The sequence below is a fragment of the Clostridium sp. UBA3061 genome (genome assembly GCF_002367465.1).
GTDB classification, from domain to species: Bacteria; Bacillota; Clostridia; order Clostridiales; family Clostridiaceae; genus Clostridium_J; species Clostridium_J sulfidigenes.
In genome coordinates this window covers 230686-275836 of sequence record NZ_DFCF01000010.1, presented here as the reverse complement: position 1 = coordinate 275836, position 45151 = coordinate 230686, and the positions used below count along the sequence as shown (strand labels likewise).

37 protein-coding genes (1 of these 37 cut by a window edge) are annotated in these 45151 nt (G+C 31.6%); 19 read left to right on the top strand and 18 right to left on the bottom strand.

The genetic code is table 11. From position 1 onward, the window contains the following. The 9 genes from B2P65_RS08860 to rsxC all read right to left on the bottom strand — a co-directional run. Positions 1-930 (bottom strand): Na+/H+ antiporter NhaC family protein (locus B2P65_RS08860; protein WP_346880017.1); only part of this gene is annotated, 930 nt, incomplete at its 3' end. A 235-nt stretch (positions 931-1165) separates the two neighbouring features. Next, positions 1166-1834, bottom strand: a complete 669-nt coding sequence (deoC, locus tag B2P65_RS08855) for a deoxyribose-phosphate aldolase (protein ID WP_346880016.1) — start codon at positions 1832-1834, stop codon at positions 1166-1168. A gap of 116 nt (positions 1835-1950) precedes the next feature. Beyond that, the gene (locus B2P65_RS08850) at positions 1951-2367 is read right to left on the bottom strand and encodes a SoxR reducing system RseC family protein (protein ID WP_346880015.1); all 417 of its coding nucleotides are present in this window, start codon (positions 2365-2367) and stop codon (positions 1951-1953) included. Positions 2368-2435: 68 nt separating this feature from the next. After that, positions 2436-3323, bottom strand: a complete 888-nt coding sequence (locus B2P65_RS08845; RefSeq protein WP_346880014.1) for an RnfABCDGE type electron transport complex subunit B — start codon at positions 3321-3323, stop codon at positions 2436-2438. A 14-nt stretch (positions 3324-3337) separates the two neighbouring features. Next, a complete protein-coding gene (locus B2P65_RS08840) occupies positions 3338-3916 on the bottom strand; it encodes an electron transport complex protein RnfA (RefSeq protein WP_035133663.1) in 579 nt (192 codons plus the stop codon). Positions 3917-3931: 15 nt separating this feature from the next. Beyond that, positions 3932-4549 (bottom strand): electron transport complex subunit E, encoded by a 618-nt coding sequence (locus B2P65_RS08835; RefSeq protein WP_346880013.1) that lies wholly within the window; start codon positions 4547-4549, stop codon positions 3932-3934. Position 4550: 1 nt separating this feature from the next. After that, positions 4551-5096 carry an RnfABCDGE type electron transport complex subunit G gene (locus B2P65_RS08830; RefSeq protein WP_346846544.1) on the bottom strand — a complete coding sequence of 182 codons (546 nt, stop codon included), beginning with the start codon at positions 5094-5096 and terminating at the stop codon, positions 4551-4553. After that, entirely contained in the window at positions 5096-6031 is a 936-nt protein-coding gene (locus tag B2P65_RS08825) for an RnfABCDGE type electron transport complex subunit D (RefSeq protein WP_346880012.1), read from the bottom strand. The genes B2P65_RS08830 and B2P65_RS08825 overlap by 1 nt, the downstream gene beginning before the upstream one ends. A gap of 11 nt (positions 6032-6042) precedes the next feature. Then, a complete protein-coding gene (gene rsxC / locus B2P65_RS08820; protein WP_346880011.1) occupies positions 6043-7362 on the bottom strand; it encodes an electron transport complex subunit RsxC in 1320 nt (439 codons plus the stop codon). Between the two features lie 399 nt (positions 7363-7761). Here rsxC and B2P65_RS08815 point away from each other — a divergent pair, with 399 nt between their 5' ends. Next, a complete protein-coding gene (locus tag B2P65_RS08815) occupies positions 7762-8850 on the top strand; it encodes a PfkB family carbohydrate kinase (protein ID WP_346880108.1) in 1089 nt (362 codons plus the stop codon). Then, positions 8850-9767 carry a pseudouridine-5'-phosphate glycosidase gene (locus B2P65_RS08810; protein WP_346880010.1) on the top strand — a complete coding sequence of 306 codons (918 nt, stop codon included), beginning with the start codon at positions 8850-8852 and terminating at the stop codon, positions 9765-9767. The genes B2P65_RS08815 and B2P65_RS08810 overlap by 1 nt, the downstream gene beginning before the upstream one ends. A 233-nt stretch (positions 9768-10000) precedes the next feature. On the opposite strand, the gene B2P65_RS08805 is transcribed toward B2P65_RS08810, so the two are convergent. From B2P65_RS08805 to B2P65_RS08795, 3 genes are all read right to left on the bottom strand, one after another. Then, entirely contained in the window at positions 10001-11752 is a 1752-nt protein-coding gene (locus B2P65_RS08805; RefSeq protein ID WP_346880107.1) for an ATP-dependent metallopeptidase FtsH/Yme1/Tma family protein, read from the bottom strand. Positions 11753-12088: 336 nt separating this feature from the next. Continuing rightward, a complete protein-coding gene (locus tag B2P65_RS08800; RefSeq protein WP_346846548.1) occupies positions 12089-13255 on the bottom strand; it encodes an amidohydrolase in 1167 nt (388 codons plus the stop codon). 38 nt (positions 13256-13293) lie between these two features. After that, positions 13294-13908, bottom strand: coding sequence for a 3'-5' exonuclease (locus tag B2P65_RS08795; protein ID WP_346846549.1), 615 nt, complete (start codon positions 13906-13908; stop codon positions 13294-13296). Between the two features lie 435 nt (positions 13909-14343). Between B2P65_RS08795 and B2P65_RS08790 the strand changes: the two genes are divergently transcribed. After that, the gene (locus B2P65_RS08790; protein ID WP_346846550.1) at positions 14344-16236 is read left to right on the top strand and encodes a glutamine synthetase; all 1893 of its coding nucleotides are present in this window, start codon (positions 14344-14346) and stop codon (positions 16234-16236) included. Between the two features lie 73 nt (positions 16237-16309). On the opposite strand, the gene B2P65_RS08785 is transcribed toward B2P65_RS08790, so the two are convergent. Beyond that, positions 16310-17662 carry an NCS2 family permease gene (locus B2P65_RS08785; RefSeq protein ID WP_346846551.1) on the bottom strand — a complete coding sequence of 451 codons (1353 nt, stop codon included), beginning with the start codon at positions 17660-17662 and terminating at the stop codon, positions 16310-16312. Positions 17663-17739: 77 nt separating this feature from the next. After that, positions 17740-18555, bottom strand: a complete 816-nt coding sequence (locus tag B2P65_RS08780) for a hypothetical protein (RefSeq protein ID WP_346846552.1) — start codon at positions 18553-18555, stop codon at positions 17740-17742. Between the two features lie 188 nt (positions 18556-18743). Here B2P65_RS08780 and B2P65_RS08775 point away from each other — a divergent pair, with 188 nt between their 5' ends. Then, positions 18744-19181, top strand: a complete 438-nt coding sequence (locus B2P65_RS08775; RefSeq protein WP_346846553.1) for a LysO family transporter — start codon at positions 18744-18746, stop codon at positions 19179-19181. 1 nt (position 19182) lies between these two features. Further along, the gene (locus tag B2P65_RS08770; protein WP_035133637.1) at positions 19183-19782 is read left to right on the top strand and encodes a lysine exporter LysO family protein; all 600 of its coding nucleotides are present in this window, start codon (positions 19183-19185) and stop codon (positions 19780-19782) included. A 145-nt stretch (positions 19783-19927) separates the two neighbouring features. Here the strand turns inward: B2P65_RS08770 and B2P65_RS08765 are convergent, their stop codons facing one another. The 3 genes from B2P65_RS08765 to nuoE are packed head-to-tail and all read right to left on the bottom strand — an operon-like array spanning position 19928 to position 24074. Beyond that, the gene (locus B2P65_RS08765; RefSeq protein WP_346879201.1) at positions 19928-21661 is read right to left on the bottom strand and encodes an NADH-dependent [FeFe] hydrogenase, group A6; all 1734 of its coding nucleotides are present in this window, start codon (positions 21659-21661) and stop codon (positions 19928-19930) included. Between the two features lie 22 nt (positions 21662-21683). Continuing rightward, positions 21684-23579 (bottom strand): NADH-quinone oxidoreductase subunit NuoF, encoded by a 1896-nt coding sequence (locus B2P65_RS08760; RefSeq protein WP_346846555.1) that lies wholly within the window; start codon positions 23577-23579, stop codon positions 21684-21686. An 18-nt stretch (positions 23580-23597) separates the two neighbouring features. Further along, entirely contained in the window at positions 23598-24074 is a 477-nt protein-coding gene (gene nuoE, locus B2P65_RS08755; protein WP_035133630.1) for an NADH-quinone oxidoreductase subunit NuoE, read from the bottom strand. A 412-nt stretch (positions 24075-24486) separates the two neighbouring features. Between nuoE and B2P65_RS08750 the strand changes: the two genes are divergently transcribed. From B2P65_RS08750 to xdhC, 4 genes are all read left to right on the top strand, one after another. Then, positions 24487-25803 carry an amidohydrolase family protein gene (locus B2P65_RS08750; protein ID WP_346880009.1) on the top strand — a complete coding sequence of 439 codons (1317 nt, stop codon included), beginning with the start codon at positions 24487-24489 and terminating at the stop codon, positions 25801-25803. A 103-nt stretch (positions 25804-25906) separates the two neighbouring features. After that, positions 25907-28198, top strand: a complete 2292-nt coding sequence (gene xdhA / locus B2P65_RS08745; RefSeq protein ID WP_035133731.1) for a xanthine dehydrogenase molybdenum-binding subunit XdhA — start codon at positions 25907-25909, stop codon at positions 28196-28198. A gap of 104 nt (positions 28199-28302) precedes the next feature. Beyond that, complete coding sequence (gene xdhB, locus B2P65_RS08740; RefSeq protein ID WP_346880008.1) at positions 28303-29160, top strand: xanthine dehydrogenase subunit XdhB; 858 nt, start codon at positions 28303-28305, stop codon at positions 29158-29160. A 14-nt stretch (positions 29161-29174) separates the two neighbouring features. Then, complete coding sequence (gene xdhC, locus B2P65_RS08735; RefSeq protein ID WP_346879198.1) at positions 29175-29648, top strand: xanthine dehydrogenase subunit XdhC; 474 nt, start codon at positions 29175-29177, stop codon at positions 29646-29648. A 121-nt stretch (positions 29649-29769) separates the two neighbouring features. Here xdhC and B2P65_RS08730 read toward each other — a convergent pair whose 3' ends face one another. Continuing rightward, complete coding sequence (locus B2P65_RS08730) at positions 29770-31143, bottom strand: nucleobase:cation symporter-2 family protein (protein WP_346876953.1); 1374 nt, start codon at positions 31141-31143, stop codon at positions 29770-29772. Between the two features lie 415 nt (positions 31144-31558). On the opposite strand from B2P65_RS08730, the gene ygeW reads away from it, so the two are divergent. The 10 genes from ygeW to xdh all read left to right on the top strand — a co-directional run. Then, entirely contained in the window at positions 31559-32755 is a 1197-nt protein-coding gene (gene ygeW, locus B2P65_RS08725; protein WP_346846561.1) for a knotted carbamoyltransferase YgeW, read from the top strand. Between the two features lie 86 nt (positions 32756-32841). Beyond that, a complete protein-coding gene (gene ygfK, locus B2P65_RS08720; RefSeq protein WP_346880007.1) occupies positions 32842-35874 on the top strand; it encodes a putative selenate reductase subunit YgfK in 3033 nt (1010 codons plus the stop codon). Between the two features lie 47 nt (positions 35875-35921). Continuing rightward, positions 35922-37250, top strand: a complete 1329-nt coding sequence (gene ssnA, locus B2P65_RS08715) for a putative aminohydrolase SsnA (protein ID WP_346846563.1) — start codon at positions 35922-35924, stop codon at positions 37248-37250. 16 nt (positions 37251-37266) lie between these two features. Further along, positions 37267-38091, top strand: a complete 825-nt coding sequence (gene yqeC, locus B2P65_RS08710) for a selenium cofactor biosynthesis protein YqeC (RefSeq protein ID WP_346880006.1) — start codon at positions 37267-37269, stop codon at positions 38089-38091. Positions 38092-38103: 12 nt separating this feature from the next. Beyond that, complete coding sequence (gene mocA / locus B2P65_RS08705) at positions 38104-38685, top strand: molybdenum cofactor cytidylyltransferase (protein ID WP_346846565.1); 582 nt, start codon at positions 38104-38106, stop codon at positions 38683-38685. A gap of 16 nt (positions 38686-38701) precedes the next feature. After that, on the top strand, positions 38702-39523 hold the full coding sequence (yqeB, locus tag B2P65_RS08700; RefSeq protein ID WP_346846566.1) for a selenium-dependent molybdenum cofactor biosynthesis protein YqeB: 822 nt from the start codon (positions 38702-38704) through the stop codon (positions 39521-39523). Positions 39524-39718: 195 nt separating this feature from the next. After that, positions 39719-40981 (top strand): YgeY family selenium metabolism-linked hydrolase, encoded by a 1263-nt coding sequence (locus B2P65_RS08695; RefSeq protein WP_346880005.1) that lies wholly within the window; start codon positions 39719-39721, stop codon positions 40979-40981. 78 nt (positions 40982-41059) lie between these two features. Next, positions 41060-42298, top strand: a complete 1239-nt coding sequence (gene thrC / locus B2P65_RS08690) for a threonine synthase (protein ID WP_346880004.1) — start codon at positions 41060-41062, stop codon at positions 42296-42298. Positions 42299-42341: 43 nt separating this feature from the next. Beyond that, positions 42342-43820, top strand: coding sequence for a pyridoxal-phosphate dependent enzyme (locus tag B2P65_RS08685; protein WP_346880003.1), 1479 nt, complete (start codon positions 42342-42344; stop codon positions 43818-43820). 153 nt (positions 43821-43973) lie between these two features. Then, positions 43974-45151 carry the 5' end (the start) of a selenium-dependent xanthine dehydrogenase gene (xdh, locus tag B2P65_RS08680; protein ID WP_346880002.1) on the top strand. 1462 nt of this gene lie beyond the right edge of the window, so 1178 of the gene's 2640 nt are visible here — the first part of the coding sequence; it begins with the start codon at positions 43974-43976; its stop codon lies beyond the right edge, outside the window.

The following is a 45151-nucleotide window of genomic DNA, read 5'->3' as shown; positions in this document are numbered from 1 at the left end:
AGAACCAGCCTCACCAAATCCATCTTGAACTAAAGATAAGAAAGCAGGTAAGCTTTCTACAGTTCCTGCAAAGGAACCGAAGATGTATGATGAACCAATTCCTAAGAATAGGCAAAGTAGAGTAGGAATACCCATAACAGCAGCAACTATAACAAGTATTAGAGGAATTACCATGTATACAGGAACTCCGGTTTTAACTTGATTTAAAAGTTCAACAGCTGCTGGTTTTTGAGCCTCAATAGCAGACCATGCTTCTGGTGGAATAGCATCAATAGCTAACTTTGCATTAGCTACATCAGTAGGTAATTTCATTGCTAGGCTTACTACAAAGATAATAATTGCAGTGATTATCATACAAGCAAGAGACCAAACACCTTGAGTTCTAACTCTGTCTATAACCTCTACATCTTGAATACCAGAGCTTACAACTGTTGTATCAGAGATAAGACCAATATTATCACCAAAACAAGCACCACCAGCGATAGCAGATGTAGTAAGAAGGATATCTCCTCCAACTATATGGTTAAGCCATAAGAAAATAGGTGCACATGCTGCGAAAGTTCCCCAAGAAGTTCCGGTAGCAACTGATAGTACGCAAGTTACTAAGAAACCGGTTACAGCAACAGTCCTTGCATTCAACCCAAGAGATAGAGCTACATTAACGATAGAAGCACCAACTCCTGTTGACATAAAGGCACTTGCCATTGCATAAGCAAACATTAATATAAAGAATACAAGTATGAGCTCCTTTACATTGTTTACAGCAGCATCAATTAGTTCATTCATTTTAATTTTTTCTGTGATGTAGGCTACAAAGCAAGCAACTATTGTTGCAATTGGAGCTGCCGTAAGTACGTTGACCTTCATCATCATTAGACCTGCCAATACAAATATTGGTAAAAATTTGAATAGTCCTGTTAAAAATTTCATTTTTATATCCCCCTATAAAAATATTTGATAGAATTGATTAAATTTTCTATCATGTCTTAATTTTAAACATTTTGTGACTAATTTCAATATATACGACAAAGCTTTAACAAAATTAATTTTCTTAACAAGAACTTAACAAAAAAGTCGAAAAATAAATAGATAAACTTCTAGAATTTACAGAAGTTTACCTATTTATAAAATGTATTTTAATTAATTTGTAAAATGAAAATAAATTCTAATAGTCAGAATCTGAATTACATAAATTATTTACGATTGCTATAGATGCACTGGCACCAAGTCTATTTGCACCAGCATTTATAACCTTCAGGGCATCTTCGGTAGTACGAACACCACCAGAGGCTTTTACTCCCATATTAGGTCCAACGACCTTTCTCATTAGAGCAATATCTTCAGGAGTTGCTCCACCTGTACTAAATCCAGTTGAAGTTTTTACAAAGTCTGCACCTGCTTCTTGTGATAATTCACAAGCCTTGATTTTTTCTTCTTCAGTTAATAGGCAAGTTTCTAAAATAACTTTAACTATAGCCTTTCCTTTAGCCGTATCAACAATTTCTTTTATATCATTTCTCACAAAATCGTAATCCCTATCCTTTAAAGCTCCTACGTTGATAACCATGTCTATTTCATTGGCTCCAAGTTCGATAGCTCTAGCTGTTTCGAAAGCCTTAGATTTAGTATCCATAGCTCCTAGAGGGAAACCTACCACTGTGCACACAAGTACTCCAGAGTCCTTTAGTTCCTTTGCTACTAACTCAGTATAACAAGAGTTTACACATACTGACTTGAATTTATATTCCTTTGCTTCTTTGCAAATTTTTATAACCTGATCCCTGGTTGTTTCAGCTTTTAAAATAGTATGATCAATCATTGATGCTATGTTCATTTTTATACCTCCTAATTGGTTATAATTGATTTTGTATGATCTATATGTGAATATTATTAACTTTATATAGTAAAATATATCTTTATTAATATAACTTTCATCACATTTTAAAAAGTTTAATTTAACTTTTTAATCATCTTAAAAGAATACTTATCTTGTTTTTTATTTAGTTTAGAACTAAGTACATAAGAAATTACCATGGCTATTAAAGCCAGTAGCACTGAATATACTTCAGAATTAGCTAAATTAAGCTTATTAAATATGTATAGACATATTATAAGAGTAATTACTGTAATAATGGTAGGGAAGGCATAGGCCCAAAATGTCATGTTGCTAAAAACCTTATTATCCATTGATACTAAAACTCTTTCACCAACGGTAGCGTGTTCTGTATTTTTTAATTCTACCAATATAGTATCTTTAGGACATCCAGATTTACAAGAGGAACATCCACCACCACAACCACCTTTTTTTACAAAAGCAACAGTAGCTATATCTCCATTAATTTTTTTTATAATACCTTCTTCTTGCACGAAATCACCTCCAAATAAATATAGAAGGCTAAAAAGCCTTCTATATTATAACATAAAATTAAATTTATTTATACTGTAGCATTGTTATTTTCAGAAGAAGTAGCTTCACTAGCTGGCTTAGCAGGAGATGGTACTGCTTCTTTTTTTAATACGGGTTTTCTAAGGTTTAATATGGAGTTCTTTGGACATTTATTTGCACATATTCCACAACTAACACATTTTGTGTAATCAAATACTGGAATATTATTTACTATCTCGATTGCATCTTTAGGGCAGTTTTTCATACAGATACCACAACCGATACATCCTACATCACAAACATCCATAACTTCTTTACCTTTATTTTTGTTATTACAATCTATTCTAACCTTAGATTTTTTAGGCACAAAATGAATCAATGTTTTTGGACAAGCAGATATACAAGCACCACAAGCCACACATTTTTCTTCATCTATAGAAGCTACACCATTAACTATGGATAGTGCACCGAATTCACAAGCCTTCACACAAGAACCTAGACCTAAGCATCCAAATTCACAAGCTTTAGAACCACCACCAGGAGCTACGGAAGCTTGGTTACAGTCTAAAATTCCTACATAGTTATATTTTTCTCTTGCAACATCAGAAGTTCCTTTGCATCTTACAAAAGCTACCATTGGTTCAGATGTTGATGCTTCAACTCCAAGAATTGAAGATATCTTTTCAACTGCCTCAGCACCTCCAGGGCTACATTTGTTAGTTGCAGCTGTACCCATAACTACAGCTTCTGCATAAGCATCGCATCCAGCAAATCCACATCCACCACAGTTTGCACCAGGTAAACATTCTCTTACTAGAGGGATTCTTTCATCAACTTCTACTTTAAATTTACTGTTTGCATATCCTAATAGCGCTCCAAATACTAATCCAAGGCCACCTAGGCTGACTACTGGAGCCACTAAATTTGATAAATCCATTTAAATTCCCTCCTTTAAACTAAACCACTGAATCCATAGAATGCAATAGCCATTAATCCAGCTGTTATTAAAGAAATTGGTAACCCTCTAAAAGCAGCTGGCATATCAGTATTATCTTCCATTCTCTCTCTTAAACCTGCAAGTATCACTATAGCTAGTACATATCCAAGAGCTGCTCCAATAGTATTAGATAATGATTGAGCTAATCCATACTGTTTATCTATGTTTGTAACAGCAACACCAAGTACTGCACAGTTAGTTGTGATAAGAGGTAAGAAGATACCTAGAGATCTATAAAGACCAGGTTGGATTTTCTTAATAACAATCTCAACAAATTGTACTAATGCTGCAATAACAAGGATAAAAGCTAATGTTGATAGATATTCCATTTTAAATGGAACTAAAATTAACTTATTTACCACGAAGGTAATAAGAGTAGCTAGTAACATTACAAAGGTAACAGCTGCACCCATACCTTTAGCAGTTTCTGTCTTTTGAGAAACTCCAAGGAAGGAACATATACCTAGAAACTGCCCTAATATTACGTTGTTAACTAATAGGGCTCCTATAAATATAGTAAATAATTCTTTCATTAAATTTCACCTTCCTTATTTTGTAGTTTCAGATCTTTTAGCTTTTGAAATCTTATATTGATTCAAGCATGCTAAAAGGATACCAAGAGTTATGAAAGCTCCAGGAGCAGATGTCATAACCATAGCTGGAACATAAGATTTTGGTAGGAATTGCATTCCGTAGAATGTTCCATTACCAAGAACTTCTCTAAAGGTTGCTAATACAACTATAGCAAGTCCAAACCCAAGTCCCATTCCAATAGCATCAAAAATTGAAGGTATTACTTTATTTTTTGATGCATATGCTTCAGCTCTACCTAAGATAACACAGTTAACTACTATAAGAGGTAAGAATATTCCAAGAGATTTATATAAGTCAGGAATATAAGCCTGTAATAAGAACTGTATTAAAGTAACGAAGGTAGCGATAACTACGATATAAGCTGGTATTCTGATTTTATCAGGAACGAGTTTTCTAATTAAAGAGATAACAGCATTTGAGCCTATTAATACTACTGTTGCAGCAAGAGCCATACCTGCCGCATTCTTTACACTACTTGTAACAGCAAGAGTAGGACACATAGCTAGTACTTGTATGAAAACTGGATTTTCGGTAATAATACCTGTTTTTAATCTATTAACTAATTCTTTCATTCTACTTTGCTCCTTTCAAGTTAGTATTGTAGTAATTTATAGCAGTGTTTACACCAGTAGTTACTGCTTTAGAAGTAATTGTTGCACCAGTAATTGCTTGAATATCTGAACCGACAGTAAGTTCCTTTTCAGAAGAAAGACCTTTATATTGTGCTGCGAAAGAAGGATCATCCTTTGCTTTAGAACCAAGTCCAGGAGTTTCAGTATGACTTAAAATTGTAATACCAGAAACAGCTCCTTCAGCATCGATACCAACCATTAATTCAATTTTTCCACCATAGCCTGATGAGTTAACTTGAAATACATAACCAGCATCAGTTCCACTAGTCTTAGCTTGAAATATACCTGTTACGTTTTCATCGGCAATACCATCTGTTAATTCTGAAAATTCTTCTGCTTCTAAGACAACTTTCATAGCAGCAGCTTGGTCCTCTTTAGCTTTAGCTTCAATTGGTGCTCTAGTAATATCATAAGCAAAGGCAAGGATTAGACCAGCAATTGCAGTAATTGCAAGAAGAATTCCTCCTAATTTCAAATTTTCTTTCATTATTTTGCACCTCCGAACACACGTGGATTCGTCCATTTATCAATCATTGGAACTAATAAGTTCATTATTAAGATTGAGTAAGAAACACCTTCTGCATAACCACCGTATAAACGAATTAATGATGTTAATAAACCACAACCAACACCAAATATGATTTGACCTTTTCTAGTCATAGGAGATGTAGTATAATCAGTAGCCATGAATATAGCACCAAGCATTAATCCACCTATAAATATTTCATATATTCCATTTCCCTGCATAAATCCATCTCTACCTAATACTGTAGTGATTACAAAAACTGTACCAATATACGTAGCAGGAATGTGCCATGTTATAACTTTTCTATATAATAGATAAGCTCCACCAATAAGTAGGGCAAAAGCAGAAACTTCTCCGATACATCCAGCTAAGTTAGTACCAAGGAATGCATCTAGAGTATCAGGAAGTAATCCACCACCATTACGAAGTATAGCAAGTGGAGTAGCTTTAGTTGCACCATCTATAGTCCATTCAGTCATTTGACTTGGATATGCAGCAAGTAAGAATGCTCTTCCAGCAAGGGCTGGGTTCATAATATTTTGACCAAGACCGCCAAAAAAACATTTAACAACAATAATAGCAAATGCACTACCAACAGCAACCATCCAAAGAGGAAGTGTAGGAGGCAAGTTAAAAGCAAGTAGTAATCCAGTAATAACTGCACTTAAATCTTTTAATGAATTTGGTCTTTTAGTTATTTTATTAAATAAGTATTCGCTTAGCATTGCAGAAACAATAGCTGTTATCATAACTAAGGCTGCTTCTTTCCCAAAGAAATAAATACCTGCTACAGTAGCTGGTACTAAAGCAATTAGTACATCTCTCATTACAGTTGATACTGTTTCCTTAGATTTGATATGTGGCGATACTGATACGTTATATAAATTTCCAGACATTATGTTCACCTCTACTTTTTCTTTTTATTAGCTATAACTCTTTTTTTACCCTCTTTGCAAGTTTGAGTTAAATTTCTCTTAGCAGGGCAAGAATAGCTACAAGCACCACATTCAATGCAGTTAAGTCCACCAAACTTTTCAAAGTTTTCATAATCGCCTCTTACAACTTGAGCATTAAGTTTATTTGGAAGCAAGAACATTGGACATGCATTAACACATTTACCACATCTGATACAGTTTGATTCAACAGTAGGCACAGCCTCTGATTTTGTTAAGCATAGTATACCAGAAGTACCTTTTATTGCAGGAATGTCTAAAGTAAATAGTGCAGTTCCCATCATTGGACCACCGCTAAGAACTTTAACAGGCTCTTCGTTAAATCCATCACAATAATCAACAAGTTCTCTCAAGCTTGTACCAAATTTAACTCTTAGGTTTTTTGGAGTTTTTATTGCACCTCCAGTAACAGTAACTATTCTTTCAGTAAGAGGTTTACCAAAAATAACTGCTTCTCTTATAGCAAAAATAGTAGCTACGTTTTGAACTATGCAACCAGCATCTGCAGGTAGTTTTCCAGTTGGAACTTCTCTTTTAGTAACAGAATAGATTAACTGTTTTTCTGCACCTTGTGGATACTTAGTTTTAAGTTCTGCTATTTCAACATTTTTAATAGGTTCTACAACTGCTTTCATTATTGTTATAGCATCACTTTTGTTGTTCTCAATACCTAAGAAGATTTTTACTTCAGGAAACATTTGAGAAAGGATTTCTAAACCTTCAGCTATCTCATTAGAATATTGTAGCATTAACTGATGGTCACAAGTTAAGTAAGGTTCGCATTCAGCTGCATTGATAACAATAGTATCAATATTGCATTCTTTTGGTGGATTTAACTTAACATGAGTTGGAAAGCATGCACCTCCAAGACCAACAATACCAGCTTCTTGAATTATCTCTAATAGCTCATTTTTAGATAAATTCTTATAGTTTTCGTGTGGTGTATAGGCTATTTCTTCATAGGTATTATCGTTTTCAATAATAACGCTCATAACCTTTGAACCATTTGATGTAAGCATAGGTGTTACATTTTTAACTATTCCAGATACACTAGAATAGATATTAGATGAAACAAAAGATGTGCTTGCACCAATTTTTTGTCCAACTACAACTTTATCTCCCTTTTTTACAATAGGTTCACATGGAGCCCCTATATGTTGGCTCATAGGGAACACTAAATCACCCTTTGGAAGATAGGTTTCAATTTCTTTTTTTTCTGAAAAATGTTTTCCGTGAGGCGGATGAATGCCTCGTTTAAAAGTTAATAGTCCCATAATATTCCTCCATTCCTATAGTATAAATTATAAAGACATTGTATTAATGACTCCTATAGTACAAACTTTATTATAACTCGAAAATCTTTATGGTGCAATATATTGAATTGTTTATATGATTTAAGAATAATTAAAACTATAGTGGATAAATTAAAAATTAAATAGAAAATAATGCATACATTGTCTAATATTAAGGGATTATTTACATAAATTTAGATAATATAATTCCATACTCGTAATAAATTACAAATTTTAAGGAATATTATAGTGAGAAAAAGTAAATATAAATTTATTTCATTAAAATTTTTGGATAAAATATTATTGCATTAATTTATATAGTATGCTAAAATTAAGTAAGCAAATCTTTATAAAATAAGCAAATATTAAGAGGAGAAAATGATGACAAATAGAGAAGAAGAAATATTAAATCTTATAAAGGATAACCCCTTAATATCTCAAAATGAAATAGCAGATATTCTTAAGATTACTAGGTCATCTGTAGGAGTACATATAGGAAACCTTATAAAAAAAGGATACATCTCAGGTAGAGGATATGTAATGAGTAAAGAAAATTTTGTATCTATAATAGGAGGAACTAATATAGATATAGTAGGATTTTCTAATGATGAGTTAAGACTTAATGATTCTAACCCTGGAAATATAAAATTTTCTTTAGGTGGAGTTGGTAGGAATATAGGTGAAAATTTGTCTAGATTAGAGGTTTCTACAAAACTAATTTCCGTTATTGGTAATGATATTTATGGTCGTAAGATTATAGATGAAGGCAGAGAAATTGGGTTAGATTTAGAACATAGCCTTAAATTAGATGGAGAATCTACATCTGTATATATGTCTGTTCTTGATTATTCTGGAGATATGAAGGTAGCAATTTCATCCATGGATATCTATGATAAGATGACCATAGAATTTATTAAAACTAAAAAATCAGTAATTGAAAGTTCTAGAATATGTATTATAGACACTAATATTCCTAAGGAAGTAATAGAGTATGTAGTTAATAACTTTAAAAATACAAAATTTTTCTTAGATACAGTATCATCATCTAAGGCAGTTAAGGTAAAGGACATCATTCATAAGTTTCATACAATAAAACCTAATAAAATTGAAGCTGAGATTTTATCTGGAATGAAAATTAGTACTATGGATGAGGTAGAAAAAGTTAGTGATTACTTTTTAAACTTAGGTGTAAAAAATGTATTTATAAGTCTAGGTGAAGAAGGAGTATATTATAATGATGGGATAAGTAAAGGATTATTTATTCCACCCAAAGTTAAAGTTGTCAATGCAAATGGTGCAGGGGATGCTTTTGTTGCTGGATTAGTATACTCAAGTATGAATAATTTTGATTTAATACATACTTTGAAGGTTGCTTCAGCTTGTTCTTCACTGGCAATTACTCATAAAGATACTATTAATCCAAATATGTCTTTGGAAAATATAAATAAAAAATTGGAGGAGATTAAATAATGTTAGAAAGATATTTAGATATAAACCCAGAGGTAAAAGCAGCATTAATGGAAGGAAAGCCAGTAGTTGCTTTAGAATCAACTATAATATCTCATGGAATGCCTTACCCTAAAAATGTAGAAACTGCATTAAAAGTGGAAAGCATAATTAGAGAAAATGGAGCAATCCCAGCAACTATAGCTATTCTTGAAGGAAAATTAAAAGTTGGATTAACAACTGAAGAAGTTGAATTTTTAGGAAAAACTTCTGGCGTAATAAAAACTAGCAGAAGGGATATACCTTTTATAGTTGCTAATAAACTAAATGGAGCTACTACAGTTGCATCTACAATGATTATTGCAGCACTTGCTGGAATTAAGGTATTTGCTACAGGTGGAATTGGAGGAGTTCATAGAGGTGCTGCACAGACTATGGATATATCAGCTGACCTTGAAGAATTGGCTATGACTGACGTAGCTGTAGTATGTGCTGGATGTAAGTCTATTCTTGATATTGGGTTAACTCGTGAATACCTAGAAACTAAGGGAGTACCTGTAGTAGGATTCCAAACAGAAGAATTACCGGCATTCTACACAAGAAAATCTGGATTTAAAGTAGACTATAAAGTGGATAGTGAAGAAATACTTGCAAAAGCATTAAAGGCTAAATGGGATTTAGGTTTAGAGGGTGGTATGGTTATTGCAAACCCAATACCAGAAGAATTTGAAATGGATTATGATACAATTAATAATGCTATAGAAACAGCTGTTAAGGAAGCGGAAGAGAAAGGAATAGTAGGAAAAGAGAGTACACCATTCTTACTTTCTAAGGTTAAAGAGATTACAGGTGGATCAAGTTTAGAATCTAACATTCAATTAGTATTTAATAATGCTAAGGTTGGAGCAAAACTGGCGGTAGAACTATCTAAGCTACAATAGCATTTTAAAGGATATATAACTAGATAAGTTTTAATTTCAGGTAAAACTTATCTGGTATATAACATGTAATATTACCTATATAAAATATAAAAGGTATGAAACCTAAAAAATTAAAATGGTTTCATGCCTTTTTATATATAAAAGTACAAGTATTCTAATGATACACCAATAATTAGCATTAAAATAAAAACCTAAGGAAATACCCCTAGGTTTCAAAGAATATTGTACGTAGATTAGCTTGTTTTACCATATATTACATTAAGAATGTCATCAGTATATAGAGTTTCTTTTAAAAGTAATTCTTCAGATAGCTTAACTAATAAATCTAAATTATTATTTAAGGTGTTTTTAACTTCTTCATACAATTCATCCAGTACAGATTTACACTCTTCTAGTACTACTGTAGTATAATAATCAGTAGGTATTCCTTGCATTTCTGAAAGTCTTAAAAGACCTAGAGATTTTCCCATACCATATTCACATACCATATTATTAACTATATTGGTAGTTTTCTTTAAATCATTGAAGGCTCCAGTAGTTATTTTTTCTTCGCCAAAGATAATTTCCTCCGCAGCTCTTCCACCCAATAAAACCATGATTTTTCTTTTTAAATAATCTAGATTATGGTAGGTATTATCTTCACCTATAGTTAAAGTGTATCCACCTGCACCCTTAGAGGTAGGGATTATAGTTATTTTAGAGATTTTTTCTTCTGGAACTTTTAAGTGGGAAATCAATGCATGTCCAACTTCATGATAAGCAGTAATTTTCATATCTTCTTCTTTAAGGGCTTCTTTATCTAATTTTTCATGACCAGCTACTACTATTGAAAAGGCTTTATCCATATGTTCACCAGTGATATATGGAGCATCTTCTTTGCATGCAATTATAGCAGCTTCATTCACTAAATTTTCTAATTTAGCACCAGAAAAATAGGCTGTATTATGTGCGATATCTCTTATGTTCATATCACTTACTGGTTTATTTTTAAAGTGAAGATTTAATATTTTTTCTCTTGCATTAATATCTGGAAGAGATACCTCTATATGCCTATCAAATCTACCAGGTCTTAAAAGAGCTTCATCTAATATATCAAGTCTATTAGTAGCTGCTATAACTACAATACCTTCACTTTCTTTAAATCCCGACATCTCAGTTAGAAGAGCATTTAAGGTTTGATCCTTTTCATCAGAATTACCAGATTTATTAGAACTACGTTGCTTACCTATAGCATCGATTTCATCAATAAAAATAACAGCTTTACCATGAGTCTTAGCTTTCTTGAATAAATTTCTAATTCTACTTGCACCTACTCCAACATACATCTGAACAAAGTCTGAACCAGATACAGCATAGAAAGGAACCTTAGCTTCACCAGCTATAGCTTTTGCTAATAGAGTCTTACCAGTTCCAGGATCTCCATAAAGAATTACACCTTTAGGCATTCTTGCGCCGTAAGAAGCATATTTTTCTGGATTTTTAAGAAAATCTACTATATCCTTTAAACTTTCTTTAGCCTCATCATTACCGGCTACAGAATTAAAGTTAAATTTATCCTTAGAAACACTTTGTCCATCAATTGCAGTAATAGAAGTCATTGTTCCACCAGAACTATTCCTTTTTATAGTCATAAATATAGTAGTTACAGCAGAAAGACTGAGGAATATAACTGCTATACGTTGATTTGTTGGTAAAGTGGAAGAACTTTCAACTGTAATACCTTCTTTTAAAAGAGTTTCTTTAAGAGTATTACTATTAGGATTATCTGTAGAATATTTTTTTCCAAATTTATCCATAACAGTAATTTTAGGTGTTTGAGACATGGATACCTTAGATATATTATTACTTTCTAAGTCCAGTAAAAAATCTGAATATGTTTTATAGGGGATTGTAGCTGCACCTATATTTAATAAAATTAAAGCTACAATTGATAATACTAAAATACTTAAAGGAATAATAATTAAATTCTTTTTAATGTTATCTATCAATAATCTTACCTCCTTAAAATTTGTATATATCTTTTTATAAAATAGAATTTAATATATACAATATAAAATGATTAAAGAATAAGGTTTTATCTATAAAAAGATTGTTTAATGCTGTAATTAGTATTATACAAAATTTAAAACTAAAGTCCACAAATTAACCTAAGATTTGTAAATGTAAGTTATGGTAGAATTGTAAAGATAAGTGGAATAATATGTAATAATAAGATATACCTAGTTACATATCAATGTAACTAGGTATATTCTAAATAAGGAATCCCCCTAATAATATTCTGTTATATTTTATTTATATACTTAAATTAATGATTAATTAAATTAAAGTTGATTTTTAACTACTTTACCATCAATCATTACAAGTTTAACAGTATTTCTAAGATCAAAAGGATGTCCATTATATATTATAATATCTGCATCTTTGCCTACTTCAATACTACCAACTCTATGATCAGCATTTATTGCACGAGCTGGATTTATGGTAATAGATCTTAAAGCCTCTTCTTCATCCATTCCTTCTCTAGCAGCAAGGGCAGCACATAGAGATATATATTGAAGTGGAATTACAGGGTGATCTGTCATAATGGAAACTTTTATTCCAGCTTTGTTTAAAATCATAGGAGTTTTAAATGTTAAATTTTTCAGTTCCACTTTACTTCTATCAGATAAGCTTGGACCTATAATTATAGATTTTATATGTTCATCTTTAAGGCTTTCGGTTATTAAATGTCCTTCAGTACAATGTTCCAAAGAAAGGTCTAAATCAAATTCTTTAGCTATTCTAATAGCAGTAAGAATATCATCAGCTCTATGAGCATGAGATTTCAATGGAATTTCCTTTCTAATGACCTTTGCTAAGGCTTCTAACTTCATGTCAAAGTCTGGAGCTTTAGCATTACCATTTTTGAAGGCTTCTTGTTTTTCTACATAATTTTTAGCTTTTATTAAATTTTCACGAAGGATAGCTGCAGTAGCCATTCTAGTACTTGGAGTAACTTTTTTACCACTATAAACTCGCTTAGGATTTTCTCCAAAGGCAGATTTCATAGCGGTACATTCATTAATAACCATATCATCTATAGTTTTCCCATAAGTTTTCATAGTTGCGAAGGTTCCACCTATTACATTAGCACTTCCAGGACCAGTTGCTACAGTTGTAATACCAGCCTCTAATGCTTCTTGAAAACATTTGTCCACAGGATTTATTGCATCTATAGCTCTAAGATGAGGCGTAACTGGATCAGTAGTTTCATTTCCATCACTACCTTCAAATCCTAATCCATCTTCCCACATTCCAATATGACAATGAGCATCAATAATACCTGGCATTAAAAAGCCATTTTTTCCATCGATAATTTCTATGTTTTCGGGAATTGCTATGTTTGAACCAAGGTTGCATATTTTGCCATTATCAATTAGTATAACACCATTTTTGATAATTTCATCTTCTGCCATAGTGTGGATAGTAACATTTTTAATAGCTATCATTTAAATCACTCCTAAAATAAAAGTTTTACTTCACAGTATTACTTAAATTGTAACATATTAGTAAAAAATTTTGGAGGAATTAATCCAGTTTTTATTCCTTGAATTACTAACATATAAGTACAAGTTGTATCAAATCTTGCATCATGATAGCCAGATGTCTTACCAAATAGAGAAGTACATTTATTTTGAAGAAAATCTTCCTTAAGGTTTAAAAAGTTTATCACTTCTCCAAGAGAAGGATTTTTTAATAAGCCTCTAGAATTAGTAGCTTTACATATTTCTTTATAATATGACATAGTACAAAATGAACCTTTAGGATTAAAAGGAATATCTAAAAATTCTAGTTCGCTTTTTAAAAATTTAATATCAAATTGAACATTGTGTCCAATAATTATATCACTATTGATAAAATCATCTATAAATTCCTCATAAGTATCTTCGAAATATTTTCCATTACTCAGTTCGTAGAGCTTTTCTAAAGAAAAGCCATGTATAGCTTCAGCACTTTCATTCATTTCTTCTACAGTGAAGAAATAATTTTTACCTACTGTTGTTTGAGGTTTTGTGCTAGTATCAACAGTAATATATGATAATTGACATATATTACCGGGTTTTATACTAGTAGTTTCAGTATCGAAAAATAATAATTTCATAAATGTATTCTCCTTAATTTCTAATATAAACTATATATTTACTAAATTTAGTCAACTTTAGCCAATAAATTAATAGTATAATTCTATTAAAGTTATGTCAATATACTGAATAATTTTAGAGTTCTATAATTTGTATAAATTGTATAATTAATAGAAAGAATAATTTGAATGAAAAGAAATATTATAAACATTAAAATATTTAGGTAAATTTTATATTGGGTTAATTATATATTTTACGTAAAGTGAAAAGGTTTAACTTACAATGTAAAGGATTATATATTAACAAAAAGTAAAAAATTAATATATTTTTAATAAAAGGTCGAAAAAAAACTATATATATTAACTTATTGTTAACAAAATTAATTATATTCAATGTTTTTATATTATGCTATAATGCAAATATTGAACACAATTATAAAAGGGGGCTTATATTATATGAGTTTATTATTTGTAATACCTACTAATAAACAAAATAAAGAGGAGTTACTAAAAATACTTCAGCAGCATAAGGAAATAAGATTTGTTTCTCTAGTTGGTATTGACTTTTTAGGTAATGATACAGACGAAAAAATTCCTGTTAAAAATTTCATAGAAGATATTGAGACATTTTTACATGGTACAGCTGTCCAGACTGATGGATCATCTGTAATATTACCGGGAATAGCTACCCTTAATAATGCAAAGGTAGATATGAAGGTTGATTTAACTTGTAATTGGTATGTAGATTATAATTATGATTATATAGATGAAGAAACAAATAAACCAGTAGGAACTATTAGAATGCCATGTCACTTATACCATGAAGATGTTGCCGTAGATTCTAGGTACATACTAAAAAATTCTGTAGATCACTTTAGAGCTTCTATGATGAAGTTATTTGAAGAAAATCCACAATTTTTAACTAACTTTGACATAAACTATGATGAAATAGAGGACGTAAGTATTACAGCAGCTACAGAATTAGAGTTTTGGGTAAATACTCCAAATGAATTAGCTGAAATAGAAGAATTATCCACTTCCCAAGTATTAAAGGAGCAGTACTGGAAGAGAACTAAGGGTCCTGTAAGAACAGCACTGGAAAAATCTTTAGATTTATTAGCTAAATATGGACTAGAACCAGAAATGGGTCATAAAGAAGTAGGGGGAGTTAAAGCTAAACTATCTGAGTCTGGAGTTCTAACTCACATAATGGAACAATTAGAAGTGGATTGGAAGTTTTCTACAGCCCTTCAAACTTGTGATAATGAACTTTTGGTAAGAGGTCTAATAAAAGAAACTTTTAGAAAAAATGGTCTTGAAGTTACATTCCAAGCTAAACCAATTGAAGAGGTAGCAGGAAATGGAGAACATTTACATGTAGGCGTTACTTTAAAGCTTAAAAATGGTAAGAAGATGAATTTATTCCACAGTTATGCTGAAAAAGACTTTTTAAGTGAAGTAGGATATGGAGCAATAATGGGAGTATTAAAGAATTATGAAGTAATAAACCCCTTTGTTTCTTCAAATTATGATGCATTACAAAGATTAAAACCAGGCTTTGAAGCACCAGTATGTATAGTAACTTCCTTAGGATTTACTAAAGATGTGCCTTCAAGAAATAGAACTATTCTTGTTGGACTAGTGAGAGATGCAATTAATCCAATGGCTACTAGGTTTGAGTTGAGATCACCAAATCCTAATACAAATATTTATTTAGTATTATCTTCAGTTATAATATCTATGGTAGATGGAATAAGCTATGTAGTTACAAATAATAAAAGTAGAGAAGAACTTTTAGCAGAACTTTCTAAAAAACCAGGTGAAAAAACTTCTTACCTAGAGGAAGGCAGATGTTATAGAAGTGAAGAAGATGTATTTGAATTCTATACAGAGGAAGAAAGAGAAGAGTATTTTGGTAAGGCTCCAAGTACTGTATATGAAAATTTATTAGCTTTTGATGATGAATCGAGAGTACATGTTTTAACTAAAGATGGAGTAATAACTAATAAAGTAATTAAAGGATATAAGGAAGCTGTACTTGAAAGATGGACTACTGAGTTAGAGCATAGAATTCTTCCAAACTATTCTAATGAAATTAGAAACATTAGAAGATCTAATGGCGATGATTTTATGGAGTATGATCTTGAAAAATGGAGTGAAATAAATAAGCTAAGAGAAAAACTTATGAAAGATAATTATGTAAGTAGAAGCTTATTTACTCAAATGAGAGAAGCAATTAATGATAAAAATTATAAGGAATTATCTGAGTTACAATTAATTGTAGATGAAGATATGAGAATCCTAAGAAGATTATATATGAATTATAGAAGAAATCTTATGGATATATAGATATAAACAAAAGGTAATCACTGAAAAATTTTCGGTGATTACCTTTTTAAATTAATGATAACTAAAACATAAATTACATAAATATAAGTTTTAGTATAAATATGATGGATAGAATATACATTACTATTGAGATTGGTTTTTTAGTTTCTTTCTTACCAAATATGTTATTTAATAAGTTTATTAATGTATATGAAAGAATTCCAAGGGTAAGACCATCACCGATACTATAACATAATGGCATTGCGGCTATAGTAATGAATGCAGGGAAGCCTTGAGTAAAATCGGTAAAGTCTATTTTCATAACACTTTCTAGCATCATAAAACCAATCCAAATTAAGCAAGGAGCTGTAGCACAACCTGGTATAGCTATAAATATTGGAGATAGAAACATTGCCAATAAGAATAAAATACCTGTAGTAACAGCTGTTAACCCAGTTCTTCCACCTTCACTAACTCCAGCTGCGCTTTCTACATAAGTAGTAACGGTTGAAACTCCAACTAAAGAACCAAAGGTGGTTCCTATAGCATCTACAAGTAGAGCTTTCTTTGCCATCGGCACATTACCATCTTTATCTAGCATATTGGCCTTAGAACATACTCCAACTAATGTACCAACAGTATCAAAGAAGTCTACGAATAAGAAAGTAAGACAAATTGTTATAAAATTAAGAATAGCTGAGCTATTAGTGAATACAGAGAAGTCAAGCTTGAAGGCAATTGATTTAATAGATTCATATTTGAATAATCCATTTGGAAGATATATGCCAGCGGCGGTAGCTCCTTCAGGATTTATAACTGCATATATCCAACCAATTATAGAACAAATCAGAATGGACCAAAGCATAGCTCCTTTGATATTTTTAGAGTTCAAAATAGCTATAATAAGAATGCCAATAACTGCGATTATAGCACCAGGAGCTACCATAGAACCTAGAGATACAAGGGTAGCTTCATTAGACACTACAATACCTGCACCTGTTAAACCTATAAAAGCAATAAAAAGTCCAATACCAGCGGTAACAGCGTACTTCATTGTAAGTGGGATACAATTAACTACAGCTTCACGCACTCTAGTTACAGAAAGAATAATGAAAATTATACCTTCTACAAAAACAGCAGTAAGTGCCACTTGCCATGGAACACCCATGGCACCGCATACTGTAAATGCGAAGAAGGCGTTAAGTCCCATACCAGATGCCAGTGCAAAAGGTGCATTAGCATATAGTCCCATGAGTATAGTAGTAAGTCCCGCAGCTAGACATGTAGCAGTTACAAGTGCTCCAGCAGTACCATCACCCATAGCTGTACTAAGGAAATTAGGATTTACAGCAATAATGTAAGCCATTGTTAGAAAAGTGGTAATTCCAGCAACAATTTCACGCTTTACGTTAGTTCCGTTTTCAGTAAGTTTAAAATACTTGTCCATATAAATCCCCCTAATATTAATAGATATAATTATTAATATTAGCATAATCTATAAATATTACCAAAACAAGATATTTATTACATATAAATTATAAAAGGTACAATTTCCAACACTTTCTTATCAGAAGGAAATTCATTATTATAGTCTAAATGAGAAACAAAGTCTTTATAGTTGCTATGAGATGTAATAAAATCCCATAATAATTTAGATACTAAAGGGTTACTATCAATAATATTATGATTTGACTGGGGATAGTCATAACTTGCTATTTCACCAACAATTGTACAAGGTCTACCAATATAACACTCTATGTCCATAGATGCATGTTTACTACAAACAGAAGTAATGACTAAAGAATCAGAATCAAAAGGAAGGGAGACAGGATATTTTAATACTTTATCTTCTGTTAAAGATTTTATATTTCTTTTTATCCAATTAATCATAGAGGTATTATCTATATCAGAAGTTATTTGTTGAAACTCAAGTAATTCTAATGTATTTCTTAAAAGTTCTAAAGTACTATCTGATTTTTCTATAGTACACTGTAATTCTACAATATCTCCAGGAGAAATTGTATTCAGGTCACTATATATTTTTAAAGATTTGATTGCATTGTTTCGATTTAATAAAGTTTCTAGATTTATAAATATATTAATAGATGAATTCTCTATTTCATCTATTGATTTTCTTTGAGTACTTTTAGATAAAGTTACTGTAGCTGAACCTTGAATAATTTTTCCACAAGTTAGTTCGGACAATGGTAGAGTAGCTTGAATTGTAGTTTCTTCTCTTTTTCCACTTATTTCAATGTTTTCATATCGATTTATAGCAATTTTATACATATCTCTAATAGTATCACCGTTAATATAGTAGGGCATAAAGATGTTCTTCATATTATAACTCCTTATTTATTAATTTTTAATATATTCCTATATATATTCAAGATTAAATATATTTATCATTATTATTACAAATAATTTCATGTATAAAGGTATAAAGTTAAATATAATAAAAATAATCTAAATATAATGTAACTGTTTCCAAATCTATGATATAATAACGTGGTAGAGGAGGGGGACATATGGAAATTTTAATTGCATTAATACTCGGTGCCATTGTAGGGTACTTTCTAAAATTAGGTGAGAAGGGGAAAATTATAAATGGTAAATTACAACAACTTGGTGTAATATTCTTATTATTTTCTATGGGAGCTTCTATAGGAGCTGATAAGGGCATAATAAAAAATCTTCCGACCATAGGGTTAAAGTCTTTTTTATTTGCAGTAGCTACAATAGGTGTAAGTATAGTACTTGTGTACATTTTATCAGAAAAGTTTATGCCTAAAGAAAATCAATTACCCAAGGAAGAATCAATCTTAAATGCGGAAATAATAGAAAATGAAAAAGTGGTTACTGAATTTCATAGTGAAATTTTAAATGCAGAGATTGTAGAAGATGAGAATGTTGTAATTGAAGAGTGTAGTGAGCTTTTAAATGAGGCATGTGGGGAGGACAAGTAATATGACGTACATAATAATAGTATCTATATTAGTTGGAATGGGTTGTGGTTATTTTGTGTTTCCACCAGAAATAATGAGTAGTATTGATAATCTTGCATCCATTTCATTATTTGTTTTAATCTTTTTAGTTGGTATAGATGTAGGTGGCAACAAGACCATATTTAAAGATCTAAAAAAGGCAGGATTTAAGGTTTTGTTAGTACCATTTGGAGGAATTGTAGGTAGTTTACTAGGAGGACTTTTAGTAGGATTCCTATTTAATATGGCTCTTAATGAGAGCTTAGCTATAGGTTCAGGATTTGGATGGTATAGCTTATCAGGAGTAATGCTTAAAGAAATGGGTGGAGATACTTTAGGAGCTATAGCATTTTTAACAAATGTATTCCGTGAGATGATAACAGTTATTTTAATTCCAATATTAGCTAAAAAGCTGAATGGCTACACAGCCATAGCACCTGCAGGAGCTACTTCTATGGATACAACATTACCACTTATAGCTAAAGCAACAAATCCAGAGATAGCTGTAATAGCATTTATAAATGGAGTTATATTAAGTTCTTTAGTTCCAGTATTTGTAACATTCTTTTATAACTTAGGATAATATTACTTTATATGTTTTTAATTTTTATAATTGTAAATAAGGAACTATATAAAAATGATGGTATAAATAAGTTATTTATACCATCATTTTTATGTTTATATTTATATTAGTTAGGGACTAATAACTAATAACTAAATTAAGGTGTTTATCTATTTATATAGTGAGTATGAAGTAAATGGTGAGATTTTTCTCCATTAGGTTTTCCAAGGAATTCATCATAAAGCTTTATTATCTCAGGGTTTTCATGAGATTTTCTTATAACCTTATTAGCATCCTCACTATAAAGAGCATTCATTCTTTTTTCTATTAATGAATATTGCTCATTAGAATATGGTTGACCACCACCGTTTATACATCCTCCTGGACATGCCATAACTTCAATGAAGTGATATTTTTTAGATGTATCTTCTATATTATCTAACAAATTCTTTGCATTTGCAAGTCCATTTACAATAGCTATATTAATTTTGTTACCATCAATAATTAATGAAGCTTCTTTGATTCCTTCAAGGCCTCTAACAGATTTAAAATCAAGTTCTTCTAAAGTGCTATTTGTAATCCATTCATAAGCAGTACGTAAAGCAGCCTCCATAACGCCACCACTAGTTCCGAAAATAACTCCAGCACCAGTAGATTCACCCATAATAGTATCAAAATCAGAGGAAGGTAGAGAAGCAAATTCTAATCCAGAGCGTTTAATCATTTTAGCTAATTCTCTTGTAGTTATAACTACATCGATATCTGGATTATTATTTTCATTGACAAATTCTTCTCTATTAGCTTCGGATTTTTTGGCAACACATGGCATTACAGATACAACATAAAGTTTTTCCGATGGTATACCCAGTTTTTCAGCAAGGTATGTTTTTGCAATAGCGCCCCACATTTGTTGAGGAGATTTGCATGTTGATGGAAGATTTAATAGGTTTCCATAATGTTTTTCTATGAAATTAATCCATCCAGGACAACAACTAGTAATCATAGGAAGATTTTCACCACTCTTATACCTTCCTAGAAATTCTGTAGCTTCTTCCATAATAGTTAAATCTGCAGCAAAATCAGTATCATAAACCTTATCAAAACCAAGTTCTCTTAGTGCTTCAACCATCTTGCCAGTAACAGCACCTTCTTTAATACCAAATTCTTCTCCAAGTGCTGCACGAACAGCCGGAGCAGTTTGAACTACTACCAATTTATCTTTATTTCCTATAGCGTTTAATACATCTATAGTATTATCTTTTTCCATTAATGCCCCAGTAGGACAAACATTTATACATTGACCACATAAAGTACAAGCGCTATTATTTAGCTCTTCAAAGAATGCAGTGCTTATAGTGGTATTAAAACCTCTATTTATTGGTCCAATTGCACCAACCTTTTGAACTTGGCTACAAACAGCTTCGCATCTTCTACATAAAATACATTTAGAAGTATCTCTTACTATAGATGGATTTTTAAGTTCTTTTACAGCTACAGATTTTGAACCAGTATATTTTAAATTAGTTACTCCATAAGTACTAGCAAGCTCTTGGAGTTCACAATTTAAATTTTTTTGACAGGTTAAGCAATCCATGGAATGGTCTGATAATAAAAGTTCAATTATAGTTTTTCTTGCTGCTATTACTCTTGGAGTACTAGTATTAACAACCATACCTGGAGCAACAGCTGTACAACAAGATGGTGCTAAATTTTTTCTTCCTTCCACTTCAACTACACAAACTCTACAAGAACCAGGTTTATTAGTTGTCTTTTTATCATGAAGATTTAGGTAGCAAAGGGTAGGAATTTTTATATTAAGCTTACGTGCAGCATCAAGAATTGTGGTTCCTTGCTCCACTGATATTTCTTTATTATTTATTTTAAGTGTAACTAAACTCAATACTTTCACCTCTTTTAAATTATTAAACTAGATCTATTGCATCAACTGGACAGCTAGATTTACATGCACCACATTTAATACATTTGCTATGGTCAATTACATGCTTAGTTTTAACTTTCCCTTCGATACAGCCAACTGGACATTGTCTTGCACATTTAGTACAGCCAATACATCTATCAGTAATAACAAATTTCATAAGGTCCTTACAAACTCCTGCTGGACAAATCTTATCTACAACGTGACTTCTATATTCATCATAGAAATATTTCATTGTACTAAGAATAGGGTTAGGAGAAGTTTGTCCTAAAGCACAAAGTGAAGTATCTTTTATAGTGTTACTAAGCTCTTGAAGCTTATCCAGATCACTTAAATCACCTTCGCCCTTTGATATTCTTTCAAGAATTTCAAGTAATCGAGTGTTACCAATCCTACAAGGTGTACATTTACCACAAGACTCCTCTTTTGTAAATTCTAAATAGAATTTAGCTATATCAACCATACAGTTATCTTCATCCATTACTATCATTCCACCAGATCCCATCATAGAACCGATAGCACTTAAAGAATCAAAGTCAATAGGAGTATCTAAAAATTCTTTAGGAATACATCCACCAGAAGGTCCTCCTGTTTGAACAGCTTTGAATTCTTTATCAAATTTAATTCCTCCACCTACTTCAAAAAGAATTTCTCTTAAAGTTGTTCCCATAGGCACTTCTACAAGACCAACGTTATTAATTTTACCAGCAAGAGCAAAAACCTTAGTACCAGCGGAAGATTTAGTGCCGATTGAACTAAACCAATCTGCACCATTATTAATAATAGCTGGAATATTCGCTAAAGTTTCAACGTTATTAACGCAAGTTGGCTTATTCCAAAGTCCAGATTCAGCAGGGAATGGTGGTTTATTTGTTGGTTCTCCACGGTTACCTTCTATTGAATGAATAAGAGCAGTTTCTTCACCACATACAAAGGCACCAGCTCCGTATTTAATTTCAATATCAAAATCAAAGCCTGAATTTAGTATATTTTCACCAAGGAGTCCATATTCTCTAGCTTGATTTATAGCAATTCTAAGTCTTTGAATTGCTAGTGGATACTCAGCTCTAATATATATATTACCTTTAGTAGCACCTATAGCATAACCAGCTATAGCCATAGCTTCAAGAACACTATTTGGATCTCCTTCTAAAATCGAACGATCCATGAATGCACCTGGATCACCTTCATCGGCATTACAAATAATATATTTTTGATCAGCATCATAGCCTTTTGCAAATTGCCACTTCTTTCCGGTAGGAAAGCCGCCGCCGCCTCTTCCTCTTAGTCCAGATTTCAATATAACATTTATTACGTCATCAGGAGTGCATTCTGTTAGACATTTTCCAAGAGCTAGATATCCCTTTTCAGCAATATATTCATCAATATTTTCAGGGTTTATTAATCCACAATTTCTTAGAGCTATTCTAACTTGCTTCTTATAGAAAGTCATTTCATCTTGAGTCTTAACTTTTTCTTTTATAGTTGGCTCTTCGTAAAGTAATCTTTGTACAACATTTCCATTAACAATATGTTCATTTATGATTTCTTCAGCATCCTCAGGAGTTACGTGAACATAAAACACATCATCTGGAGTAACTTTTACTATAGGACCTTTTTCACAGAAACCAAAACAACCAGTTATGGAAACGTATACTTCATCTTCCAAATCTAACTTACTAATTTCTTTTTCAAGGTTATCTTTAATTAAATCACTTTGTGCAGACTTACACCCAGTTCCTCCGCAAATAAGTATTTCTTTTTTATAGTTATTTTTTTCACAAACAAAGCCATCGATACCAGTTGCTTTTCTAATATCAAGGGATGATTTGTATTCCTGATAAATTTTGTTTAATTCTTCAAAGGAATTTATTTTATTCAACTTTGTTACCTCCTAATTCTACTCATATTCAGCTAATATACTTTTTACTTGGTCTGGAGTACAGTGACCGTAAACCTTATCATTTACAGTTAAAACAGGAGCTAGACCACAAGCACCAACACATCTTAAAGAACCTAGTGTAAATTTCATGTCTTCTGTAGTTTGTCCAGATTTAATACCTAGTTCTTTTTCAAATTCTTTAAGAACATCTCCAGCACCACGAACAAAACATGCAGTACCCATGCACACATTTATTACATTCTTACCACGAGGTTCAGTAGTGAAAAATGAGTAAAATGTTACAACACCATAAACTTTAGATATAGGTAAATTTAGTTTATCAGCGACGAAAGTTTGAACTTCCTTAGGTAGATATCCAAAGATATGCTGAGCTTTATGCAAAACCTCTATTAAAGCTCCATCTTTGACAGGTAAGGAATTAATAAAGTCTTCTAATTCCTTAAACATTTGATTTTTTTCTAAGTTACAACACACTTAAAAAATACCCCCTTACTAAATAAGTTTAACATTGAAAATATACAAAATATTTTCAATAATTCATCAAATCACTAACAGTATAATACTTTTTTAAAGATTTGTATAGTGGGATTTTAAAAAAATGTAATCTATTACAATAAATATTTATCCGATGACTACCAGCTATAATACTCCATCTTCTTCGAGGCGGTAGCAAAGAGCTGCTACGTCCCTGGATAACGAGTTCTAAGCTTCCGTGGGAGTGAATACTTCCTCTGAAGCTTAGAACTCTGTTTATCAAGAGCCATATTAGAGAATTTAATTTAATATTTCATATCAATAATTTCTATTAGTACAATAATATTTTATGGTAAATAAAAGAAAATAATGGTAAAATATTATCATAAAGTAAATATGTGGGGTTGATATTGTGAATTGTTATGATTTAGCCATAGTCAATGGAAATATATATGTGGAAGGGGAATTTATTAGAGTAAATTTGTACATTGATAATGGAATTATTAAAAACCTGTCAAAGGATATTTTCTTATCAAAAGATATTTATGATGCAAAAGGAAATTATGTATTACCAGGATTTATAGATCCTCATGTACATTTTCAGCTTAGGGTGGGTAATGAGGTTTCTGCTGATGATTTTTACAATGGTTCTATATTAGCTGCATATGGTGGAATTACTACATTTATAGATTTTTTAGATCCAGTAAAAAATATTGAAGAGTTAGAAAAAGCTTTTGTAGACAGAAAAAGAAAAGCAAAGGTTTCTGTTGTAGATTATGGATTTCATAGTACTATTGCAAATTTTCAGGATAATGAAGAACTATTTATTGAGGAGATTAAAAAGAGGGGGATTTGTAGCATAAAATTCTTTACTACTTATAGTTCCAGTAATAGAAAAACTGGATTAAGAACTATCAGCAATTTACTGAAAATTTCGAAAAGAATGAAGGTTATACTTATGTCTCATAGTGAAAATGAAGAGCTAATCAGAGAGGGAAAGTTTCCAGTAAGATCCCATGAAGAAAATAGACCCACATTATGTGAGACTACAGAAGTTTTAACTTTAGCTGAAATGACTAAGAATATGGATGGATATATGTATATTGTACACCTTAGTTCAGGAGAATCTTTAAGTCGAATTATGGACTTATATAAAAGTTTAATAAATAAAAATTTATTTATAGAAAGCTGCCCTCAATATTTTTATTTATCTAAAGATAATTATTTATTAAAGGATGGTTTTCTATATACCTTAACACCACCTCTTAGGTCTTTAGAAGAAATTGATGAATTAAGAAAAAATATAGATCATGTTAGTGTAATAGGTACTGATCATTGTCCATTTAAATCTAATGAAAAAGCAAGAGCAACTTTAGATTTAATTCCTATGGGAATAGGTGGAATAGAATATTCTTTTAATTTATTGTATACAATGTTTGGTGATAAAATAATTGATAAATTTACAAAGAATCCAGCAAAGATTCATGGTTTATATCCTAAAAAAGGAACGTTACTCCCAGGATCAGATGCTGATGTTGTAATATTTGACCCTTTAGATAGACATAAAATAAAATACTCTCATTCCAATTGTGACTACAATTTATATGAAGGACTAGATGTAAAAGGTAAAGTAATTACGACTATTTCAAGGGGAAGATTTATTATAAAGGATGGAAAATTGGTAGGTAATGAAAAAGGAAATTACGTAGGTAGAGAGTTAAAGTTATAAAAAACACTAAAAAGCTTGTATAGTTATATATTTTTGTGACTAATTAATCAGTAAGAATAAAGGGAGGTGCTTTAGTAGGATTATAATCTTGCTAAAGAGAATTATGAATTATAAGGTAATAGGTAGTAGTGTATCTAGATTAGATGGTGTGGCAAAGGTTACAGGGAAGGCTAAGTATGCTGATGACTATTTTGAAAGGGAAATGCTAATAGGAAAGGTGCTTAGAAGTCCTTATGCCCATGCAAAAATAAGAAGTATTGATGTTTCTAAAGCAAAAAATTTAGATGGTGTTGAAGCAGTAATTACTTATCAAGATTTACCAAAAATAAAATTTGCAACGGCTGGACATCCTTGGACCTTTGATGAAGCACATAGAGATGTAGAAGATAGATTAATCATTACTGATAAAGTTCGCTTTTGTGGAGAACCAGTGGCGGCAGTTGTGGCCATAGATGAAATAATAGCTCTAAAAGCTATAAAACTTATAGATGTAGAATATGAAGTGTTGCCATTTGTAATGGATCAGGAAGAAGCTATAAAAGAAGGTGCCCCAATAATACATGAAGAAAGACAAAATAATATTATTAGCTCTTTTGGCAATGAAGTAGGAGACGTAGAAATAGAGTTAAAAGAAGCTGACAAAGTATTTACAGGTAAATTTAATACTAGTACTGTACAACATTGTCATCTGGAAAATCATAGTGCGTATGCTTATATGGAGTCAGATGGAAGAATTGTAATAGTAACTTCTACTCAAATACCACATATTGTAAGAAGGATAGTAGGACAGGCACTAGGGATGCCATGGGGAAGAATAAGGGTTATAAAGCCATATATAGGTGGTGGATTTGGAAATAAGCAAGATGTTGTTATAGAGCCATTAACTGCAGCAATGACACTTGCGGTTAATGGAAGACCAGTTAGATATGCATTAACTAGAGAAGAATGTTTTATAGACACAAGGGTTCGTCATGCTATGCGATTTACATTTAAAACTGGAGTTACTAAGGAAGGTAAGTTACTAGCAATAGATATAAAGAACTTAGTAAATAATGGAGCATATGCATCTCATGGACATTCAGTGACCATGAGCTGTGGGAGTAAATTTAGACCATTATATAATTTTAATGCTATAAAATATGAGCCTAAAACTGTATATACTAATATGCCGGTAGCAGGAGCTATGAGAGGATATGGAGTTCCACAAATTTCATTTGCTCTAGAAAGTCATTTAGATGATATTGCTAGAGAACTAAATATAGATCCTGTGGAATTCAGATTGAAAAATTTGGTGAAGCAAAATCATGTAGATCCATCCTCCAAAAATGTGGTGCGCTCCATGGGACTATCACAGTGTCTTGAAAAGGGAATGGAATTAATAAATTGGAATGAAAAGAAAAAGCTATATAAAAATCAAATAGGTAGTTTAAGACATGGAGTGGGAATGGCTTGTTTTAGTTATTTTGCAGGTACCTATCCCGTAGCTCTAGAAGCAGCAGGTGCAAGGATTGTGATGAATCAAGATGGTTCAGTACAGTTGCAAATCGGGGCTACAGAAATTGGTCAAGGTAGTGATACTATATTTGCACAAATGACTTCAGAGGTTTTAGGAATTCCCATTGATATGGTTCATGTAATTTCAAATCAAGATACTGATATTACTCCATTTGATACAGGTGCTTATGCATCAAGACAAACTTTTGTTACAGGTGCTGCAGTTAAAAAAGCTGCTATGGAGGTAAAGAGTAAAGTTCTTCAGTTTGCTAGCAGAAAAAATGGCCTCAATCCAGAGGTAATGGATATAGTTGATTGTAATGTAGTTGAAAAAACAACGGGTATAGTTGTCTGTTCTCTTGAGCATATAGCGTTAGAATCATTTTATGATAGGATTTACAGTTCTCCTATAACTAGTGACACTTCTGTTAATATAAGGACTAATGTAGTTGCTTATGGAGCAACCTTTGCAGAGGTTGAAGTAGACATAAAAACTGGTCAAATAACCGTAGTAGAAATATATAATATTCATGATTCTGGAACTATAATTAACCCAATGCTAGCAGAAGGGCAAGTTCACGGTGGTGTAAGTATGGCACTAGGATATGCTTTATCAGAGCAAATGATATTTGATGAGAAGACTGGAAGAGCTCTTAATAACAATCTTTTAGACTATAAATTACAAACTATTTTAGACACGCCTAATATTGGTTCAGCATTTGTAGAAATTCCAGATGATGCAGGAAGTTTTGGACAAAAATCTCTAGGCGAAAATACAACACTTTCTCCAGCCCCAGCTATAAGAAATGCAGTTTTAGATGCAACTGGTGTTGCTTTTAATAGAATACCAATGAATCCACAAAGAGTATTTGAAAAGTTTAAGGAAGAGGGCTTAATATAGGATTTACCTTAAATTTAAGAGTGCAGATTGTATAGTTAGTAGACTATATAAATATATAAGGAGGTGAATTTTAGTAGAGTGTTAAATCTCTATTAAAGATAAAAATGTTTGATATTAAGAATATACAAGAGCCTAGAAGTGTAGAAGAGGCAGTAAAAATTCTTCATGAAAATAATAATCTAAAAATAATATCTGGTGGAACTGATGTTTTAATTAAATTGCATCATGGTGATATGGAAGAAGTAGAACTTTTAAGTCTAAAAAATTTAAAAGAATTAGACTTCATAAAGGTTCTAGAAAATGACACCATAGAAATTGGCTCCACTACTTGCTTTACTAATATATATAGAAATAAAATTATAAAAGATTTTATTCCTGCTTTAGGGCAAGGTGCTGTATCTATGGGAGGACCACAAATAAGAAATATGGCCACTATTGGAGGGAATGTATGTAATGGAGCTGTTTCAGCAGATAGTGCACCAAGTTTATTTGCATTTAATGCTAAATTAAGACTTAGAAGTTTTAAGGGGGAGAGAATAGTTCCAATAGAGGAATTCTACGAAGGTCCTGGAAAGGTTAATATAAGAAAAGATGAAATTCTAATAAGCATTTTTATTGAAAAAAAAGACTATGAGGGAGTAAGAGGAACATATATTAAGTATAGTAATCGAAAGGCAATGGATATTTCTATGCTAGGTGTATGCGTTGTAGCTAGTAAGAAGGAAAATAAATTTAAAGATTTAAGAATAGCGTTAGGGGTAGCTGCGCCTACTCCTATAAGATGTAAGGATGCAGAGAAGTATGCCCTTGGTTTAGAATATTCAGAAGAAAATATTAATAATATTGCACAATATGCAGTAAAATCAGCAAGTGCTAGAGACTCATGGAGAGCATCAAAGGCTTATAGGGAGCATTTAATAAAAGAATTAACAGTACGAGGTATTTATGAAGTAACTAAATAAGGTGGGATTTTATTATGATTGATAAGAATTATAAAAAGATATCAGTAAAAGTAAATGGAAAAAATTATAATTTAGAAGTAGATGTACGAGAATCGTTGTTAGATGTATTGAGAAATAGACTTCAATTTACAGGGGTAAAGCAAGGATGTTCAGTTGGAGAATGTGGAGCTTGTACAGTACTAGTGGATGGAATACCTATAGATTCATGTATTTATATGGCTATTTGGGCTGATAAAAAAGAAATTTTAACTATAGAGGGGGTATCAGAAAATGGAAACTTATCAAAGGTGCAAAAGGCATTTATAGAAGAGGGTGCAATTCAATGTGGATTCTGTACTCCAGGATTAGTACTTACAACTACAGCATTGGTAAATAGTGGTAAGGATTATACTGATGAAGAAATAAAAAGAGAAATATCTGGACATTTATGTAGATGTACAGGATATCAAAAAATATTTAATGCTACAAAAAAATCCCTTAAGAAATAAATTGAATAGAAAAAATTCCAGTTGATATTTAGGCTGGAATTTTTTGTGGAAAAATAAGAGATATAAAGAGTCGTGATCAATTTTCTATATCTCTTATATAGATTTGGGGAATACAAAGTAGTTATTTGCTTAAAGACATACCAGATTTAGTTTTAATAACAGGTTTTTGAGACTTATCGCTAGGTAAGATTAAATTTAATATTACAGCAAATATAGTTGCAGTTGTTACACCAGAACCAAAGATTATTTGTAAGGATTCTGGGAACATACTAAGAGCTTCAGGTCTAACAATGACACCTACACCTAAAGCAAAAGATATCCCAATTACAAAAATGTTCCTTCTAGTCATATCAACTTTGCCTAGAATTTTAATACCAGAACAAGCAATAGAACCGAACATAACTATACCAGCAGCTCCAAGAACTGGACTAGGCATAATTGATATTAAAGAAGCAAATTTTGGTATCAGACCCATTATAGATAATATTATTCCAGCTATAATTATAACAAACCTACTAGCAACTCCTGTAACATTTATAAGGCCAGTACATTGGCTAAAGGATGTATTTGCAGTAGAGTTAAAAAATCCAGCTAGAATTGATCCAAGACCATCACAAAGTACACCTCCAGAAAGTTGGTTGTCAGAAACCTCAATTTCACATGCCTCTCCAATAGCTAGAGTATCACCTACAGTTTCTACAGTAGTTGCTAGATAAACAGCTAAAAAACTAATAATCGCTGGTATAGAGAATTTAATTCCGAATTTAAGAGGTCTAGGAATAGAAATCCAGGATGCAGCAGATATTGGAGTAGTGTCTAATAAGTTGAGAGGTATAGCTAATAAATATCCACATAATATACCTATAAATATTGAGCAAGAACTTATAAAAGTATTTTTAGATTGATTGGTAATTATAATAATAATTAGGACAATAGCACCAAGCAATAAAAATTTAGGATCTCCATAGTTTGGGTTTCCAGAGCCTCCAGCTAACCAATCAATTCCAACAGGAATGATAGTGATGCCTATCATAGTAACAACAGTACCAGTAACAAGTGGTGGAAAAATTTTTTTAACATGGTTAATAAAAAAGCTTAGAATTACTTCTAGTAAGGCACCTACCATTGTAGCTGTACATATGGTAGCAATACCTAAAGTCATATTGCCGTTATAAGTGCTACCGATGGCAATAGCCGGACTTACAAAAGCAAAGGATGTACCCATGATAAATGGAAGCTTGCTTCCTATGGGTCCAATACCTTTAGCTTGAATAAGTGTTGTAAGACCAGAAGCAAATAGGGCACATGAAACCAGAAATGATGTATCAGATATTTTTAATCCTAGTGCACCAGCTACTACTAGTGGAACTGCTACTATACCACTGAAACATGCAAAAATTGCTTGAAATGCAAGAATTAAAGTTTGTTTCATAGGTGGTTTGTCATCTAGTTTAATTCTAAGAAGCGATTTCTTTGGAGCGTTAGTTGTTTGCAATTTAATTCCCCCTCTAAATTTATAATTATATCTTATGCATAATGCATGAAGTGCTATAAATATTTTACTAACCAGTTAATATAAAAAATAAAGAAAAAATATATACTTAACTATAGTTTATGAATAAGTATAATAAGGATATGAATAAATATTAAGATAATAAAATAATTTAAGCTTGAAATGAATAAATTTAAATTATTTAAATTTTACCAATCAAGAGGATGAAATGCAATAAATTTACATAAAATAAATAGAATAGAATAGTTTGAATTATCTGATTTGAATATTGACATTAAATGTAATGGGAGTTATAATTTGATTAATTAGTCAGTAAAGGGAAATTATGACGAATTTCAAAAATATAAGTATAAATTTATTTTGGAATAGGAGATTAATAAATTGAGGAGTGGATTTTGTGGAGAATATTAAAACCCTTATGGAGAGACTTAAAAAACTAGATTTCAGGGAGATGTACAATAATGATTTTTTCTTAACATGGGAAAAAAGTAACGAAGAATTAGAATCAGTATTTGTTGTTGCTGATATTCTTCGTACAATGAGAGAAAATAATATATCGACGAAAATATTTGATAGTGGATTAGGTATTTCGGTATTTAGAGACAATTCTACTAGAACTAGATTTAGTTTTGCTAGTGCGTGTAACTTATTAGGGCTAGAGGTACAAGATCTCGATGAAGGAAAATCTCAAATAGCTCATGGAGAAACTGTCCGTGAAACTGCAAATATGATTTCTTTTATGGCAGACATAATTGGAATTAGAGATGATATGTTTATAGGAAAGGGTAATGCTTATATGAAAGAAGTTTCTAATGCTGTTCAGGAAGGTTATGCTGATGAAGTATTAGAACAACGTCCAACTCTGATTAATTTACAATGTGATATAGACCATCCAACTCAATGTATGGCGGATTTATTACACTTGATTCACTATTTTGGTGGAGTGGAAAATTTAAAAGGTAAAAAATTAGCTATGACTTGGGCTTATTCACCTTCTTATGGAAAACCACTCTCGGTTCCGCAAGGAGTTATTGGACTTATGACAAGAATGGGAATGGAAGTTGTATTAGCACATCCAGAAGGATATGATGTACTTCCTGAAGTAGAGGAAGTTGCTAAGGCAAATGTAGAGAAAAATGGTGGAAGCTTTACAAAGACTAATTCTATGAAAGAAGCCTTCGAAAACGCAGATATAGTTTATCCAAAGAGCTGGGCACCATTTGAAGCTATGGAAAAACGTACAGAACTATATTCAAAGAGGGATATAGCAGGTATTGATGAACTTGAAAAAGAATTGTTGAAAGAAAATGCTAGATATAAGGATTGGGAATGCAATGAAAAAATGATGGAGCTTACTAAGGATGGTAAAGCATTATATCTTCATTGTTTACCAGCGGATATAACAGGTGTAAGTTGTGAAATTGGAGAAGTAGGAGAATCTGTATTTAATCGTTACCGTGAATTACTATATCGTGAAGCTGGATATAAACCATATATTATTGCTGCCATGATGTTCTTAAGTAAAGTTAAGGATCCTATATCTGTTTTTGAGAAATTACTGGAAGAAGATAAGCCGAGATTTATAGAAAAATAAAGAGTAAATAGATTAATTAAATTATGTATTTACTTAAGGGTATATAATGCTTTTAAGTAACTTATGAATTATAGGGGGGAGTAAATATGAGTGACAAAATACGCCCAATAAGTTTTGAAAAACTCATTAACTGGATTTTTACTGAACTAAAAACTAAAGATAGTATTTTTGGAATTCATAAAGATAAGTTTTACTATGGAATCCCTAATAACACTATCTCTTTTTTAGGAGAGAAGTTAGGCCTATCAATTGGACCAGCAGCAGGTCCTAGTTCACAATTAGCTCAAAATATTATAGCAGCATATCTTACTGGTAGTAGATTTATTGAGTTAAAGACAGTCCAGATTATTGATGGAGAAGATCTTCCAGTGTTAAAGCCATGTATTAATGCTGAGGATGAATGCTATAACGTAGAGTGGTCTACAGAACTAACTGTAGAAGAAGCTTTTGAGGAATATGTGAAAGCTTGGATTATATTACATGTTTTAATGAAGGAACTTAACTTAAGTGTAGACAGAGACTTTGTTTTTAACATGAGTGTAGGATATGATTTTGATGGAATAAAATCAGATAAAATAGATTCCTACATAGAAAATTTGAAAAATTCACAAAATACAAAAATATGGAAGGAATCTATTCAAGTGTTGGAGAATAATATAGAAAAATTTTATAGATTTTCAATTGAAGATTTATATAAAATTCCTTCAAGGGTGTGCAATTCAATTACCCTATCAACTCTACATGGATGTCCTCCACAAGAAATAGAAAGAATTGCTATTTATTTATTAAAAGAAAAACATCTTCATACCTTTGTAAAGATGAATCCTACATTGCTTGGTGAAGCATTTGTAAGAAAAATTCTTAATAAAATGGGTTATGAATATATAAAACTAAATTCACATCATTTTAAAAATGATCTGCAATACAATGATGGAATAAAAATGATAAAAAAATTAAAAGCCGTAGCTGAAATGGAAAGTATGGAGATTGGAGTAAAACTTACAAATACTCTTCCAGTAAGGATATTAAATGAAGAACTACCAGGAGAAGAGATGTACATGTCAGGTAGATCTTTATATCCTTTAGCTATTAATTTGGCAAGTAATCTTTCAGAGGAATTTGAAGGGAAATTATATATTTCATATTCTGGTGGAGCTGAATTCTTTAATGTAGATAAGATATTTAAAACAGGAATATGTCCAATAACTTTTGCTACTACAATATTAAAACCAGGTGGTTATGAAAGAGTTAAACAGATAGCTGAAAAGGTAGAACCACTTATTTCTAATAGAAAGTCAACAATTGACATGCAATTGCTAAAAATATTAGCAAAGGAATCAATTGATGATAAGCATCACCTTAAGAAAGCAAGGGTAGTTAAAAGTAGAAAACTATATAAGGACTTACCAATATATGATTGTACAATTGCACCTTGTAGTGAAGGCTGTCCAATTGAACAACAGATTCCAAAGTATATAGAGCTTGTGGGAGAAGGAAAATATGATGAAGCTTTTCAAGTAATAGTTAGAGATAATGCAGCCCCAGCTATAACAGGAACTTTATGTAATCATAACTGTCAAAATAAATGTACTAGACTAGATTATGATAGTTCCTTAGAAATTAGAAGAATGAAAAAAATAGCTGTGGATAATGCTGAAGAATTATATATAAAGAATATAAAGCCATGCGCAATTAAAAGTCATAAAAAGGTAGCTATCATAGGAGCTGGGGTAGCAGGTTTATCTACAGCGATGTACCTTAGAAGAAATGGTATTAGTGTAGAAGTATTTGAAAAAAGAGATAAACCATATGGGATTATAAATTATGTAATTCCAAGTTTTAGAATAAATAATTTAGCTTTAGAACAGGATTTTAAAATGGTAAAAAGCCATGGAGTTAAGATAAATTTTAATGTAGCTGAACAGGTTGATCTAAATGTTCTAAGGAAAAATTTTCATTATGTTGTCCTAGCAACTGGAGCTTGGAAGCCAGCAAGTATTTCACTTAAAAGAGGTACTGATAAAGTCTTAAATGCTATTGAATTCTTAGAGGATTTTAAAGAAAACAGTGAGGATATAAAACTAGGAACCCATGTATGTGTTATTGGTGGAGGGGACGTAGCCATGGATGTATCTCGTGCTGCCAAAAGAGTTAATGGAGTTGAAAAGGTAACTATTATATATAGGAGAACTAAAGATTTAATGCCTGCTAGTAGAGAAGAAATTAAATTAGCTATTGAAGAAGGTATTGAATTTAAAGAGTTATTATCCCCTGTAGCGTTAGAAGATAATATTCTTGTTTGTGAAAGAATGATTTTAGGAGAACAAGATAAATCAGGTAGAAAAAGTCCAATTTCCTTAGGAAAATATGAAAGTATAAATGCAACTACAGTTATAGCAGCTGTTGGAGAAAAAATAGATTCAAAATTATTTAAAAGTCTTGGTATAGATATAAATTCTAAAGAACTTCCTGAAGTAAACAGTAAATGTGAAACTAATATATCTAACGTATATATAGCCGGAGATGCTAAAAGTGGTCCAGGTACTATAGTAGAAGCATTGTCTCATGGGAAAATTATAACTAGGGACATTTTAAAAAAAGAAAATATGCCTTGTGATCTCATTAGGGCTGAGGAAAATACTTGTGGATATGAACTTAAGAAATCTTATGAAAGAAAAGGTGTACTACTTGAATCAATACCTTCTAAGGAAGAGGCTATAAGATGTCTTAAATGCAATAATATTTGTGAAATATGCGTAGATGTTTGTCCTAATAGAGCAAATGCGTTTATCCATATTAAAGAAGGTCCTATAGTAGGTCATCAAATTATACATTTAGATGGTATGTGTAATGAATGCGGAAATTGTAGAGTATTTTGTCCATATAAAGGTAATCCTTACAAAGATAAAATTACTATATTTTGGAGTGAGGAAGATTTTGAAAACAGTAGCAATTCAGGTTTCTGTGTAATAGATTCTATTAAAGGTATTTTTAAAGTTAGGGATGAAAAAGGTGAAATTTATAATTGGTGTATTGAAGAAAATAACTCAGAATCAATCTCCAAGGAAATGAAATCTATTATTAAAACTTGTGTAAACAGGTATGAATATATAATCTAGAGGTATATAAATACGGTTATAATATTTAATCTATAGGGGGAGTGTGAATGCTACTAGTAGGTAATGGGATAGTTGTAACCAGAGATGATTTAAACACAATTATAGATGATGGATGTATAGTTATAGAAAAAGATAAAATTGTAGAAGTAGGAATTACAAAAAATTTAAAAGAAAAATATCTAGACTATAAATTCATTGATGCAAGAGGGAAATTAATAATGCCAGGTTTTATAAATACACATATGCATTATTACAGTACCTTTGCTAGAGGAATTGCTAATGATAGTCCTCCAGCAAAATGTTTTTTAGATATATTGAAGGGATTATGGTGGAGATTAGACAAAAAGTTAACTCTAGAGGATGTATATTATAGTGCAATAGTTCCAATGATAGATCAAATTAAGAATGGTGTAACAACTTCCTTTGATCATCATTCCAGTCCAGATGGTTTAAGGGGGAGTTTATTTACTATTGCAGATGCAGCTAAGGAAGTAGGTATTAGAAGTAACCTGAGTTATGAAACTTCTGATAGAGATGGAGAGAACGTAATAAAACAAAGTATTGAAGAAAATATTGAATTTATAAAGTATTGTAATAGAGAAAAGAATGATATGATAAAAGGATTATTTGGACTTCATGCATCCATGACTATTAGTGAAAATACTGTAGAGAGATGCCTAACAGCCATAGAGGGTTTAAATACAGGATTCCATGTACACTGTGCTGAAGGAATTGAAGATGTACAAGATTCTATGGAAAAGTATGGTGTAGGCGTAATTGAAAGATGGTATAAAAGAGGTGTTCTTTCTGATAAAACTATGGCTATTCATTGTGTACACATAACTGATGAGGAAATGGATATGCTGAAAGAAAAGAATTCCATAGTAGTTAATAATCCTCAATCTAATATGGGAAATGCAGTGGGAACATCGCAAATCTTAAAAATGGCTAAAAAACAAATATTGTTGGGGTTAGGAACAGATGGATACACCTCTGATATTTTAGAGTCTTATAAAACCGGAAGTACTATTCAAAGGCATGAAGCTAAAGACTCAACAGTAGCTTGGGTAGAATTACCACAAATGCTTTTCAAAGGAAATAGAGTTATAACTGAAAGATTTATAGATAATTCCATAGGAATTATAAAAGAAGGTGCATTAGCTGACGTTATAATTGTTGACTATAATTCTCCAACACCTATATATAAAGATAATATAGATAGTCACATTCTATTTGGAATAAGTGGGAGACATGTTGAAACCACTATTGTAAATGGGAAGATTATAATGATGAATAGAAAACTGGTTAATTTAGATGAGGAAAGAATTAGGGCTAGAAGTAGAGAACTAGCAACTGAGGTTTGGAAGAGGTTTTAAAAAGGAGTGAAAAAGGGTGGACATTTTAAATGTTCTTACTGTTAATAAAGGAGAAAAAATATCTATAGTAGGAGCTGGAGGAAAGACCACTCTTATGTTTATCCTAGCAGAAGAGTTGAAAAAAAGAGGAAGAGTTCTTATAACAACAACAACTAAAATATATCTACCTAAAAGAAATCAATACAATTGTTTAATTCTAAAGGACAGCTTTGGAGCTTATATTAATGAAGAAAGTAAGTATATTCTAAATGGAAATATAGTATGTGTATACTGTGGAAATATAAGTAAAACAAAGGAACCAGATAGTGAAATTCATGTTTATGGTTCTAGTGTTAATGGAGAAAATAAAGTCATTGGAATTGATGATAAAAGTATTTCTAATATACTTAACAATTATGATTATATTTTAATAGAATCTGATGGAGCAAAAGAAAAAGCTTTAAAAGCTTGGAAGGAAGATGAGCCAGTAGTAAGTAATTTTACTAGTACAACAATAGGAGTTTTAAGCGGAGAAGCCTTAAATTTAAAAATCCATGATGGAAATATTCATAGGATTGATGAGTTTTTAAAACTTATAAATAAAAGTGTAGGAGATAGTATAAATGAAGAAGATTTGCTAGCTTTAATATTTAAGAAAGAAGGATTATTTAAAAGCTCCAAAGGTAGAAGAATTTTATTTATAAATAAGGTAGAAGAAGAGGACTTTAAGAAGTTAGAAAATCTAATAGAATATATAACAGTAAAAAATAAAGAATTAAAGTTATTAGACGGAATACTTATTGGAAGTTTATTAAATAAAACATATAGGGTTATATATGAAGAATCTACAGAAAAGCTTTAAGGGGGATTCAATGTGGTAACTGGGATTGTTATGGCATCAGGCCGTAGTACTAGGATGGGAAGGTATAAATTACTATTAAAGTATAAGGGTAAATATCTAATAGAATATGTTTTAGATGCAGTAAGTAAAAGTAATTTAGAAGATAAAATTGTAGTAACTGGCAATGAAACAATAGCAGAGTTAGCTCAGACTAGAGATTTAAAAGTAGTTAAAAACTCCCAGACATATATGGGACAAAGTCAATCTATAAAACTTGGGTTGAAAGCTGCATCTAAAATATCTGGATATGCTTTTATTACAGGGGATCAACCTTTTTTAAATGAGAGTCTTATAAATAAACTTATCGAAAAATTTGAAAAAAATCAAGATAAGTTTATTGTACCAATTTATAAAGGTAGAAGAGGAAATCCTGTAATATTTCCATGGAAGTATCGAAATGAGCTTTTAGCACTTAATGGAGATTTGGGCGGAAAAACTATTTTAAAAAATCATGAGGATAATATATTTTTTGTGGAAGTAGACGAAGAATATTTTCTTTGGGATATTGATACAGAAAAGGATTATATAGAATTATTACAATCAAATTATCATTAAGCAAGGGGACGATTTGGTGATAAATAATAGAATAATTGTAAGAGGTGGAGGCGATATTGCCTCAGGTACTATACAAAAACTTCATAGAAGTGGATTTAAAGTTCTAGTACTTGAGATAGAGATACCTTCTAGTATTAGAAGAAATGTATCTTTTAGTGAGGCAGTATTTGATGGTGAAACAACAATTGAAGGTATGAAGGGTGTTCTTGTTAGAACCTATGATGAAATACTAGAAGCTTGGGATATGGGATATATTCCGGTAGCTGTTGATAGATATGGAAAGCTCATTGAAACGGTTAGGCCTATTGCTGTAGTTGATGCAATTTTAGCGAAAAAAAATATAGGTACCACTATAGATATGGCACCTATAACCATTGCATTAGGTCCTGGATTTAAAGCAGGTATAGATGTAAATGTAGTAATAGAGACAATGAGAGGACATAGTTTGGGAAGATTAATATTTGATGGATATGCTTTAGAGGATACAGGAGTACCAGGATCTATATGTGGTTATGCAAAGGAAAGAGTAATTTATAGTTCTTATGAAGGAAAAATTAAGAATATAAGACAAATAGGAGATATAGTTAAATCTAATGAAACTATAGCACTAATAGATGATTTAGAAGTAAAAGCTAAAATTGATGGAGTGCTAAGAGGCATTATTAGAGATAACACTTATGTTACAAAGGGGTTAAAAATTGCAGATGTAGATCCAAGGCATGATGAGATCAGTAATTGCAATACTATTTCTGATAAGTCAAGAACTATAGGTGGATCAGTTCTAGAAGGAATATTATACTTTCAATCTATTAAACCCTTTTTATCTGTAGCAAACTAAATAAAATTTTCTAGTTTATTGGTATTACTAAACTTATTTAGTAATACCAATAAATTAGATTATAATGCAGGTTAATTGTATTGAATTATATAGGTTTTTATTTGAATTAACTAATTAATTAGTTAGTAAGTATTTAAATTATTGAAATAATGGTTGAAAAATAAAATATATTTATATTTAAAGGGGGATTTAAATATGTCAGAAATTACATGCCAAGAAGAAATACTGAAGTTAGCAAAAAACTATAAGGCTGATATGACAAGGTTCTTAAGAGACATGATAGCTATTCCTAGTGAAAGTTGTGATGAAAAGAGAGTAGTTTTAAGAATCAAAGAGGAAATGGAAAAAGTAGGTTTTCACAAAGTAGAAATAGACAAGATGGGAAATATACTAGGTTATATAGGACATGGCAAACATGTAATTGCTATGGATGCTCATATTGATACTGTTGGAATTGGAGATATAAATAATTGGACTAATGATCCATATGAGGGTTATGAAGATGATGAAGTTATTTATGGTAGAGGTGGTTCTGATCAAGAAGGTGGAATGGCTTCAATGGTTTATGCAGGTAAGATAATCAAAGATTTAAATTTAGAAGATGATTACACGCTAATAGTTACAGGTACTGTACAGGAAGAAGATTGTGATGGATTATGCTGGCAATATATTATAAATGAAGACAAGATAAAACCAGAATTTGTAGTAATAACTGAACCAACTTCAACTAATATTTATAGAGGGCACAGAGGGCGAATGGAAATAAAAGTGACAACTCATGGAATTAGTTGTCATGGTTCAGCACCAGAAAGAGGAGATAATGCGATATTCAAAATGGGTCCTATTCTTAATGAATTAAAAGAGTTAAATAAAAGATTAATAGATGATCCATTCTTAGGAAAAGGAACTTTAACAGTTTCAGAAATATTCTTTTCTTCACCTTCTAGATGTGCAGTAGCTGATGGTTGTACTGTTTCCATAGACAGAAGACTTACTAATGGGGAGACTTGGGAATACGCTTTAGATCAAATAAGAGAATTACCTTCAGTAAAAGAGGCTAAGGCTAAAGTAGAAATGTATACCTATGAAAGACCTGCCTATACAGGACTTATCTATCCAACAGAGTGCTATTTTCCAACTTGGGTTCTTGAAGAATCACATCCAGCTTGTAAAACTTTAATAGATTCTTATAAAGGGTTGTTTAAGGAAGATCCATTAGTAGATAAGTGGACATTTTCGACTAATGCAGTATCTATAATGGGAAGGTATGGTATACCTTGTGTTGGCTTTGGTCCAGGCCATGAAGATCAAGCTCATGCACCAAATGAATTAACCTGGAAAGATGAACTTGTAAAATGTGCAGCTATGTATGCTTTAATTCCAATTACCTACGTAAAAGAATACTGTAAGTTCGACGAAGTAGAAGGAGTTTCATTTAAAACAACTTCAAATCTATGATTTGGTTAGTCGCACTTACTCATTCGGCGAAGGAGAAAGGATTTTTAGAGGTTAAGTCAATAAAACTGAGGTGGGATTATGGAAAAAGTTGAGGGATTAGTATGTTCTAAATGTGGTAAGAAAGTTGGAGAAGAAGTAATGTATCACTGCCCAGACTGTGGCATAGAAGGAACACTAGATGTAGTTTATAATATGGACTTAGTTAAAAGGGAATTAACTAAGGAACATCTAAAGGGAAATGAAGATAAGAATGTTTGGAGATATATTCCTATTCTTCCTCTGGAATCTAGAGAAGGTATGGCACCTTTACAAATAGGAGGAACACCACTTTATAAAGCCAATAGATTAGAAAAGTTATTAAATATAAAGAATGTATATGTAAAGGATGAAGGTAGGAATCCTACAGCATCTTTTAAGGATAGAGCTACAGCTATTGGTGTGGCCAAAGCAATAGAACTAAAAAAAGATATTATGTGTGCAGCATCTACAGGCAATGCAGCTTCTTCTCTTTCAGGATTTGCAGCATGTATGGGAATAAAAAACTATATATTTGTTCCTAAAAACATTCCAGAGGCAAAACTAACACAGCTTCTAGTATTTGGAAGTGATGTAATTTTAGTAGATGGTGATTATGATGTAGCATTTGGATTTTGTTTAGAAGCTGTGAATCATTTTGGTTGGTATAACAGAAGTTGTGCCATAAATCCTTACTTAGCAGAAGGGAAAAAAACTGCTGCTTTTGAAATATGCGAGCAATTAAACTTTAAGGTGCCAGACAAAGTAATTATGTCTGTGGGGGATGGATGTTCCATATCTAGTGTATGGAAAGGGTTTAAGGAATTTTATGAACTAGGTTTAATAGATCGGCTTCCAACAATGGTATCAGTACAAGCAGAAGGAGCTAATCCAGTTAATAGAGCTTATAGAAATGGAATAAGAGCATTTAGTTATATACCACCAGTAACTATTGCAGATAGTATATCTGTAGGCGTTCCGAGAAATGGATATAAAGCTTTAAATGCTCTTGAGGAAAGCAATGGGATTGCTATTGATGTCAGTGATGAAGAAATTTTAAGTGCAATAACAACATTAGCAAGGCAGACTGGAGTATTTGGGGAACCAGCAGGAGTAACTAGTTTTGCTGGACTTAAAAAATTAGTTGAACTAGACCAAATAAGAGAAGATGAAACGGTGATTATTGTAGTTTCTGGTAGTGGTCTTAAGGATATAAAATCAGCTCAACAAGCAGTTAATAAGCCAGAATTAATAAAGCCGGATATGAATAAATTGATTGAATATTTAAAATGTTTGTCCTAAATGATAATGAATTCCTTTATAAAGATTTTGAGGAGGATATAAAATGCATAAATTAATAGATTTAGAAGTTAATGAGGATCAAATTCTAAAAACAGCAGAGAGTGCAAAAGAGAGAAATATAATTATTCCTACTATTGCTCAAATGAAGGATCCAAATAAAATACCAGAAGAGATTAAAAATAAACTTGCCGAAACTGGCCTTTGGGATATTGATCCAATCAACTTATTTAGAATATCTTGGTATAATCAGCCAATTAAAGAAGGCGGTTTATATAACACATTACCCAATTATATAGAAATACCACAAGAAATATCAGGAGTTAAAGCTAGGATTTTTGCTATGTCAGGAAAGTTTTTTCCTATAGGAGCTCATAAAGTTGGAGCAAGTTATGCTTGTCTTGTACCAAGACTAGTAACAGGGCAATTTGATCCAAAGTTTCATGAAGCTGTTTGGCCATCAACTGGAAATTACTGCCGAGGAGGGGCTTATAACTCAACATTACTAGGGTGTAAATCAATCGCTATTCTACCTGAGAATATGAGTAAAGAGCGTTTTAATTGGCTAAAGAGTATAGCTGGAGAAGTAATTGCAACTCCAGGATGTGAAAGTAATGTTAAAGAGATCTATGATAAGACTTGGGAACTCAGAAGAACTAGGGATAATGTTGTTATATTTAATCAATTTGGCGAACTTGGAAATCATCTTTGGCATTATGAAGTAACTGGTAATGCCATGGTTTCCATAATAGAACATGAAAAAGGCGATAATGGAAAAGTAGCTGGTATTTGCTTAACTTCAGGTTCAGCAGGTACCTTAGGAAGCGGAGATTTCATTAAAGATAAATATCCAGGAGCTAAACTTGCTGTTGGGGAAGCCCTTCAATGTCCAACACTTTTAAATAATGGTTTTGGTGATCATAGAATTGAAGGTATAGGAGATAAGCATGTACCTTGGATTCATAATGTAAAAAATACAGATATGGTTATCGCTATAGATGACAATGATAGCTTAGCTATGTTTAGACTATTCAATGAACCGGTTGGTCAACAATATTTAAGATCCATTGGAGTGTCAGAAGAGGTTATAGAAAAGCTTACATGGATAGGTATTTCTGGAGCAGCCAATATAATATCTGCAATAAAATTTGCAAAGTACTATGAGCTTGATGAAAATGATATGGTATTAACTGTTCTTACAGACTCAGCAGAAATGTATCAATCTAGACTTGAAGAGATGAGAAAAGATAGAGGTCATGAATATGAAGAAAAGGATGCTATGGTTGATTATAACAGAAGTATTATAGGTATAAGAACAGATTCTATGGAAGAACTAACTTATGCGGCTAAGAAGAGAATTCACAATTTAAAATATTATACATGGATAGAACAACAGCAATATGAATTAAATGAATTAAATGCTCAATGGTATGACTATGATAATTATTGGGGAAGACTTCATAAAATGGCACCAGAATTAGATAAATTAATAGGAGAATTTAACGAAAAAGTTAAGAATTTATAGGAAATAAAAGTAAATTTTATAGCCTTGTAATCAAGTATACATTATAATTAAAATATGCTAGGACCCTGAGTATATATTATATTTGAGGGGTCCTATTCAGCTATATAATATGTTGGTGAGTTTATACATTAGTAAATTATTAGGAGGAAATTTATGTATGAGTTTGTGCTAAACGGAAAAAATATTTCATTTGAAGAAAATATGAACTTGCTTGAATACTTAAGGGAAGAAGCAAATTTAACATCAGTTAAAAATGGGTGTGGAGAAGGTGCTTGTGGAGCTTGTATGGTTTTAATAAATGGAGTTCAAGGAAGGGCGTGCATAAATACTCTTAAAAAAATTAATGGTAAAGAAGTACAAACTGTTGAGGGTTTATCAGAATTCGAAAAACAAGTATTTTCATGGTCTTTTTCAAAGGTTGGTGCAGTTCAGTGTGGATTTTGTATTCCAGGCATGGTGATTAGTGCTAAGGGATTATTTAATAGAAATTTAAATCCATCTAAAGATGAGATAAAAGCTGCTATTAAAGGAAATGTATGCAGATGTACAGGATATGTAAAGATAATAGAAGCAATTGAATTAGCAGCACAAGTTTTTCGGCAAGGAAAATTAAATTTTGATTTAGAACGAAATGGTTCTATAGGAAAATCGTTAACAAGAATTGATGCTATGGATAAAATTTTGGGAACTGCTATATATGTTGATGATATGAAGGTTGATGGGCTTGCATATGGTTCCGCATTAAGAACAAAATATCCAAGAGCACTGGTTAAAAAAATTAATATAGATAAAGCTCTAAATCATCCTAATGTTATAACCATTTTAACAGCAAAGGATATACCTGGGAATAGATATATTGGACATATTTCAAAGGATTGGCCAGCTTTAATAGCAGTGGGAGAAGAAACTAGATACGTGGGAGATGCTATAGCACTAGTGGCTGCAAAATCAAAAAAGGCTTTAACGGAAATTTTACAGCTTATAGAAGTAGAATATGAAGAGCTTGTACCACTAACGAAACCTGAAGTGGCTATGAGATATGATGCTCCAAGAATTCATCCTGAAGGAAATATATATAGAAATGAAAGAGTTAGAAGAGGTAATATTGAGGATGCATTAAAAAACTCTAAATATATAGTTACTAATTCTTATTCAACTCCATTCACAGAGCATGCTTTTTTGGAACCGGAAAGTGCTTTGGCAATGCCGGATGGAGATGGAGTGCTAGTTTATACTGGCTCCCAAGGAATTTATGATGAGCAAAGAGAAATATCAGAACTATTAGGGCTGCCTAAGAAAAAAATAAGGTGTATTAGTAAATATGTTGGAGG

Coding starts and splice junctions, on each gene's coding strand:
- deoC (WP_346880016.1), bottom strand. CDS start 1,834: ATGAACATAGCATCAATGATTGATCATACTATTTTAAAAGCTGAAACA.
- B2P65_RS08845 (WP_346880014.1), bottom strand. CDS start 3,323: ATGGATTTATCAAATTTAGTGGCTCCAGTAGTCAGCCTAGGTGGCCTT.
- B2P65_RS08840 (WP_035133663.1), bottom strand. CDS start 3,916: ATGAAAGAATTATTTACTATATTTATAGGAGCCCTATTAGTTAACAAC.
- B2P65_RS08835 (WP_346880013.1), bottom strand. CDS start 4,549: ATGAAAGAATTAGTTAATAGATTAAAAACAGGTATTATTACCGAAAAT.
- B2P65_RS08830 (WP_346846544.1), bottom strand. CDS start 5,096: ATGAAAGAAAATTTGAAATTAGGAGGAATTCTTCTTGCAATTACTGCA.
- B2P65_RS08825 (WP_346880012.1), bottom strand. CDS start 6,031: ATGTCTGGAAATTTATATAACGTATCAGTATCGCCACATATCAAATCT.
- rsxC (WP_346880011.1), bottom strand. CDS start 7,362: ATGGGACTATTAACTTTTAAACGAGGCATTCATCCGCCTCACGGAAAA.
- B2P65_RS08815 (WP_346880108.1), top strand. CDS start 7,762: ATGACAAATAGAGAAGAAGAAATATTAAATCTTATAAAGGATAACCCC.
- B2P65_RS08810 (WP_346880010.1), top strand. CDS start 8,850: ATGTTAGAAAGATATTTAGATATAAACCCAGAGGTAAAAGCAGCATTA.
- B2P65_RS08800 (WP_346846548.1), bottom strand. CDS start 13,255: ATGATAGCTATTAAAAATGTTACTATCCACACTATGGCAGAAGATGAA.
- B2P65_RS08795 (WP_346846549.1), bottom strand. CDS start 13,908: ATGAAATTATTATTTTTCGATACTGAAACTACTAGTATAAAACCCGGT.
- B2P65_RS08790 (WP_346846550.1), top strand. CDS start 14,344: ATGAGTTTATTATTTGTAATACCTACTAATAAACAAAATAAAGAGGAG.
- B2P65_RS08785 (WP_346846551.1), bottom strand. CDS start 17,662: ATGGACAAGTATTTTAAACTTACTGAAAACGGAACTAACGTAAAGCGT.
- B2P65_RS08780 (WP_346846552.1), bottom strand. CDS start 18,555: ATGAAGAACATCTTTATGCCCTACTATATTAACGGTGATACTATTAGA.
- B2P65_RS08775 (WP_346846553.1), top strand. CDS start 18,744: ATGGAAATTTTAATTGCATTAATACTCGGTGCCATTGTAGGGTACTTT.
- B2P65_RS08770 (WP_035133637.1), top strand. CDS start 19,183: ATGACGTACATAATAATAGTATCTATATTAGTTGGAATGGGTTGTGGT.
- xdhA (WP_035133731.1), top strand. CDS start 25,907: ATGAATTATAAGGTAATAGGTAGTAGTGTATCTAGATTAGATGGTGTG.
- xdhB (WP_346880008.1), top strand. CDS start 28,303: ATGTTTGATATTAAGAATATACAAGAGCCTAGAAGTGTAGAAGAGGCA.
- xdhC (WP_346879198.1), top strand. CDS start 29,175: ATGATTGATAAGAATTATAAAAAGATATCAGTAAAAGTAAATGGAAAA.
- ygfK (WP_346880007.1), top strand. CDS start 32,842: ATGAGTGACAAAATACGCCCAATAAGTTTTGAAAAACTCATTAACTGG.
- ssnA (WP_346846563.1), top strand. CDS start 35,922: ATGCTACTAGTAGGTAATGGGATAGTTGTAACCAGAGATGATTTAAAC.
- B2P65_RS08695 (WP_346880005.1), top strand. CDS start 39,719: ATGTCAGAAATTACATGCCAAGAAGAAATACTGAAGTTAGCAAAAAAC.
- thrC (WP_346880004.1), top strand. CDS start 41,060: ATGGAAAAAGTTGAGGGATTAGTATGTTCTAAATGTGGTAAGAAAGTT.
- B2P65_RS08685 (WP_346880003.1), top strand. CDS start 42,342: ATGCATAAATTAATAGATTTAGAAGTTAATGAGGATCAAATTCTAAAA.